Genomic DNA, 44,716 nt, shown 5'->3' on the forward strand with positions numbered 1-44,716 from the left:
GCCCGTGCTTGCGGGCCACGTCGTCGATCAGATAGGCGAGCGGCTGCGGGACCGGCGTGCGGGAGTGCGCGGGGCCCGCAGCAGGGCCGGCGGACGCAGCAGTCGGGCCGGGGTCTGCACCGTCGGCCCGGTCTGCCGGAGGTTCAGGGCGGGGTGCGCCCGCAGGCCCCTGCCCGGCTCAGCCCGCCTTGCCCAGCCGTACGGAGAGGTCGTTGTCGTTGGTGTAGTACGGCCCCGCCTCCACCGTGCCGTGCGACGTCTCCAGCCGGGCCACCGGGTAGGTGAAGATCGGCTTCTTGTCGGCGACGTCGTCGAGGAGCCGTGCGATGCGCACCCGGGGACCACTCTCACCGGCCGGGTGCAGCCACAGGTCCCAGGTGTCCGGTTCTCCGGCCGCGGCCAGCGCCCGGTAGCCGACACGGAAGGTGAACGCGGCGCGGTCGGCCGTCACTTCGGCGCGCAGGACGGGGCGGGTCCCGTGCCGCCCGCGCAGCTCGGCGTGGGCCTCCTCGGTGAGCGGGGTGCCGTAGACCCGGCCCGTGACGGCCAGTTCGGCGCCGTCGATGTGCAGTTCCCCGGCCTCCGCGTGCGGGGCGCGGTGCCAGCCGCGCACCGAGAGGTTGCCGTGCTTCGTCGCGTACGGGATGCGGACGGCCACGAAGCCGCGGGAGCCGCTCGGGACGCGGTCGACGAGCGAGCGCAGATCGTTCACACCGGGCGTCAGGCGCAGCGGCTCGCCACCGGCGAACTGCGTGTACACGTCCCAGCGGCCCTCGGCGAGGGGAACGGTGCTGGGCAGCGCGGCCCGCAGCCGTCCGTCGGCGGCCGGGGTGAGCGGCAGCCGCACCTCGTCGAGGTCGTCGCCGGACTCGCGGCGCTGCAGCACCAGGTGCGTGGCGCCGGGCGTGCCGGGGTCGGCGATGTCGAAGGTGAGCCCGCCTGCGGAGTCCGCTATGCAGTCGGCCCGGAGATCGGCCGCCGGGCCGGTGAGCTGGTCCACGGTCTGCGTGGGGACCGGGGAGGTCATGCGGTGCGCCCCTTCTTGAGTGCGGTGCGGCCGGCGTCGCGGACGGCGTAGGCGCCGCCGAGCAGGGCGCCCCGGCCGCGGTGCAGGGTGCCGCGCAGCCGCCCGCCGGGGGTGCGGCCGCTGCGGCCGGCGAGGCCGGAGAACAGGGTTTCGTAGCGCTCGGCGATCCGGGCCGGGTCGAAGCGCCGGGAGTCCTCGAGGGCTGCGGCGGCCATGGTCCGGCGCAGGTCGTCGTCGTTGATGAGTTCGAGGAGGCCGCCCGCGATGGCGTCGACGTCACCGGCCTTGACGAGGCGTCCGTCGACACCGTTGTCGATGATCTCGCCGGGTCCGTGCGGGCAGTCCGTGGAGACGACGGGCAGGCCGCAGCGCATCGCCTCGACGATCGTCATGCCGAAGGACTCCAGGCTGGAGGTGACGGCGGCGATGGAGCCCTTGGCCCACTCGGGCTCGATGGGGTGGGCGGGGCCCATCAGATAGACGTGGTTGTAGAGGCCGAGCCGGTCGATGAGGGTGCGCAGCTTGTCCTTCTGCTTGCCGCCGCCGTAGATCCTCAGGCGCCAGTCGGGCCGCTCGGTGCGCACCGTGTCGAAGGCCTTGATCAGCAGGTCGTACCGCTTCACCGGGGCGAGCCGGCCGGCCGCGACGACCCACTTGCCGGTGCCGTCCGCGGGCTCGATCCCTGGCGCGGGCACCGGGTTGGGGACCGCCTGCACGCGCACCCCCGGCAGCCGCATCCTGCGGCGGTAGTCGCCGGCGTCGGCCTCGGTGGTCGTGGTGAGCGCGTCGAGACGCGGGTAGACCCTGCACAACTGTCGGCGGAGCGCGTTCGAGTGGCTGTCCAGCGTGAGGTGCTCCTGGCCGACGCGGACCGGGCCGCGCCGGGTCTGCCGGGCGATGTGCACGTTCAGCCCGGGGCGGGTACCGACGACGACGTCGGCCTCGACGGTGGCGAGGTGGTCGGCGATGCGCCGGTCGGTGAGTTCGTTGTACTGGGCGTAGCGTCCCTCGGCCTGCGGAAACGTCCGGGCCGGGCGCCCGTACTCGGGGACCTCGCCCTCGTATCCCGGGGTGTCCTTGCGGATGTCGACGAGATGATGCAGCCGCACACGCGGATCGACCGAGAACACGGGCTCGTCCCGGTGCCGGAAGACGGACACGACCTCGACGTCGTGCTGCTCGGCGAGGGTGTTCGCAAGGTTGTACGTCGTCCGGATCGTCCCTCCGATCCCGTACGCGTTGTGAATCAGGAAAGAGATATGCATGAGTCCCCGTATCCGCTGCTTCGTAGGCGGACATCCCCTCTCATCCGTCTACCGCAGGGTTAGACCGAGTGGTCGCCGAGTTGGTTGGGGCCCATTATCGACTTGTTACCGAAGAGTTGTGGCACCGTGACTGCTTTTCGGGAACCTTTTCACTCTGTCGTGCGTCAGGGCAGTCGGGGAAGCCGTGACGCCATGAAGTGGCTGCGGTTCCCGTCACCTTGTGCGACGGTCAGGGGCCGTGGACTCCAGCGTGCCACGGAGAAGCAGGCCCGACGGCTTCCGGGCGGCGCGACGCCGTTCCTGCGGAGTCGGCGAGGGCCTCGGCTCCGGCGCGGCGCGCCCGGACCCGCAGGCCGTGCCGACGTCAACACGGCGCCGGGTGACCGTGGTTGACTCCCGTGTCGCTCCGGCCGTCACCGCGCCGACGGGCCACGCCGATGGACCACGGGGCCGCTCTCGTCTCCACAACCGCGCTGCGGCGTGGTCGTGTTCGGCGGCGCCACGACGGAACCGCACGACGAGCCAAGCGGGATGCGGGCGTGGCGAGCGGGCCGCACCCCCGGTACGCCGGCGGCCCCGCTCCGCCGGCGAGGACGGAGCGGGGCCTTCGGTGGGGCGGCCGCGCAGCCGTCACAGTGCGAGGCGCTCACCCGGCAGGATCAGGTTCGGATCGGCGCCGATGACGGCGCGGTTGGCGGCGTAGACCGTGCGCCAGGCGGTGTTGTGCCGTGCGGCGATGGCGCTCAGGGTGTCGCCGCTCCGGACGGTGTAGTCGCCGCGGGCGGCGCCCCGTCCGGTGTGGACCGAGGAACGCGGCGGCGCTGCGGGCGCCTTGTGCGGCTTCACGGCCGCATGGGCGGGCGTGCGGTGTGCCGTGGCCGCCTTGCGAACCGGCGCGGCCTGCCGGTGGACGGGCGCCGCGGCACCCGGGGCGCTGCCGTAGGCCCCGGCCCGTGCCGAGCACACCGGCCAGGCGCCCCAGCCCTGTGCACGCTGCACCTGGGAGGCGATGGCGATCTGCTGGGTCCGGGAGGCCCGGTCGGCGGTCGACGCGTACTGCGCACCGCCGTAGGCCCGCCAGGTGCCGGCGGAGAACTGAAGACCGCCGTAGTAGCCGTTGCCGGTGTTGATGTGCCAGTTCCCACCGCTCTCGCACCGGGCGATGCGGTCCCACACGGCACCGTCCGCCGCCTGGGCGGACCCGGTGGCGGCGAGGACTCCGAGCGGGGCGAGCAGTGCGGCCCCGACGAGTACTGCCGTCTTGCGCATGGACACGGAACTCGGCGACGTCACAGGCGTCACGGACATATGGATCCCTCTCCGAGGACCCGGGCTCCCCCAGGCACCGAGGCCTCCTCACGCGTCCTGCGCGGCCGGTCCACGGCGCCCCGCCCGCCGGAACCCGCACCCGGGCCCGAGGGCCGGCGGTGCGGTGCGGCGGACGTGCCCGAGCGGTGCTCGCTGCACACGGCGGAGGAATGTAAGGAGCGGATCGGCCCGGCATCAACCAACTGCTCGTTGCTCCAGGCCAGTTGAAGGTTACCGAGGGTACCGACGATTTTCGGACAGCCTTTTCATCATCGGATTTCCCGATTTGTCGACCAACGCCCTCTCCGGTCTGTGACTCACCTCACCGGACTAACTTCCTTGACACCCAAGGGAGTTCACCATGAGTGAGCAATTCCGGCCGCCAACTCACGCTGTGCGCTGGATGGGTCGATTCCGTTCCTGCCCGGGCGTGACTCCGGCCACAGATCGTCCGTTGTGCTCTTCATAGCCGGGAATCCGCCCGGCCCGAGCCGGGAAACGCCCGGCGCCGCACGCATACGAACCGATTCCGAGGAGCCACCCGTGCCGCGCATGCTCGACGTCAGCGACGACGTACGCGCCGAGATCGGCGACGAAGAGGCCAACCGGCTGCTTGCCGGTGAGAACGTCCCGGGCAGCTACGACTGCACGTCCTGCCGCACCCCGGGCGACTCGGAGCAGGAGCGCACCAGCACCGTCCTGTTCCTCGGCGACGAAACCGCCGTCCTCGCCTTCGCCCACGCCGGCTGCCTGCCCTCGCAGGTCGTCCAGGTCACCGAGGCGGAGCTGCAGGGCGCCGTCCACTCCATCACCGGGCAGAGCGGCGGCACACCGGCCGTGGCGCCCGGTCACGCCCCTGTCGAGCAGGCCGTGCTCGGCGTCACCAGCGGCCTGGTCTTGATCCACGGCGAGCTGCACCCGGCGCTCGTCGTCGAGCCCAACGGCCCCATCGCGCGCCCCGGCCGGACCGTCGGCGGCGACGAATTCCTTCCGCTCCTCGTCGAGCAGGGATTCACCCCGGTCCACAGCCTCGAAGCGCTGCCCGCGGTGCTGCACGGGTGGTCGGTGCTGCTCGCCATGGGGCAGCTGCACGCCCTGCTCCAGCCCGGTCCCGTCGGCGGCTCCCCGGTCTCCTGGTGGCAGGCGCACCAGCCGCTGCTGGTCACCGACGGCTGGCGCACCGCGGCCAACAAGCTCCAGAAGGTGCTCGTGTTCGCCGCCCCCGCAGGCTCGATCGGCCGCCAGCCCCGCGAGGACCTGCTGCGCGACGCACTGGACAAGGCCGCGGTGAACGGCCGGCTGGTGGCGGCGGCGATGCCCCTCGCGGGCGTCTGAGGGTCCGGGGCCCGTTCCCGGCGCCCCCGCCGCACCCCGCCACGGCGCCCGCCGCGTCGGCGAGTCCGACTCCCGTCGCGGCGGCGGCCGTTCCACCGCAAAGGACGACCGGGGGCCGCATCCGTAGCGGCCCCCGGTCGTTGGCACCTACGTGCACACTTACGAACCCACCCGCCGTCAGCCGTACCTCACGTCGACGATCCCGGCGCCCATCCCGTCCATGCGGCCCGCCCAGGAGCCGATCGGCGGCCACTCGGCCACGCCTATCTACGACGAGCTGTACTCGGAGTACCGCAGCTCCTTCAAGGCCCTGCCCGGAGACCGCAGCGGCGAGGAGCACCTCGGGTTCACCGGCTTCGCCACGGGTCCGTACGGCACCCACCCCCACCATCACGAGACGCGGCACGGCGGCTGGTACCCCGTGGCGAGCGTGCGGCCGCACGGCCCGGGAACCCATGTTCCGGCCGCGCTGCCGCCCGCGCCGCGCAGCGAGCGCTGATCGCGCCCGCCGATCGGGCTCCCGCCCGCTACTTCTTCTTGCCGCGCTTCTCGCGCACCCGCACCGACATGTGGATCGGCGTCCCCTCGAAGCCGAACTCCTCGCGCAGCCTGCGCTCCACGAAGCGGCGGTAGCCGTGCTCGATGAAGCCGGAGGCGAACAGCACGAACCGCGGGGGCTTGGTGCCCGCCTGCGTGCCGAACAGGATGCGCGGCTGCTTGCCGCCGCGGATCGGGTGCGGGTGGGCGGAGACCAGCTCACCGAGGAACGCGTTCAGACGGCCCGTAGGAACCCGGGTCTCCCAGCCCTCCAGGGCCGTCTCGATCGCCGGGACCAGCTTCTCCATATGACGGCCGGTGCGCGCCGATACGTTCACCCGCGGTGCCCACGCCACCTGGCCGAGCTCGGTCTCGATCTCCCGCTCGAGGTAGTAGCGGCGCTCCTCGTCGAGGTTGTCCCACTTGTTGTAGGCGATGACCATCGCACGGCCCGCCTCGACGGCCATCGTGATGATCCGCTGGTCCTGGACGGAGATCGTCTCGGAGGCGTCGATCAGGACGACCGCGACCTCCGCCTTCTCCACGGCGGCGGCGGTGCGCAGCGAGGCGTAGTAGTCGGCGCCCTGCTGGAGATGCACACGCTTGCGGATACCGGCGGTGTCGACGAACTTCCAGGTCTGGCCGCCCAGTTCGATCATCTCGTCGACCGGGTCACGGGTGGTGCCGGCGAGCTCGTTGACGACTACGCGCTCCTCGCCCGCCACCTTGTTCAGCAGTGACGACTTGCCGACGTTCGGGCGGCCGATGAGCGCGATACGGCGGGGGCCGCCGACCGCGTTGCCGAAGGTCTGGGCCGGGGCCTCCGGCAGGACCTCCAGGACGGCGTCCAGCATGTCGCCGGTGCCGCGGCCGTGCAGCGCGGAGACGGGGTGCGGCTCGCCGAGGCCGAGGGCCCACAGATACGCCGCGTCGGCCTCGCCGCTCGGGCCGTCGACCTTGTTGGCGGCCAGGACCACCGGCTTGCCGGCCTTGCGCAGCAGCCGGACGACCGCCTCGTCGGTGTCGGTGGCGCCGACCTTGGCGTCGACGACGAAGACGACCGCGTCGGCGGCCTCGATCGCGTACTCGGCCTGTGCGGCCACGGAGGCGTCGATGCCGAGGACGTCCTGCTCCCAGCCGCCGGTGTCGACGACCTTGAAGCGGCGGCCGGACCACTCGGCCTCGTACGTCACGCGGTCGCGGGTCACACCGGGCCGGTCCTCGACGACGGCCTCGCGGCGCCCGATGATGCGGTTCACCAGCGTCGATTTGCCGACATTCGGGCGGCCGACGACGGCGAGGACCGGCAGCGGGCCGTGACCGGCCGCCTCGATCGCGCCCTCGACGTCCTCGAGGTCGAAGCCCTCTTCCGCGGCGAGCTCCATGAACTCCGCGTACTCGGCGTCGCCAAGTGCTCCGTGCTCGTGCTCCTCGCCCGAGCCGTCGGAGTGGATCTGGTCGTTCATGAAGTCCGTACCTCGTCGTTCATTCGTGGTGATCGGTGGACCGGGCCGGGCATGTGGCCCGAGATCCACTACTCAAGTGTCGCCTAGCGTCCGGTCAGACGCCTGGCGTTTTCCAGGTGAGCGGTGAGCCGCTCCTGGATGCGCACGGTCGCCTCGTCGAGCGCCTTGCGCGTACGCCGCCCGGAGCCGTCGCCCGCGTCGAACGGGTCGCCGAAGACGACGTCGACGCGGCTGCGCAGCGGCGGCAGCGCGTTTATCAACCGGCCGGACCGCTCCGCGCTTCCCAGCACCGCCACGGGGACGATCGGCGCCCCGCCGCGGACCGCGAAGTACGCCAGCCCGGCGCGCAGCGACGCGAAGTCGCCCTCGCCCCGGGTGCCCTCCGGGAAGATGCCGAGAACCCCGCCGTTCTGCAGGACCTGGAGGGCCCGCGTGATGGCGGTGCGGTCGGCGCTGTCACGGTCCACCTTCAGCTGCCCGATCCCCGTCAGGAACGGGTTCAGCGGGCCCACGAACGCCTCCTTCTTGATCAGGAAGTGCGTGGGCCGCGGGGCGACGCCCATGACCATCGGGCCGTCGATGTTGTGCGCATGGTTGACGGCCAGGATGACCGGGCCGCTCGCCGGAACCTTCCAGGCGCCGAGCACCCGGGGTCTCCAGAGCCCGTACATGAGACCGACGCCGATCCGGCGGCCGACCTCCGCGCCCTTGAGGGATGGCGGAGCCTCGGTCACCGCTCGGCCCGCTTCCCCTCGATGAGGGTGACGACGCATTCGATGACCTGCTGGAGCGTGAGGTCGCTGGTGTCGACCTCGACGGCGTCGTGGGCCTTGGCCAGCGGCGAGGTCTTCCGGCTCGAGTCGGCGGCGTCGCGCTTGATCAGCGCCTCCCGCGTCGCCTGGACGTCCGCGCCCTTCAGCTCGCCGCTGCGGCGCGCGGCACGGGCCTCGGGCGACGCGGTCAGGAAGATCTTCAGGTCGGCGTCGGGCAGCACGGTCGTGCCGATGTCACGGCCCTCCACGACGATGCCCTTGACGGCGGTCGCGGCGATGGTGCGCTGAAGCTCGGTGATCCGGGCCCGCACCTCGGGCACCGCGCTGACCGCGCTGACCTTGGACGTGACGTCCTGGGTGCGGATCGGGCCCGCGACGTCGACGCCGTCGACGGTGATCGTCGGGGCGGCCGGGTCGGTGCCGGAGACGATCTCCGGCTTGTCCGCGGCGGCGGCGATCTCCGTCGGGTTCGCGAGGTCGATCCCGTTGCTCACCATCCACCACGTGATCGCCCGGTACTGGGCGCCGGTGTCCAGGTAGCTCAGGCCGAGCTGTCCGGCGACGGCCTTCGAGGTGCTCGACTTGCCCGTGCCGGAGGGGCCGTCGATGGCGACAATAACTGCCGGGGCGGTCCTGGCGGCGGTTTCCACGGTGTCGGACACCTTCCTGATACGCGGGGTGGTCTTCGTACGGGACACAGAGGGGCCCCGCACAAGGTTACTGGCTCCGGGACCCCGCTCCCACGCCCGGGCCGGACCCGGGGGGACGGATCCCCCGGTCCGGAAACGTGCCGGTGGGGCTACTGCCTGATCGCCCAGCCCCGCTCCCGCAGCGCCGCGGTGAGCACCGGCGCGGCCGACGGCACGACCATGAGCTCGACGAGCCCGGCCTGCTGGCCCGTCGCATGCTCGATCCGCACGTCCTCGATGTTGACGCGGGCCGCGCCGGCGTCGGCGAAGATCCGAGCCAGCTGCCCCGGCTGGTCGTCGATGAGGACGACGATGCTCTCGTACGCCGCGGGGGCGGCGCCGTGCTTGCCGGGCACCCGCACCTGCCCCGCATTGCCGCGCCGCAGCACGTCCTCGATACCGGTGGCACCCGCACGCCGCTCGGCCTCGTCGGACGACTGGAGGTCGCGCAGCGCCCGCACCGTCTCGTCCAGGTCGGAGGCCACGGACGACAGGAGGTCGGCGACGGGACCCGGGTTGGCGGAGAGGATGTCGATCCACATCCGCGGGTCGGACGCCGCGATACGCGTCACATCGCGGATGCCCTGTCCGCACAGCCGCACCGCCGACTCCTCGGCGTGCTCCAGACGCGCCGCGACCATGCTGGAGACCAAGTGGGGCATGTGCGAGACGAGCGCCACGGCACGGTCATGTGCGTCGGCGTCCATCACGACGGGGACGGCACGGCAGTGCGACACGAGTTCCAGGGCCAGGTTCAGGACCTCGGTGTCCGTGTCCCGGGTGGGGGTGAGGACCCACGGGCGCCCCTCGAAGAGGTCCGCGGTCGCGGCGAGCGGCCCGGACTTCTCGCGGCCCGACATGGGGTGCGTACCGATGTAGGCGGAGAGGTCGAGGCCCAGCTTCTCCAGGTCGCGGCGCGGTCCGCCCTTGACGCTGGCCACGTCGAGGTAGCCGCGGGCCGCACCCCTGCGCATCAGGTCGGCGAGGGTCCCGGCGACGTGCGCGGGCGGCACGGCGACGACCGCGAGGTCGACGGGGCCCTCGGGGATCTCGTCGGTGCCGGCACCGAGGGCGGCGGCGGTGCGGGCCTGCTCCGTGTCGTGGTCGGCGAGGTGCACGGCGACACCGCGGCCGGACAGCGCGAGGGCCACGGAGGTGCCGATGAGGCCGGTGCCCACGACGAGTGCGGTCCTCACTGGGCGATGTCCTTGCGGAGTGCGGCCGCGGCGCCCAGGTAGACGTGCGCGATCTCGGCGCGGGGCTTGGCGGACTCGACGTGCGCGAGGATGCGGACGACGCGCGGCATGGCGCCGGCGATGTCGAGCTCCTGGGCACAGATCAGGGGTACGTCGACGATGCCGATCCTGCGGGCCGCGGCGGCCGGGAAGTCGCTGTGCAGATCGGGCGTGGCCGTGAACCAGATGCTGATCAGGTCGTCCGTCGTCAGCCCGTTCCGGTCGAGGACGGCGGTGAGCAGCTCGCCGACCTGCTCCTCCATGTGCCCGGCGTCGTCCCGTTCGAGTTGCACGGCGCCCCGGACCGCTCGTACCGCCACAGTGCTGCTCCTTGCTCGTCTGCGTACCGACCCGCCGCGTACCGGCCGTGCTGCGCGCCGACGTGCCGCGCAGCCGTTCCGCTGCCCTGCAAGCCTAGTCAGCCCGGGGACATGCGAGTGCGCGGCGCCCGCCTGCCGAGACGGCGGGGCCGCGCACACCGCGTCCGGTCAGATCCGCTGCTGCCGGATGATGTCCTCGAGCGAGCCGGACGGCATCCTGCCGCCGGGGGTCAGCTTGTCGACGGCCTGCGGCAGCACGTCGGCCAGCTGGCTGGCGGCCTGCTCCGGGGTCACGCCGGTCTGCTGGGCGACCTGCTGGAGGGTCGCGTCGGGGAGGGCCTGCTGCACCTGGTTGCCGGTGACCGGCTTGTTGTCGCCGGTGCCGATCCAGGACTGGGCCTGGTCGGCGAGGCCGGACTTCTTGAGCATGTCGAGCAGACCGCCGAGCGGGTTGCCGCTCTGGCCGTTGCCGGCGCTCTGGGGGCTGCCGCCGCCCTGGCCGTTGCCGCCGGTGAGGGACTGCAGGAGCGCCCCCAGGATGTTGCCGCCGCCGGAGCCGCTCTGGCCGCCCTGGCCACCGCCGAGGAGACTTCCGAGGAGACTGCCGAGATCGTTGCTGCCCGCCATGGTCACGCCCTTTCGGGAGATGCGAGGGGTTACGAGAACGGGGCCGGGCTCATCGGACGGACCGTCCGGGCCTCGACCCCCTGCCAATGTCACCCGGACCGCATCGTCCCGCCACTCGGCGTGACGACGACAGTCCCCGGCCACGCCTCCGGCAGCCGGAAATTCGTTCCCGGCGCACCCGGTGCGCCCCCTACGCTCCCGTCATGCCGACTCCCCACGATCTCGTCCGCCACCACACGGTCTACGCCTGCGTCATGGGCTCGCGCGCCTTCGGCCTGGCCACGGAGGGCAGCGACACGGACCGGCGCGGGGTGTTCCTGGCCCCGACGCCCCTCTTCTGGGGCTTCGAAAAGCCGCCGACCCATGTGGACGGCCCGGCGGTCGAGCAGTTCTCCTGGGAGCTCGAACGCTTCTGCGAGCTGGCCCTGCGCGCCAACCCGAACGTGCTGGAGTGCCTGCACTCCCCCGTCGTCGAGCACATCGACGACACGGGCCGCGAGCTCCTCGCGCTCCGCGACGCGTTCCTCTCCCGCCGGGCCCACGAGACGTTCGTACGCTATGCGCTGAGCCAGCGCAGGAAGCTGGAGGCGGACGTCCGGCAGCACGGAGCACCCCGCTGGAAGCACGCCATGCATCTGCTGCGTCTGCTCGTCAGCTGCCGCGACCTGCTCCGCACCGGGAAGCTGACCATCGACGTGGGCGACCGGCGCGAGCCCCTGCTCGCGGTCAAGCGCGGCGAGGTCCCCTGGCCGGAGGTCGAGGCACGCCTGACCCGTCTGGCCGCGGAGGCCGAGGACGCGGCGGCCCGCACACCGCTGCCGGCGGATCCGGACCGTGCGCGGGTCGAGGACTTCCTGCTGCGCGCGCGCCGCGCGTCAGCACTGAGGGCCCTCGAGTCCGACCCCTACGACCAGGACGTGCGGAGCGTCGTGACCGGTGGGGGCGTCCGGCGGCGCTGACGCGGCCCGGGCGTCGTCGAGCACGGCGTGCAGCCGCTCGCCGTCCTCCCGCAGGAACGCGTCCGTGCGCACCGGAGACGGCCGCGAACAGCGGCGGGCCCGGCCGCCGGGCCGTCACCGAGGTCAGGTCGGATCCGGGCTGCCCCACATCCGTTCAGGCGTCCCAGAGCGCCCCCAGCGCCAGCAGTTCGTCCCGGTACTCGATGCGCTCGCTCCACTCGGCGGGCCAGGCGTCCGCGCCCAGGTGGGCCCCGGCGAAGGCGCCCGCCAGGCAGGCGATGGAGTCGGAGTCGCCGGCCGTGCAGGCGGCACGGCGCAGGGCGGTGACGGGGGCGTCGAGGAAGAGCAGGAAGCACAACAGGCCGGTGGCGAGGGCCTCTTCGGCGATCCAGCCCTCGCCGGTGGCGAGGCACGGGTCGGTTTCGGGCGACGGGGCGCGCAGGGCTTCCCGCAGGCGCTCCAGGACGGCGAGGCAGTCGTCCCAGCCGCGGGCCATGAAGTCCTCGGGCGTGGCGTCCTGGGCGCGGGTCCACAGGTCGCCCAGCCAGGTCTCGTGGTAGCGGGTGCGGTTGTCGTACGCGTAGGAGCGCAGGCGTCCGACGAGGCCCGTCGGTTCGGCGCCGTCGGCGAGGAGCCGTATCGCGTGCGAGGTGAGGTCGGATGCGGCGAGCGCCGTGGGGTGCCCGTGGGTGAGCGCGGCCTGGAGCTGGGCGGCTCCCGCGCGCTGCGCGTCGCTCAGTCCGGGGACGAGCCCGATCGGCGCGACCCGCATGTTGGCGCCGCAGCCCTTGGAGTGGATCCGGCTGGCGTCCTGCCAGGCGCGCTGGTCGTGCGTCAGCAGCTCACAGGCGGTGAGGCAGGTGTTGCCCGGTGCGCGGTTGTTCTCCGGGGACAGGTACCAGTCGACGAACTCCTCGCGTACGGGGCGCTGCAGCCTCCTGGGGGCGAGCGGGCCCCGTTCCATCGCGGTCCGCAGCCCCCGCCCGAGCGCCAGGGTCATCTGGGTGTCGTCCGTGACGATCGCGGGCCGCGGCAGGTCCATCTCGCGCCAGGGCCCGCACTTGGCGAGGATCGACGGGACGGTGCTGAACTCGGTCGGGAAGCCGAGCGCGTCCCCGAGGGCGAGGCCGATGAGCGACCCGGTGGCGGCGCGCTTCGCGCCGGCCGTGCGGGGCGCGCCATCCGTGCCCAAGGTGCTGTTCGTGCCCGTCGTGCCGTCCGTGCCCGTCGTGCCGTCTGTGCCCGTCGTGTCGTTCGTGCCCGTCGTGCGGTTCATGCCGTGGTTCGTCCTTCCGGTCGCAGCAGCGCGGGATGCAGGGTGGTGGCGGTGCCGGCGCGGTAGAGGGCGGCGGGCTTGCCGCGTCCGCCGGTGAGCCGGGCGGCGCCGGGCACCGGTTCGACGAAGCCGGGCGTGGCGAGGACCTTGCGCCGGAAGTTGGGGCGGTCGAGCGTGGTGCCCCACACCGTCTCGTAGACCTGCTGGAGCTCGCCGAGCGTGAACTCGGGCGGGCAGAAGGCGGTCGCGAGACAGGTGTACTCGAGCTTGGCGCCGATCCGGTCGCGGGCGTCCGAGAGGATCCGGTCGTGGTCGAAGGCGAGCGGCCCGAGCCCGTCGACGGGCAGCCAGCTCGCGCGCGCCGCGTCGCCGCCGCCGCGCGGCTCCGGAGGGTCGGGCACGAGTGCGGCGAACGCGACGGAGACGACCCGCATCCGCGGATCGCGGTCGGGTTCGCTGTAGGTGCGCAGCTGCTCCAGGTGGAGCCCGGTCACGTCGACGAGACCGGTCTCCTCGGCGAGCTCGCGCCGGGCGGCCGTCCCTGCGGACTCGTCGGGGAGCACGAAGCCGCCGGGCAGCGCCCAGTGGCCCGCGTACGGGTCCTGGCCCCGCTCGACGAGCAGGACCTGGAGCGCGTCGCGCCGGACCGTGAAGACCGCGAGGTCGACGGTGACGGCGAAAGGTTCGAAGGCGTACTTGTCGTAGCCCTGCACGCGGTCACCTCCGTTCGGGAAGCGGGTCGGCGAGGTGCCAGCCCTCGGCGATCAGCGCATCGACGGCGGTGACCGCGGTGGCGAGCCGCTCCTCGTGCGTCCCGCTCAGCGTGAGGAACGTCCGTCCGGTGCGGGTGAGTTCCGCACGGAAGCGCTCGGTCATCCAGGGCCGCAGCTCCGGACTGTCGCGGAGCCCGTCGTCCTCGAAGGGGACGCCCTCGTGGTCGGTGAGCAGCCACAGGTGGTGCGCGACCCGGTCGGCGATGTCCTCGACGAGGGGGTTGCGTCCGCCCATGTACCGCTCGTGCCAGACGGTGGTGGCGAAGGAGTCGGTGTCGCAGAACAGGACCGGCGAGCCGCGCCGGGCGCAGCGGTCCTCACGGCGGTTCTGCCGCTCGGCGATCACGGGGAAGTCCTCGGAGGCGAACGCGACGTCCTCCCACTGGGCACCGGGGTGCTCGGCCCGCAGGGCGGCGAGCTTCTGCTCGCTGTGGTCCCGCCCGTACTCGGGGACCCACCGGGTGTCGGCCCAGACGCCGCCGCGCCGCCGGTAGTGCTCGGCGAGGGCGCGGGCCATGGTGGTGGTGCCGGTGGACTCGGCGCCGAGGACGACGACGCGCTTGGTGAGCCAGGCGCGTACGGGCTCGGCGAGGTGGGCCCACTGGCCGACCGGGTCCTTGCGGACGGCGGTCCCGGACACCGGGAAGCGGCTGCGGTCGGGATCGACGCACACATGGTGCGCGCCGAAGCGCCGGGCGAGCTCGTCGCCGTAGCTCTCGGAGGTGAAGACGGCGTCGACGGGGGTGGGCCAGTAGCCGACTCCCCTGCGGAAGATCGCCATGTGGGCGTCCCATACGGCCGGGTCGTTCAGGTCCATCGGGATGTCGTCGACGACGCCCCGGACCCGGGCCGTGGGGTGCATCTCGGCCATCCAGCGAACGCGTTCGCCGAGCGGGACGGACTCGACGGACGCGGCGCACACGAGGACGGTGAGGTGCTCGCACCGTTCCAGCGCGCTGCGCACGAGAAGGTGGTGTCCGGCGTGCGGCGGATAGAACTTGCCGAGGACGAGTCCGTGCCGGTGGCGCTTCACGCCGCCACCTCCGCGAGCCGGGGCGCCGTGAGCTCACGGCGCCAGCCGCGCAGTCCCACCAGGCACAGAGCGAGGAAACCGGCGTAGAGCAGGGCCGTCAGGTACAGGTCCTTGTACGCGTACAGCGGGATGTAGACGAGGTCCGCGGCGATCCACAGCCACCAGGACTCCACGAGCTTCTTGCACTGACCGTACGTCGCCATCAGGGACAGCGCGGTGGTCAGGGCGTCGCAGAAGGGCACGGTGGAGTCGGTGGCCCGGTCCAGGAGGACGGTGAGCGCGAGGGTGCCCACCGCCCCCGCCGCGAGCAGCCATGCCCATTCGGTGCGGGTCGTGCGCCGCACCGGCAGGGCGTCGGAACCGGGACCACCCCCGTGGGCCCAGGTCCACCAGCCGTACGCGGCGAGGGCGATGAAGACCAGTTGAAGGCCGGCGTCCGCGTAGAGGCCGGACTGCACGAACAGCACGATGAAGAACACGTTGTTCGCGATGCCGATCGGCCAGTTCGCGATGTGCTGGCATGCAACGAGCCACACGCACACCGCGCCGCTGCCGAATCCGAGCCATTCCGTGATGCTCACGCCGCCCCCTTAATGGTCAGTACGACTATAAAGAGGATCCGGCCCGGTCCACAACCCCGAATCCGCTCGCATCCGTCCGCAGGACCGTCCTTCCGCGGAATCCGCACCGGACGCCCATCGCGGAATCCGCCGGACCATCCGCCCACGGAAAACGGAAACGGCCGGCCCTGGAGATCCAGGACCGGCCGTCGGCGTTCGCGGGGGACCTACAGGTCCACCTCGCGCATCAGCATGCCGACCTCGGTGTTCGACAGCCTCCGCAGCCACCCGGACTTCTGGTCGCCGAGGGTGATCGGGCCGAAGGAGGTCCGCACCAGCTTCTCCACGGGGAAACCGGCCTCGGCCAGCATGCGCCGCACGATGTGCTTGCGTCCCTCGTGCAGGGTGACCTCGACCAGGTAGTTCTTGCCGGTCTGCTCGACGACCCGGAAGTGGTCCGCGCGCGCGTACCCGTCATCCAGCTGGATGCCGTCCTTCAGCTGCTTGCCCAGGTCACGCGGGATGGGTCCGACGATGGCCGCGAGGTAGGTCTTCTGCACGCCGTACTTGGGGTGCGTGAGCCGGTGGGCCAGCTCACCGTGGTTGGTGAGCAGGATGACGCCCTCGGTCTCGGTGTCGAGCCGCCCGACGTGGAAGAGCCGCGTCTCGCGGTTGGTGACGTAGTCGCCGAGGCACTGCCGGCCCTCCGGGTCCTCCATGGTCGACACCACACCGGCGGGCTTGTTCAGCGCGAAGAACTGGTACGACTGCGTCGCGACCGTCAGCCCGTCGACCTTGATCTCGTCCTTCTCCGGGTCGACCCGCAGGCCCTGCTCGACGACGATCGAGCCGTTGACCTCCACACGGGACTGCTCGATCAGCTCCTCGCAGGCGCGGCGCGAGCCGTAGCCTGCGCGCGCGAGCACCTTCTGCAGCCGCTCGCCCTCCTGCTCGGCGCCCGGGAAGGTCTTGGGCAGCTTGATGTCCTTCTTGCCCGCGTACCGCTCCCGGTTGCGCTCCTCGGCCCGCGCCTCGTACTCGCGGGAGCGCGCAGGCGCCGTACGGCCGCCGCGCTGCTGGCCCTGCTTCGGGCCGCCCTTGGCACCGCCGCGCGCGGCGCCGCCGCGCCCGGACTTCGGACCGTCCTTGGTGGCGCCGGGGCCCACGTCGTAGCGGCGCTCCTCCGGGCGGGGCTTGCGGGGACGGCCCTGGCCCTGCTTGTCGTCCCTGTCGTTGCCGGCACCGCGGTAGTTACCGCGCCCGCTGTTCCGTCCGCTGCCGCTGCTTCGCATCAAAGTTCCGTCTGGTCGTCTGCGTCGTCGGTGCCCCGGGTCACCGGGGCGCCCGGACCGTCATCGGGAGCGTCCGGGTCGAACGACGGAACGCCTTCCTGGGTCTCGGCCTCGATCGCCTCCGCCTCCGGGAGGAAGGGCGCGAGCTCCGGGAGCTCGTCCAGGCCGCGCAGGCCCATCCGCTCCAGGAAGTAGTTCGTCGTCCTGTACAGGATCGCACCTGTTTCGGGTTCCGCGCCCGCCTCCTCGACCAGACCCCGCTGGAGGAGGGTGCGCATCACACCGTCGCAGTTCACTCCGCGCACCGCGGAGACCCGCGAACGGCTGACCGGCTGGCGGTAGGCGACGACGGCCAGGGTCTCCAGGGCGGCCTGGGTGAGCCGGGCCTGCTGCCCGTCGAGCACGAAGCCCTCGACCGCGGCCGCGTACTCGGGCCGTGTGTAGAAGCGCCATCCGCCGGCCACCAGCCGCAGCTCGAAACCGCGCCGCTGGACGGTGTACTCGTCCGCCAGCTCCCGCAGCGCGTCCGCGACCGCCCTGCGGGGCCGCTCCAGCACCTTGGCGAGGTGTTCCTCGGTGGCAGGCTCGTCGACGACCATGAGGACCGCTTCCAGCGCGGGTTTGAGGTCGAGAGCCGCGACGGCGCTCACCGGCTCGCCGATCATGTCCTCGCTCACGCCCGCTGCTCCTTCTGTGCGTCCGGGTCCTCGGGGGGCCGGTCGAACTCGTCCGTGACGGCCGGCCGGTCGTCACCGTCGCCACCGGTCCATCTGACCATCAGCGCGCCGAGCGCGTCCTCCTGCTCCAGCGCGACGGCCTTCTCGCGGTACAGCTCCAGCAGCGCGAGGAAGCGCGCGACCACGGTGAGGGTGTCCCCCGCGTCCTCGATCAGCTCCTTGAAGGACGCCTCCCCGCACGCCCGCAGCCGCGCCACGACGACCTCGGCCTGCTCGCGCACGCTCACCAGCGGGGCGTGGATGTGGTCGACGTACACCTGCGGCTTGGGCCTGGGCTGCATCGCCTTCACTGCGAGCCTGGCGAAGCCCTCGGCGCCGATGCTGATGACGACCTCGGGCAGCAGCTCGGCGTGGTGGGGTTCGAGACCGACCGTACGCGGATACCGCCGTGCCTCGTCGTCCAGCCGTCCGCTGAAGATCTCCGCGATCTGCTTGTACGCCCGGTACTGCAGCAGCCGCGCGAACAGCAGGTCCCGTGCCTCCAGGAGCGCGAGGTCCGCCTCGTCCTCGACCTCGGCGGCCGGCAGCAGCCGCGCCGCCTTCAGGTCCAGCAACGTCGCCGCGACCACCAGGAATTCGGTCGTCTGGTCCAGGTCCCAGTCGGGCCCCATCGCCCTGATGTGGGCCATGAACTCGTCGGTGACCTTGGAGAGCGCGACCTCGGTGACATCCAGCTTGTGCTTGGAGATCAGCTGCAGCAGCAGGTCGAAGGGTCCCTCGAAATTGGCGAGCCGGACCTTGAAGACCCCGTCACCGGGCTCCTCGGCCGCGCCGCCGTCCGGGGCGCCGGGCTGCTCCGCGAGGTCCGCGTCCGGGCCGGGGGACCCGGCCGTGCCGGGTGCGGTGCCGACGTGCTCGGCGGGCGCACCGCCGGGGGTCTCCGCGGGCGTTTCGGGCGCCGGTGCGGGAACGGGCGGGCTCGGGACCGTACGGTCCGCGAAGGACGGATCCTCCTCGGCCGCGGGCGGCCGTGTGCCCGGCCCCAGGCCGAGGGCCCGGCGGCCGCTACCGCCCACGAAGTCGCCGTACGAGAATGCTCGCGTCCCCCCGCGACTCGAGGTCCGCAAGGACGACCGCGACGGCCTCGCGGACGATCCGCCCCCGGTCCACCGCCAGTCCGTGCTCCCCACGGAGCACCAGACGTGCGTGCTCCAGGTCCATCAGCTCCTCGGCCGACACATAGACCGTGATCTTCTCGTCGTGCCGCTCCCGGCCGCTGGGCCGCCGGCCCGCGGCCCGCTTGCGCCGGGCCGACCCGGACGGCGCGGCCCCCGTGGCCGAACCTTCCTGCGCCCGGCGCGGGCGCCCCGCGGGCTTCCCGCCCTCGGCGGAACGTTCGTCCGCGGCCCGGCTGCGGGATTCCACGACATCCTGCTCGACGACGTCGGCGGCGGAGTGCTCGGCACCCTCGCCACCGTCTCCCGGGGCGGGAGCGCCCTGGGCGGCGGGGAGCTGGCTCTCCTCCGCGGCGGCGGAGTCGCTCTCACCCGCCGGTCCCGGCACCCTGGCCTCGCCGTTGGCCTGACGCCTGGGAGTGGACGCCTGAAGTGCCATGCCCCCGGTGGTACGGAACAGTTCGTCGGCCCCCGGCAGACTCACTCGGCGTGACACCGGGCGAGCACCTCCCTGGCGAGCTGGCGATAGGCGGCGGCACCGACCGAGTTCGAGGCGTACGTCGTGATGGGCTCACCCGCGACGGTGGTCTCGGGGAAGCGCACGGTCCGGCCGATCACCGTGTGGTACACGTGGTCGTCGAAGGCCTCGACCACCCGGGCCAGGACCTCACGGCTGTGCACCGTGCGCGAGTCGTACATCGTGGCGAGGATGCCGTCGAGCTCCAGATCGGGGTTGAGCCGCTCCTGGACCTTCTCGATGGTCTCGGTGAGCAGCGCGACACCGCGCAGCGCGAAGAACTCGCACTCGAGCGGCACGATCACCTTGTGGGCCGCCGTCAGGGCGTTCACGGTGAGCAGGCCGAGCGAGGGCTGACAGTCGATCACGATGTAGTCGTAGTCGGCCATCAGCGGCTTCAACGCACGCTGCAGCGTGGACTCGCGGGCGACCTCGCTCACCAACTGCACTTCGGCGGCGGACAGGTCGATGTTGCTGGGCAGCAAGTCCATGTTGGGCACTGCCGTCTTGAGCAGCACCTCGTCCGCGGACATGCCCCGCTCCATGAGCAGGTTGTAGACCGTGAGGTCCAGTTCCATGGGGTTGACGCCGAGGCCCACCGAGAGCGCGCCCTGCGGGTCGAAGTCGACGAGCAGGACCCGGCGGCCGTACTCGGCGAGCGCGGCGCCCAGGTTGATGGTCGACGTCGTCTTGCCGACGCCGCCCTTCTGGTTGCACATCGCGATGATCTTCGCGGGGCCGTGATCGGTCAGCGGCCCCGGGATCGGGAAGTACGGCAGCGGGCGTCCGGTCGGGCCGATGCGCTCGCGGCGCTGGCGCGCCGCGTCGGGCGCGAGCGTGGCCGCGTACTCGGGGTCGGGCTCGTACTCGGCGTCGGGGTCGTAGAAGTGCCCCTCGGGCAGTTCGTCGTAGTCGGCGAAGTGGCCGCGCTTGCCGCCACTTCCGTCGCCGGCCATGGCGTTCACGTGATGGCCATCCATGCTCGGGTGTGCTGTCTGAGTCAGCTCGGGACTCTGGTGGGCTGCGAAGGTGCGGACAGCGACGGAGCCGACAGCCTCGAGCCCCGTGGGGCTCTGGCCCCGCGCAGGCATTCCTGGTTGACCACCCCCGGGAGTAAATGTCGACTCATTCACAAGTCGTCTTACCTCCTTGGTGACCAGGAAACTTCTAGATAGGTCAGCGTGGCACCATGCCGACGGTTGGCGACTCTATGGCGTGTCACCGGTCCGCAGCAACACAATCCACCGGACCCGGCGCGATGTGTCGGCAACGGAACACGTCTCTGTCAAGGGCGTACAGCAGTCCTTCGCCAGGTTTCGCACGTGTGCGAATCGGTTAAAGGGTTACGTTTGAGGCGAGTTGAACGTGTTCGTGGGCAAGCGCCTGCGGCCGGACCTCGGTGCGAGGTCCGGCCGCAGGCGTGAGATTGACGACTTTCTTTGACGAAAGTGTCCGAACTCCATCGACGCGCCCGGAAGGGATCCGGGCCCGTTTCGCTCTCAGCCGAGCAGCGTCTCCAGCTCGACGTGGGGGTAACCGAACTCCTCGGCGACCTCCTTGTAAACGACCTTGCCGTCATGGGTGTTGAGACCCTTGGCGAGCCCTGCGTCGCGGCGCAGCGCCTCGACCCAGCCGTTGTTGGCCACCGACACGATGTAGGGCAGCGTGGCGTTGGTGAGGGCGTTGGTGGAGGTGTTCGGCACGGCGCCCGGCATGTTGGCGACGCAGTAGAAGACCGAGTTGTGGACCCGGAAGGTCGGCTCGGCGTGCGTGGTCGCACGCGAGTCCTCGAAGCAGCCGCCCTGGTCGATCGCGATGTCGACAAGAACACTTCCCGGCTTCATCCGGGAGACCAGCTCGTTGGTGACCAGCTTCGGGGCCTTGGCACCCGGGATGAGCACCGCGCCGATGACCAGGTCGGCGTCGAGGACGGCCTTCTCCAGCTCGAAGGAGTTGGACATGACGGCCTTGACCTTGGTGCCGAAGATCTTGTCGGCCTCGCGCAGCTTGTTGATGTCACGGTCCAGCAGCGTGACGTCGAAGCCCATGCCGACGGCGATCTGGGTGGCGTTCCAGCCGGAGACGCCACCGCCGATGACGACGGCCTTGGCCGGGGTGACGCCCGGGACGCCGCCCGGCAGCACGCCGCGGCCGCCGTTCGGGGCCATCAGGTGGTAGGCGCCGACCTGCGGGGCGAGGCGGCCCGCGACCTCGGACATCGGGGCGAGCAGCGGCAGGGCGCGGTTCGGCAGCTCGACCGTCTCGTAGGCGATCGCGGTGGTGCCGGACTCCAGCAGGGCGTCCGTGCACTCCTTGGACGCGGCCAGGTGCAGGTAGGTGAAGAGGATCTGGTCCTTGCGGAGGCGGTGGTACTCCTCCGCGATCGGCTCCTTCACCTTCAGCAGCAGGTCGGCGGTGGCCCAGACCTCGTCGGCGGTGGGAAGGATCCGGGCGCCGGCGGCGACGTACTCGTCGTCCGTGATCGAGGAGCCGACACCGGCGTTCTGCTCGACGAAGACCTGGTGGCCGTTACGCACCAGCTCGAGCACGCCGGCGGGGGTGATGGCCACCCGGAACTCGTTGTTCTTGACCTCGCGGGGGATGCCGACCTTCATCGTCGATCACGGTCCTTGGCTCAGGGGATGTTTCGGGGCAATGCGTATCGCACCGGAGGCACGGGGGTGCACCGGAGGACACCACGAACGAACGCGGCGGAGCCAGTCTAATGAAGGATTTCGAGCTGTCTAGCCTTTCTTTACTTCAATCTTCCGCTGATGCACTACGGATTTCGCAGGCGGAAGGCGGTGCTCCAGCCTTCGATCCCTGCTCCGCCCCGTCGGTGCCGCTCTCCACGAGCTCCTCTCCCAGCATGCGCTCGGCCGCTCCCCGGTGCAGCCGCGCCGCGGTGGAGTCGCCGAGCCGGTCCAGGGTGTCGGCCAGCCTGAGCTGGAGCGCCGCCTGGAGCCGTGCGTCCTTCGCGCGGCGCGCCCACTCCACGGCCTCCTGGCAGGTGCGCAGCGCCTCTTCGGGGCGCCCGGCGTACTCCTGCACCCGGGCCGTCTCGCTCAACGCCCTTGCCAGCGCGGGCACATCCCCCGCCTTGCGGTGACCGGTGGCCGCCGCGCGCCAGTTGCGCAGCGCCTCGCCGTAGCGCCCGGCGTAGGTGAGCACCCCTGCGATGCGGCCGTACAGCCGGGCGGCGTCGGCGCGCTCCTCGCGGGCGAGCCGCTGGGTCAGGGCGCGCCCGTACCAGTCGGCGGCCCGCTGCCAGTCGCCCAGTTCCTGGTACGTGCCGCCTACGGATTCCATGGCGCGGCCGGTCGCGTACGGGTCGTTCGCCGCCCGTCCTGCGTCGAGCGCGGCCCGGTAGCGGCCGAGCGCCTCCCTGGTCCGTCCGGTGCGCGCGTCCAGATCGGCGAGGTTCAGCAGCGCGGCCGCCTGCTCACGGTGCAGGTTCCGGCGCACGGCGACATCGAGGACCAGCCGGTGGATGCCGTACAGCTCGGGCGCCGCCTCCTCGGTTCCGCGGTGCGCGACCAGGGCCCTGACCAGGGCCGCCATCAGGCGCCGGGCCAGGGTGTCCAGCTCTCCGTCCGCGACGGCGGCGCGGGCCGCGGCGAGCAGCGCGGGCTGCCGCAGCTCCAGCCAGCGGGCGGCCTCGGCCCGGTCGGTGAAGCGCAGTGCGCGGGGCAGCCCCGCGAGCTTGCGGCGGCCGGGCGAGCCCTCCGGTTCGGTGATCGCACGGCAGGAGTGCAGCAGACGCACGGTCCGCTCCAGCATCCGGGCCCTGGCCAGCTGGATCTCGCCGGGCCGGTCCTCGGTCTCGCTCAGGCTCCGCAGGAACGGCATCAGGCAGTCCGGCACCGCGTACTCCGACAGCGGGGACGGAACGGCCCGCACCAGGCCGAGGGCCACGAAGTCGTCCAGGGTCGCCCGTGCCGCGGAGACCGAGCAGCCGGCCAGCGCGGACGCCGTGTGCGGGTCGGCGAGGCCGGCCGGGGCGAGGCTGAGCAGCCGCAGGCTGCGGGCCGTGGCGGCGGGCAGCGCGTCGTAGCAGTGGCGGAAGGCGCGGACGAGCGCGGAGCCGTCCTCGGACCGGGCGCGCAGCCATTTGCCCAGGTCGGCGATGGAGGCCTTGGGGCGTACGGCGAGCCAGCTGCCGGCGAGCACGAGCGCGGCGGGCTGGGCGGCGCACTGCTCGACCAGGTCCTCGGCGGCGCGCGGGTCGACGGTGACCCGGACCGAGCCGGTGAATCGGGTGAGGAGTTCCAGCGCGGACTTGGTGTCCAGGCCGCCGAGGGTGCAGGGGCGCACGTCGGGGATGCCGGTCAGCGGACCCTCGGCGACGGCGACGACGAGGCAGTGCGGGGCATCCGGGATCAGCGCGTCGACCTGGGCGGCGTCGAAGACGTTGTCGAGCAGCAGCAGGACCCGGCGGTCGGCGAGCACGGTGCGCAGCGCTTCGGTGAGGTCGTCCTCGGCTGCGCCGGGCGGGGCCGGGTGCCGGAGCGCGCCGAGCAGGGCGCGGGCGGTGCGCTCGGTGGGAACGGGGGTGCCGTCGGGTTCGGTGAGGCGTGCCCGGAGCACCCCGTCCCGGTAACGGTCCGCGACCTGGCGCACCAGCTCCTCGGCGAGGGCGGTGCGGCCCGAGCCGGGCTTGCCGGCGATCAGCAGCACCCGGGCCCTGGGCGCCTTGCGGCCCGCGAGGGTGTCGAGCCCGGCCCGCTCGATGTCCGACTTGAGTTCCTTCAACTCCCGTGATCGGCCGAGGAACTGATGACCGCCTGGGGCGGACTCGACGGCCGGACGCCGCTCCTCCCCCGGCACCGCCGTGCCGTCGGTGTCCACCGCCTGCTCCGTCACGGGCCACGCTCCCGTCCCACTGCGCGCACGAGCCCGCCCGGTCTCCGGTGGGCCTGGGCTTCGAGCCTAGTTCACGCTCTGCGACGATCCCGGCGGAGCGCGGCGGACACATCGCCCGATCGGATCAGGCGATGGTCACACCGGTGGCGGGCAGGGTACGGCCGACAGGACCGTGCGGCGCACGGGCGGGCCGCACGGGGCCGGCGGCACCGGCCGGGGCTCAGGCGGCGAACGGACGTGCGGGCCACGGCGCCTCGGCGGGCCGCAGCGCGTCGAGGCCGTCGCCCTGCCGGGCGGCGACCAGCGAGAGGACGCCCACGACGAGGCAGTTGTTGTGCAGCTCTCCGGCGAGGACACCGCGGACGAGGTCCTCGACGGGGACCCGGTCCAGCTCCATGTCGGCCTCCTCCTCGGAGACTTCGAAGCGCTCGCCCTCGGCCTCGGACAGATCGCGGGCGAGGAAGATGCGTACGGCCTCGTCGCAGCCGCCCGGCGTGGTGTAGACGTCGGTGAGGACCCGCCAGTCCTCGGCCTTGACGTGCGCCTCCTCGTAGAGCTCGCGCTGCGCGGCGTGCAGCGGGTTCTCGCCGGGGATGTCGAGGAGGCCGGCGGGGATCTCCCAGAGCCGCTGCCGCACGGGGTGCCGGTACTGACGCAGCACCAGGACGCGGCCCTGTTCGTCGAGCGCGAGGACGGCGACCGAGCCCGGGTGCACCTGGTAGTCACGGCGGACGACCGACCCGTCGGGCATGACCACGTCGTCGGTGCGCACGGAGGTCTTGTTGCCCACGAAGGGCGTCTCGGTGGCCCTGATCGGCCACTCCGTCGGCGTGTCCTTGATCGTCATCTCGCCTGTCCTCCCACACGCACCAATGAAGACCGGGGCGCGCCCCTCATGAGACGCGCGCCCCGGCCACCGTACAACTACCTGATCACTTGCCCGTCTTGCGCTCGACGGCTGCCTTGACCAGGCCGGCGAAGAGCGGGTGCGGGCGGGTCGGACGGGAGCGCAGCTCGGGGTGCGCCTGCGTCGCCACCAGGTAGGGGTGCACGTCGCGCGGGTACTCCACGAACTCCACGAGCTTGCCGTCCGGGGACGTGCCGGAGAACTGCAGGCCGGCCTTCTTCTCCAGCTCGGCGCGGTAGGCGTTGTTCACCTCGTAGCGGTGGCGGTGCCGCTCCTCGATGTACTCCTTGTCGTCGTAGACCTCGCGCACGATGGAGCCCTCGGCGAGCTTCGCCGGGTACATGCCCAGGCGCATCGTTCCACCCATGTCGCCCTCGCCCGCGACGATGTCGAGCTGCTCCGCCATGGTCGAGATGACCGGGTGGGCGGTGGCGGCGTCGAACTCGGTCGAGTTGGCGTCCGGGATGTCCGCCAGGTTGCGCGCGGCCTCGATCACGATGCACTGCAGACCGAGGCAGAGGCCGAGCAGCGGGATCCTGTTCTCGCGGGCGTAACGGATCGCGCCGACCTTGCCGGCGACACCGCGGTCGCCGAAGCCACCGGGGATGCAGATCGCGTCCACGTCGCCGAGCTGCTTCTCGGCGCCTGCCGGGGTCTTGCAGTCGTCGGACGTGACCCACTTGATCTTGACCCGGGCCTTGTTGGCGAAGCCGCCGGCGCGCAGCGCCTCGGTGACCGACAGATAGGCGTCGGGCAGGTCGATGTACTTGCCGACGAGCGCCAGGTTGATCTCGTGGTCGGGGTTGTGGACGCGGTCCAGCAGGTCGTCCCAGGTCGACCAGTCGACGTCGCGGAACGGCAGGTCGAGCTTGCGCACGACGTACGCGTCGAGGCCCTCGGTGTGCAGCACCTTCGGGATGTCGTAGATCGACGGGGCGTCGATCGCGGCGACCACCGCGGTCTCGTCGACGTCGCACATCAGCGAGATCTTGCGCTTGATGGCGGTCGGGACCTCACGGTCGGCGCGCAGCACGATCGCATCCGGCTGGATACCGATGTTGCGCAGCGCGGCGACGGAGTGCTGGGTGGGCTTGGTCTTCAGCTCGCCGGAGGGGCCGATGTACGGCAGCAGCGAGATGTGCACCACGAAGACGTTGTCACGGCCGACCTCGTGGCGGACCTGGCGGACCGTCTCCAGGAACGGCAGCGACTCGATGTCGCCGACGGTGCCGCCGACCTCCGTGATGACGACGTCGACGTCGTCCGTGGCCATACGGCGGATGCGGTTCTTGATCTCGTTGGTGATGTGCGGGATGACCTGGACGGTGTCGCCCAGGTACTCGCCGCGCCGCTCCTTGGCGATGACCGTCGAGTACACCTGGCCGGTGGTGACGTTCGCGGAGCCGTCGAGGTTCACGTCGAGGAAGCGCTCGTAGTGGCCGATGTCCAGGTCGGTCTCGGCGCCGTCGTTCGTGACGAACACCTCACCGTGCTGGAAGGGGTTCATCGTGCCCGGGTCGACGTTGATGTACGGGTCGAGCTTCTGCATCGTGACCCGCAGACCCCGCGCCTTGAGCAGCGCGCCCAGGCTGGAGGCGGTCAGGCCCTTGCCGAGGGAGGAGGCGACCCCCCCGGTGACGAAGATGTGCTTGGTCGTCGAGGCGGTGCTGTTTCGAAAAGCAGCGGGCGGCATGGCCAAGAGGGGGCTCCCGTGGTCGCGGTCTGAGGTGCGTACCGGCGCCCGTTCCGGAGAATCCGGGGGTGCCGTAGCTGCGGCTCGGGGGTCTCGCTTTGTTCGGCCAGGAACCACCGGTCCACGGGCTACCAGGGTATCAGTGACGACACGAGGCCGCTTCCGGCCACGCTCCGCGCACGGGCCGCCACGGGGTCACCCGACGCTCACCCGTTCGGGCCAGTCTCGTTGCCCGGAGGGCTGCGCGGATCACTGGAGGGCGTCGTATCCTGCTCGGACACTCGCTGCCGAGCAACTGGAAAAAGAGCGCGCAGCGCTTCCTCATAAGGGTGGCGGTGGGCGACGGGCGGGACGGCACGGCAACCACTCCCCGTCTCCCCCTCTCGGAACCAGTGCTCGTCGGCGTCTTTCGAGAATGACGTCGGTACACCGAACCCCCAGACCGCATCACGACGTCTTTATCTTTATTAAGACCACCGCACAGCGAGCGCCCCTCGGGGGCGACGTGGCCGTTCGACTGGAGATTGCACGTGGCCGGGCGCATCGAGGACTACGCACTCATCGGAGACATGCAGACCGCCGCCCTGGTCTGCCGGGACGGGACGGTCGACTGGCTGTGCCTGCCCCGCTTCGACTCGCACGCCGTCTTCGCGGGACTGCTCGGCACGGAGGAACACGGCTTCTGGCGGCTCGGACCCGCCTACAACGGCGGAGCGGAACCCCCGACGGCGTCCCGTCGCTCCTACCGCGGTGACTCGCTGATCCTCGAGTCCGAGTGGGACACCCCGCGCGGCACGGTCCGGGTGACGGACTTCATGCCGCCGCGTGACGGCGCGCCCCAGCTGGTCCGGATCGTCGAGGGCGTCAGCGGCCGGGTGCCGATGCGGTCGGCGCTGCGGATGCGGTTCAGCTACGGGCGGATCACGCCGTGGGTGCACAAGGTCGCCAATCGCACGGTCGCCGTCGCGGGCCCGGACTCGGTGTGGCTGGACACCGAAGTGGAGACCTACGGCAAGGACCTGACCACCTACGCGGACTTCACCGTCGCGCCGGGCGACCGGGTCGCGTTCACCATCTCGTGGCAGCCCTCGCACGCCGACCAACCGCCGATGCCGGAGCCGGAGCAGTCGCTGGAGGCGACCGAGGAGTTCTGGCGCGAGTGGGTCGACCAGTGCACGTACCACGGCCCCTACCGCGAGGCCGTCGTGCGCTCCCTCATCACGCTGAAGGCACTCACGTACGCCCCGACCGGCGGCATCGTCGCCGCGCCCACCACCTCGCTGCCCGAGGAGATCGGCGGCGTCCGCAACTGGGACTACCGCTTCACCTGGCTGCGCGACGCGGCGATCACGCTGTCGTCGCTGCTGCGCACCGGCTACCGCGAGGAGGCCCGCGCCTGGCGCGAGTGGCTGCTGCGGGCGGTCGCGGGCGACCCGGAGAACCTCCAGATCATGTACGGCATCGCGGGCGAGCGGGAGCTCGGCGAGAGCGAGCTGGACTGGCTGCCGGGCTACGAGGGGTCGGTGCCGGTGCGCGTCGGCAACGGCGCCGCGCACCAGCTCCAGCTCGACGTGTACGGCGAGGTCACCGAGGCCCTGCACCTCGCGCACATGACGGGCCTGGCCCGCAGCGACTACGCCGCCCTGCTCCAGCTGAAGCTCATCCAGTACCTGGAGGACCACTGGGACCAGCCGGACGAGGGCATCTGGGAGGTGCGCGGTCCGCGCCGGCACTTCGTGCACTCGAAGGTGATGGCGTGGGTGGCCGTCGACCGCACGATCAAGCTGATCGAGTCGGGCGACGCCGACGGACCGCTGGAGCGGTGGCGCGAACTGCGCGACGACATCCACCGCGACGTGTGCGAGAAGGGCTACGACAAGGAACGCAACACGTTCACGCAGTCGTACGGCTCCAAGGAACTCGACGCGTCCCTGCTGCTGATCCCGCAGATGGGCTTCCTGCCGCCGGACGACAAGCGCGTCATCGGCACGATCGAGGCGATCCAGCGCGAGCTGTCGACGCCCGACGGCTTCATCCTGCGCTATCCGACCTCCGGCGACGAGGCGGGCGTCGACGGCCTCGAGGGCGACGAGGGTGCCTTCCTCGCCTGCTCGTTCTGGCTGGCGGACGACCTGGCGATGATCGGCCGCGTGGACGAGGCCCGCAGCCTCTTCGAGCGTCTGCTCGCCCTGCGCAACGACCTGGGCCTGCTCGCGGAGGAGTGGGACCCGCGGCTGAAGCGGCAGGTCGGCAACTTCCCCCAGGCGTTCAGCCACGTTCCGCTCATCGACACGGCCCTGCGGCTGACCGCTTCGGGCGCGTACGGCGGCTAGCCGCGCGGTTGCGGCAGGGCACGTGCGGCGGCCCGCCGCACGTGTACGGCAGGAGTGTTCCCCGGACGTCCGTGCAGGTAGCGTCCGGGGCATGGACACTCAGGGCGGGATCACCGTGCAGCGCGCACTGGAGCTGCCGGGGCTGCGCAGCGGGCTTCCGGAGGTCGTCGCGGGGGCCGAGCGGCTGCAGCGGACCGTGCGCTGGGTGCACGCGGGCGAGGTGCCGAACATCGCCTCGCTGCTCAAGGGCGGGGAACTGCTGCTGACCACGGGGCTGGGGCTCGGCACCCGCCCCGCCGAGCAGCGTGCCTTCGTCCGCAAGCTCGCCGAGCGGGGCATCGCCGCCCTCGTCGTCGAGTTGGGTCCGCGCTTCGCACGCCTGCCGGCGGCGATCGTCGAGACCGCGCGCGCGGCCGGGCTCCCACTGGTCCAGCTGCACCGCGAGGTGCCGTTCGTGACGGTCACCGAAGAGGTGCACACGGAGATCGTCAACGGCCACTATGCGCTGCTGCAGCGCGCCGACGAGGTGCACCGCCGATGCACGGAGGCCCTGCTCGGGGGCGGCGGGGTGCCGCAGGTCCTGGGCATCCTCGCCGAGTTCAGCGGCAACCCGGTGTTCCTGGAGACCGCCGACGGACAGCTGCTGTACGCCGCAGGTGCGGGCACGGAGGCCGCGGATCCGCTCCAGGTGTGGGAGGGGCTGCGCGGGGGCCGTGCGGCCCGCGAGGACGGGCCCCCGGCGGGCGCCATGCTCGTCGACGTGCCCGGCGGCGGACCGGGGACAAGCTCGGTGCGCGCCCGGCTGGTGCTGCTCTCGGTGGCGTCCCCGCTCGCACCCGTCCACCGGATCGCCGCCGAGCGGGCCGCGAGCAGTCTCGCGGTCGTGCTGATGCAGGCCCGCCAGGAGGAGGAGCTGGCGGCGCGCGGCCGGGGCGACTTCCTCACCGACCTGGCCGAGGGCCGCATCACGGCGGAGGACGCGCCCGCCCAGGCCCGGGTCCTCGGCTTCAAACCGGGCGACGCCCCGCTGATGCCCGTGGTCATGCGCCTGCCGGAGGGCTCCGTCGACCTCTCCCCGGGCGGTGGCTGGGCGGTGCTGGCGCGCGCGGTCGCCGAGGAACTGGCGTCGGTGGGGGTACCGGTCCTGCTCGGCGTGCGCCCCGTGGAGGGACGGGTGCCGCTGCTGCTCGGGCTGCGCTCGGAGGGCGAGCGCACGGCCGTCGCGGACCGGGTGGCGGCCGCGCTGCGGGCCGGTGTGGAGCGCGCCGGCATGCAGCGGGCGGGCGCGCAGCCGCCGGTCGTGGTCGTCGGTGTCGCGGGCGGCTGGGCCGCCGCTTCGGCCGGGCTGCGGCACGCCGCGGAGACGGCGACCGCCGCGCAGGGCCTCGCCGACCGTCCCTGGTACGACGCCCGGCGTCTCGACATCGACCTGCTGCTGTGGCGGCTCAGGGACCATCCGGACCTGGCGGCGTTCGTCGACCGGGCGATCGGCCCGCTGCGCGACCACGACCGCCGGTCCAAGCCGCCGTTGCTGCCCACGCTCCGCACCTATCTGGCCCACGCCGGCCGCAAGGCCGAGACGGCCCGGGAGCTCCATCTCAACCGTCAGACGCTCTACAACCGTCTCGCCCGCATCGGCGAGCTGCTGGGCACGGATCTCGACGACCCGCAGACCGTTCTGGCGCTGAGCCTCGCCCTGCGGGCGCAGCGGCATCTTCCTCCCGCCGCGCAGTGACACGGCGCCCGCCGTTCGTGCCGATCGTCCGGTCCTGCACCGGCTCCGGGCATCTGCCGCGGGCGGTTCCCGTCCGGCTGTGACGCGGGGGCGCAATGTGCGCACACTGGAGGGAGAGAAATCCCGGAGAGACGAGGGAGAACGCCATGCCCGCTCTCGAAGAACACGTCGACATCACCGCACCGAGCTCCGCCGTCTGGAACCAGCTGCACAAGGTGGAGAACTATCCGAGATTCGTCGGCGGAGTCCGTGAGGCCCGCCGGGAGGGGTCCAGTGGTCTGCACGTCGATGTCGAGTCCTCCGGCAGGACCCGCGGCATCGACGCCCGCACCGAGGACCGCCCCGACGAGACGATGACGTGGAAGACCACGTCCACGCCGCACCTGAGCGGCACCATCTCCGTCACGAAGCTGGACGACACCCACACCCGGGTCAAGGCACGGGTCGAGTACGACCCCACCGAGGCGCACGACGCGTTCGGCGGCCCCAAGGGCTTCGCGCAGTCCAACGCCATCGAACGCACGGTCCGCGAGGACCTCAACCAGTTCAAGTCCCTCGTCGAGGAGTCGTCGCCCGGCACGACCCGATGAGCGGTGCCACGGCGGTCCCTCGGCGCGACGACCGGTGCGCACCGGCGGTCCGGTGCCCCCGGTCGCCGGTGCGTCGAACCGGCGGCCCGTCGACCGCGCTCGCGGCCCGGCCCCGGTCGTCACGCCGCGTCAGCGCAGGGCCGGGGGCTGCGTCAACTCGTCGTAGACGCTGAGCACTTGCGCGACGGTCTCGTCCTCCGTCGGCCAGGTCGCCGCCTGCGCCTCACCCAGGTCCTTCAGCCGCTCCCGGAGCTCCGGGTCGCCCAGGAGGCCCACCACGGCTGCGGCCAGCGCACCCGCGTCCCCGGGCGGGAAGAGTTCCGCGGCGTCCCCGACCAGTTCGGCCATCCCCTCCGCGTCGCACGCGACGAGCGGCACCCGTGCGTGGAGGGCCTCCTGCGCGAGCACCGACCGCGCCTCCCGGCTGCCGGCCAGCACCGCGACGTCCGCGGCGCCGAGCAGTTCCGCCACGTCGTCGCGCAGGCCGACGAGCCGTACGGGCAGTTCCTCGCTCTCGATGCGCCGCTGCAGCGCGCCCCGCAGCGGGCCCTCGCCCGCCACGACGAGCAGCGGCACCGGGTCGAGGGCACGCCAGGCACGTGCGGCGTCCAGCAGGGTGTCATAGCCGCGGTGCGGGTGCAGGGAGCCGACGGCCATCAGCAACGGGCGGTCGACGGCGCCGAGCTCGGCACGGCTCTTGTGGTGGACGCCGTCGGCGTCGGGCTCCGGCCGCCTGGGGGCCGGGAACGCCACGGCGGCCAGCCGGGCGTCCCTCGCTCCCCTGCGCCGTGCCCGGTCCACCAGGTCGGACGTGGTGCCGAGGACCACGGCCGCGGCCCTGGCGACGCGGCGTTCGAGCAGCCGCAGCAGATGGGCGCGGGCGCCTTCGGCGTAGGCACGGGTGTGCCAGGTGACGACGAGCGGCACCCGGCGCCCGCTCAGCGCGACGGACGCCCGCAGGGCGGCGTTCAGTCCGTGCGCGTGCACGAGGTCGGCGTCCGCGAAGGCGGCGCGCAGCGCGGACATGGACGCCGGGTCGGCGCTGCGCGGCACGGGCACATGGACGGCTCCGGCGCCGTCGAAGTCGTAGCTGCGGTCCGCCTCGGACGGGGCGCACACGGTGACCCGTACGCCCCGTGCGACGAGCCCCGCGGCCAGTGACCGCACATGTGCGCTGCTGCCCGCGCTTCCGCCGCCCAGCACCTGCACGGTACGCAGCGGGGACTGGCCGTGCGGTGCGTGGCTGCTCACGTTGCCGGGACTCCTGGATCGGCGTGGGACGGGGCACGGAGGGGCGGAGGGGATGCGGCACGCCCGCACCGGATGGACCGGGCGGCTGTGGGGGACGAACGCGCGCACAGCCAAGGATGCCAGCCCGCACGGGCGTTCCGGCACCGCTCGGGGATCAATCCCGTGTCGGGGTGGGCGACGCGCCGTGCGGTATCACCCACTCGAGTGAGAAAGAAGGCTGTTCGGGACCTCCGTCCGTTCGGTGGTGCGCGCCGGCGCACGACCGGAGAAACCCGAGCGCGCGAATGCACTGACCGCGTCCCCGCACACGGCCGCCGCCACGACCGCGGCCGCGTGCGCCAGGAGTCCGGCACGCCCGTTCCCGGCGACGACGGCCGTGCCGAGGAGCGCGCCGAGTGCGTGCGCGCCCGCGTCGCCGATCATGTCCCGCTCGGCCAGGTCCTCGCGGACGACCGCGGCGACGGCGCCCAGCGCCGCGGCGGACAGCGCCCCTGCGGGTCCCCTGCGCAGCAGCCCGGGCGCGCCGAGCCCGCACACCGCGGCGGCGGCCCGTCCGGGTCGTACGTCCACGAGGTTGACGGCGTGGGCCGCGCCCGCGATGACGACGCCCGCGAGGACCTTGTCGAGGGGCCGCTCCTCCAGCAGCGCACCCGCGGCGAGTGCCGCGGCGGAGATGCCGAAGAGTTTGACGGCGCCGCTGGTCACCTCGCCGTCGCGCAGCGCGGACAGATGTGCCCGGAAGCCGCGTCGCGGATCACCGGCGCCTGCCATGTCGTCGTAGGCGCCGCAGGCGCCCGCAGCGAGCGTCACCAGCGCGGCCGCTCCTCCGGTCCGTGCGGGCAGCGTCCCCACGACGGCGCCGGCGACGACGGCGGGACCGGCGTACAGCCGCACCGGGCGCCCGGCGTGGTTCACCCGCAGCCATCGCGCCGCCCCGCCGGGCGCCACGGCCCGCAGTCCCGCGTGGACGAGCCACCCGGCTCCGGCCGCCAGCAGCCCGGCCCCGATCCTGCTGTCCGTGATGATCATCCGCTCACCCTACGGACGGGTCGCACCGGGTCCGTCTCCGGGGCGTGGCCCGATCCATCCCGCCGGCCGGCGGGGCTACAGGTCTCCCCGGGCCGTGGCGAGCAGTTCCTCCGCATGGGCCCGCGCGGTCTCGGAGTTCTCCTGGCCCGCGAGCATCCGCGACAGTTCGCGGACCCGTTCCTCGCCCTCGAGGACCTTGACGCCGGAGCGGGTGACGGACCCGTCGTTGGTCTTCTCCACGAGCAGTTGGCGGTCGGCGAAGGCCGCCACCTGGGGCAGGTGCGTGACGACGACGACCTGGGCGGTGCGGGCGAGCTTGGCGAGCCTGCGCCCGATCTCGACGGCGGCCTTGCCGCCGACACCCGCGTCGACCTCGTCGAAGAGGTACGTCGGCACCGGATCGGTTCCCGCGAACACGACCTCGACGGCGAGCATGACCCGCGACAGCTCACCGCCGGAGGCTCCCTTGGCGATGGGGCGCGGCGGCGCCCCGGGGTGCGGTGCGAGGAGGAGTTCGACCTCGTCGACGCCCGTCGGACCGTAGCCGACGGTCCGGCCGCCCACCTCGACCCCGTCCGGGTCGTCGGTCTGCCGGATGTCGATCGTCACGCGTGCGTGCGGCATCGCCAGCGAGGCGAGCTCCTCGGTCACGGCGGCCGCGAACCGCGCCGCTGCCTCGGTCCGCGCGTCCGTCAGCGCCTGGGCGAGCCCGGCGAGCTCTCCGCCGAGCGCATCCCGTTCGGCGGTGAGCTCCCCGATCCGGTCGTCGTCGCCGTCGAGTTCGGTGAGCCGGGCAGCCGACTCCTCCGCCCACGCGAGCACGGCGCCCACGTCGGTGCCGTACTTGCGGGTCAGCTGGGTGAGCGCTGCCCGCCGCTCCTCCACGGCCGCGAGCCGCAGCGGGTCGGCGTCGATGTCGTCGGCGTAGCCCGCGAGTTCGCCCGCGACGTCGCCGAGCAGGATGCCGATCTCGCCGATCCGGTCGGCGAGCCCGGCCAGCGCCGGGTCGTGCGCGCGCACCGACTCCACTGCCCGGTGGGCGCCCGCCACGAGCATCGAGGCGTCCACGCCCTCGGGGTCCTCGGGATTGCCGGCGAGCGCGGCGTGCGCGGCCGTCGCGGCAGAGGCCAGCGCCTCGGCGTGCCCGAGCCGCTCCGCCTCCGCCGCAAGCTCCACGTCCTCGCCGGCGCGCGGTTCGACGGCGGCGATCTCGTCGAGGCCGAAGCGGAGCAGGTCGGCTTCCTGTGCGCGCTCGCGTGCCCGGGTGGTGATCTCGTCGAGCTCGGTGACGACGGCGCGCAGCCTGCGGTAGGCGGCGGCGTACTTGGCGAGCGGCACGGCGACCGCGTCGCCCGCGTACCGGTCGAGCGCCTGGCGTTGCCGCGACAGCTTCAGCAGGCCCTGCTGGTCGGTCTGGCCGTGCACGGCGACGAGGTCGTCGGCGAGTTCGGAGAGCAGCCCCACGGGCACGGAGCGCCCGCCCAGGTGCGCCCGCGAGCGTCCCTCGGCGGAGACGGTACGGCTGATCAGCAACGCCCCGTCGTCGAGTTCGGCGCCCGCCTCCTCGGCGCGGACGACCGCGGAGGCGCCGACGGGCACCGTGACCCGCCCCTCCACGACCGCGTTCCTGGCGCCGATCCGTACGAGCGCCGGGTCGGCGCGCCCGCCGAGCAGCAGGCCCAGGCTCGTGACCACCATCGTCTTGCCCGCACCGGTCTCACCGGTCACGGCGGTGAAGCCTGGCGACAGCTCGACGACCGCGTCGTCGATGACTCCGAGCGACCGTATCCGCATCTCCTCCAACACGGACAAGACCTTACGAGGTCCGGGGCCGTGTGTGCGACGGCCCCCGGGAGGCATCGGGGAAGACGCAGGTGACGGGTCGGACCCGAGGGCGCATATCACCCGCGGGGGTGGGGTTCCGAGAGGAGCGGGGCAGCCGGCGCCAGGCCGTCCGGTCCGCCGTGGCGGCGGGGAACCACGGCGCAGGCGGCCGGCCGGGGCGCGCCACCCGCGCCCCGGCCCCGGGGTCCGTGATCAGTGGGGCGCGCCCCGCCAGCCGGACACGGGCAGCGCGAACTTCGCGACCAGCCGGTCCGTGAAGGACGCGTGGTGCAGCCGGGCCAGCCGCACGGGCACGGCCCCGCGCCGCACCTCGACGCGCGCGCCCGCGGGCAGTTCCACGGTCCGTCGGCCGTCGCACCACAGCACGCCGTGCGGCGTATGGGGCTGCACCTCGACGGCGAGCACGGAGCTCGGCGAGGTCACCAGCGGCTTGGCGAACAGCGCGTGTGCGCTGATCGGCACCATGAGCAGCGCCTCGACCTCGGGCCAGACCACGGGCCCGCCGGAGGAGAACGCGTACGCCGTCGACCCGGTGGGGGTCGCGCACACGATGCCGTCGCAGCCGAAGCCGGTGACGGGCCGCCCGTCGATCTCCAGCACGACCTCGAGGATCCGCTCGGGCGACACCTTCTGGACGGCGGCTTCGTTGAGCGCCCAGTCGGTGTGCACGATGTCGCCGTTGCGGTGCACGACCACGTCGATGGTCATGCGCTCCTCGACCTCGTACGACTTCTCGACCACCCGGTTGACGACCTTGTCGAGGTCGTCGCGCTCGGCCTCGGCGAGGAACCCCACCCGGCCGAGGTTCACACCGAGCATCGGCACCCCGGAGGCCCGCGCGAACTCGGCACCCCGCAGCAGGGTGCCGTCGCCGCCCAGCACGATCAGCAGCTCGCAGCCGTCCAGCGACTCGGGCGTGGCCTCGGGGACGAGTTCGACCGAGGTCGGCAGCGGCAGATCGGCGGCCTCCGCCTCCAGCACGCGCACGCCCAGGCCGCACCGCTGCAGCCCCTTCACGACGAGTTCGGCACTGCGGACGGCGGCGGGCCGTCCGGTGTGCGCGAGCAGGAAAACAGTACGAGCTCGGGTCTGTGTCAACGCGGCCCCTCCGCCACTGCACGGTCAACATCCGCCGGGTCGAGGGCGGGTGCCCCGGCCCGGAGCCACAGAAAGTATTCGACATTGCCGGAGGGCCCGGGCAGCGGGCTCGCGGTGACGCCCTGCACCCCCAGGCCGAGTTCCCCCGCCTGCCGGGCCACCCCGCACACGGCCTCGGCCCGCAGCTGCGGGCTGCGCACGACCCCGCCGCTGCCGAGGCGTTCCTTGCCGACCTCGAACTGGGGTTTGACCATCATCACGAGGTCCGCATCGGGCGCCGCGCAGCGCACCAGGGCGGGCAGCACGAGGCCCAGCGGGATGAACGACAGGTCTCCGACGACCAGGTCGACGGGCACGTCGTCGATGGACTCCAGCGTCAACTCGCGTACGTTCGTACGGTCCTTGACCGTGACGCGTTCATCGCTCTGGAGAGACCAGGCGAGCTGTCCGTAGCCCACGTCGACGGCGACGACGTGCGCGGCCCCGGCCCGCAGCAGCACGTCCGTGAAGCCGCCGGTGGAGGCCCCGGCGTCCAGCGCGCGCCGCCCCTCGACGACCAGCCCCTGCGGCACGAAGGCCTCCAGGGCGCCCGCGAGCTTGTGGCCGCCGCGGGAGACGTAGTCCGGGTCGCCGTCGTCCTGCACGACCACGATCGCGGCGGCGGTCTCCACCTGTGTGGCCGGTTTGGTGGCCACGGTCTTGCCGACCGTCACCCGGCCGGCGGCGATCAGCTGGCTGGCGTGCTCGCGTGATCGCGCGAGCTTCCGGCGCACCAGCTCGGCGTCGAGACGGCGGCGTGCCACTCCTGCCACGTTCGGTTCAGCTCCTGTTTGTTGTACGGCGTCGTCTACGGGCGGCCCTGGGGCCTCATCGGGGGGTTCGGGTGACCGGCGGGAGCCGGAGGTCCCGGGCGCGCGTCGAGCGCGGTCAGCGTGTCGCGCAGCCCCCCGTGTACATCCTCGTACACCTCGAGGTGGCCGTCCGTTGCGAGGTGGTCGGCATCGGCCAGTCGCCGGAGCTGGGCGTCGACCTCGGCGTTGCCCGTGGGGACACGCTCGACGCCGAGGGGCGCGGGGCCGGCGGGTTCGTACGCCGCCGGGTCGGCCGTCCCGGGTTCCGCCGCCGGGCGTGCGGCCTCTTCCGCCGCCGTTTCGGCGGGTGCGGATGGGGCCGTCGCGGCTTCCGGGTCCACCGTGGAGTCGCTGGTCATGCCCCGACGCTACCGCGAAGCGCTGGGGTACCGTCGGTCGAGATGGCCACGATGGAGGAGTGCCGCGCCGCACTCGACAAGCTCTCGGACAATCTTGCGTCCGCGGACGGCGACGTACGCTCCGCCGCCGCTCTGAACCGCTCCCTCAGCTGCCGTATCAGCGACCTCGACATCACGTTCGTGGGGCGTCTGCAGGACGGCCGGATCGAGGTCCTCGACACGGTGCGGGGCGCGCCGGCCGAGCGTGCCGAGATCCGGCTCACCATGCGCGGTGACGATCTGGTGGCGCTGGTCGACGGGGAGCTGAACTTCGCACGGGCGTGGGCGTCCGGCCGGGTCCGGCTGGAGGCGGGCCTGCGCGATCTGTTCCGGCTCAAGAGCCTGCTGTAAGCCCCGGGCGCCTCTCCTGAAGCCGAGCGTTCCTGAAGTCCGCAGGCCCCGGGGCCGGCCCGCGAACGGCGCCGGCCGCCGGTACCTCGCTTCCGGGACGGGTTCCCGGGCGGCTCAGGATGCCTGCGCGACGAGGCTCGCCGCCTTCCGTGCGGGGCGGGCCGCCGGGACGACGAGGGGGGTGCCCGTCTCCGGGTCGTCGATCACCTGGCACTTCAGCCCGAAGACGCGCTCGACGAGGTCGGCCGTGACGATGTCGGACGGGGCGCCCTCGGCGATGACCTCGCCGCAGCGCAGAGCGATCAGGTGGGTGGCGTACCGGGCGGCGTGATTGAGGTCGTGGAGCACGGCGACGAGCGTACGGCCCTGCTCCTCGTGGAGCTCCGCGCACAGGTCGAGGACGTCGATCTGGTGCTGGATGTCGAGGTAGGTCGTCGGCTCGTCGAGCAGCAGCAGCGGGGTCTGCTGGGCGAGCGCCATCGCGATCCACACGCGCTGGCGCTGTCCGCCGGAGAGCTCGTCGACGTAGCGGTCCCCCAGTTCGGCGACCCCGGTCGCCTCCATCGACTCCCGCACGACCCGCTCGTCGTCGGCCGACCACTGGCGCAGCAGCCCCTGGTGCGGGTAGCGCCCGCGGGCGACCAGGTCGCCGACGGTGATGCCGTCGGGCGCGATCGACGACTGCGGCAGCAGACCGAGGGTGCGGGCCACCTTCTTCGCCGGCATCGACTGGATCACCTGGCCGTCGAGCAGCACCCGGCCGTGCGACGGCCTGAGCATGCGGGACAGGGCACGCAGCAGCGTGGACTTGCCGCAGGCGTTGGGACCGACGATCACCGTGAAGGAGTTGTCGGGGATCTCGACCGAGAGGTTCTCCGCGATGACGCGCTGGTCGTAGCCGAGGGTGACGTCGTCGGCGATGAGCCGGTTCACGGGGGCACTCCTAGAGGTGGTGTTCGGATGCGTCCGTCGGTCGGGCCCGCGGCCCGTGGTGGTGTCCGGCCCGGGGCGGGGCCCGCGGCCGGCGGCCGGGTCCGGCCGGCGGCGGGGCGCGCCGCCCGGGGTCATATGCGGCCGGCTCTGCGCTCGGTGACCAGCAGCCACAGCAGATAGATCCCGCCGAGCACACCGGTGACCACGCCGACGGGCAGCTGGTCGGCGCCGAAGGCCCGTTGGGCCGCCCAGTCGGCGGTGACCAGCAGGGCCGCGCCCATGCACATCGCGGGGACCAGGGCGGGCCCGGACGAGCGGGTGAGCCGGCGGGCGAGCTGGGGCGCGGTGAGCGCGACGAAGCCGACGGGACCGGCCGCCGCCGTGGCGGCCGCGGTGAGCAGCACGGCGGCCAGCATCAGCAGCGTTCGCGTGCGTTCGACGGGCACCCCCAGGGCGTACGCCATGTCGTCGCCCATCTCCAGCATGCGCAGCGGACGGGCGTGGGCGAGGGCGAGCGGGACGAGGACCACGCACAGCGCGAGCAGCGGCCACACCTGTTCCCAGCCGCGGCCGTTGAGGGAGCCGGTCATCCAGACGACCGCGCGGGCCGCGTCGACGATGTCCGCCTGGGTGAGCAGATAGCCGTTGACCGCGGTCATGACGGCGGAGACCCCGATGCCGACCAGGACCAGCCGGTAGCCGTGGACACCGCGCTTCCAGGCGAGGAGATGGATCGCGGCTCCGGTGACCAGGCCGCCGACGAGCGCACCGAGAGCGACCTGTGTCGCGTCCCCCGAGACGAGCACGATCACGACCAGCGCGCCGGCCGTCGACCCCTGTCCGAGCCCGAGGACGTCCGGGCTGCCCAGCGGGTTGCGGGAGACGGACTGGAAGAGCGCTCCGCCGAGGCCGAGCGCGGCGCCGACGAGCAGGCCGACGAGGGCCCTGGGCAGCCGCAGGTCGTGAACGATGAACTGCTGTCCGGGGTTTCCCCCGCCGACGAGCGCGCGGATGACGTCGGGAGCGGCGATGGGGAAGTCGCCGGTGCCGATGAGGAGGACGCTCGCGACGAGCGCGGCCACCAGGAGCAGGACGGCGACCGCCAGGGCACGGACGTCCAGCCGGAGGGAGAGCCCGCCCCGGGTGCGTACCGCCGTCACGGCGCTGCCGCCGCGCACGGCCTTGTCGTCAGGGGCCTTCACAGCTGCGCCGTCCTCCGCCGTCGTACGAGATGGGTGAAGACCGGGCCGCCGATCACCGCGGTGACGATGCCGACCTGGAGTTCCGCGGGCCGGGCGACGAGCCGCCCGATGACGTCGGAGCCGAGCAGCAGCACGGGCGAGAGGACCGCCGCGTACGGCAGGATCCACCGCAGGTCCGGGCCGGTGAAGGAGCGCACGGCGTGCGGCACCATCAGTCCGATGAAGGCGATGGGCCCGCAGGCGGCGGTCGCGGCCCCGCATAGCAGGGTCGCCGCGACCATGGACAGCGTGCGGGTGCGCGTCAGCCGGGTGCCGAGGGCGCGCGCGGTGTCGTCGCCCATGGCGACCGCGTTGAGCGGCCGGGCGAGCCCGAGCGCGAGGAGTGTGCCGACCGCGAGGAACGGCGCGACCTGCGTGATCGTCGTCATGTTCGCCGAGGCCAGCGAACCGACCGTCCAGAAGCGCATCGTGCCGAGCGCCGCGTCATCCATGATCATCACGGCTTGCAGATAGCCGGAGAGCGCAGCGGTGAGAGCGGTGCCGGCGAGCGCGATCCTGACGGGTGTCGCCGCGCGGCTGCCGCCGAGCAGGTAGACGAGGGCGCCCACGACCGCGGCGCCCGCGAACGCGAACCAGACGTATCCGGTCAGTGAGCCGACACCGAGGAAGGTGATGGCGGTGACCACGGCGGCGGACGCTCCGGCGTTGATGCCGAGCAGCCCGGGGTCGGCCAGGGGATTGCGCGTCAGCGCCTGGAGAACGGCGCCGGAGAGGCCGAACGCGGCGCCCGCGAGGAGCCCGAGGACGGTACGCGACAGCCGCTCGTCGACCACGACGTCGCCGTACGTCCCCGAGTCCGCGAACAGGCCGTGCCAGACCTGGCCCATGGACAGCTGTTTGGCGCCGATCGCGAGACTCGCGACGGCGACGAGCAGCAGCACGCCCACGGAGACGAGGAGCCCGGCGGCTCGTATCAGCCGCCGGTCGGGGAGCACGGAGGCGGTCTCCGCGCGCGGTTCGGGGGGACTCTCGACCAACACGGAGTTAGGTTAGCCTACCCTCGCCTCATCCAGAATCCCCCGGTCCCCGGCCGAGGGGCCGTCAAAGTCCGAGCCGCGCCACGGCCTTGCCGCCGTCCAGCACGCAGGAACCGTCCCCCGCCGCCGTCCACGCGGCCGCACACAGCGCCCGCAGGCCGTCCAGCGCGCGGCCCTCACCGTCGATTTCCAGCCTCTCCCGGCCCGCCCGCGCCACCCACCCCCCGCACCGGAAGCCGGCCTCGTCCGCGACCACCTCGGGCTGCTCCGTCAGCAGGCCGCGCAGGTCCGCGTCGACGTAGGTCGGCCGGTGCTGCGGCGGTGCGGCCAGCAGCTGCTCGCCGTCGGTCACTCCGGTCAGGACGAGCAGCGAGTCCACCCGGCCGTTGAACGCGCCCTCGATGTCGGTGTCCAGCCGGTCGCCCACCACGAGGGGCCGCTCGGCGCCGGTGCGCAGGATCGTCTCGCGGTGCATCGGGGGCAGGGGCTTGCCCGCCACCTGCGGCTCCGCGCCCGTCGCGATCCGCACGACCTCCACCGCCGCGCCGTTACCCGGTGCGATGCCACGGCCGCTCGGGATCGTCAGGTCGGTGTTGGACGCGAACCACGGCACTCCGCGCTCGATCGCGTAGCAGGCCTCCGCGAACCGTCCCCAGGGCAGCTCGGGGCCGCCGTATCCCTGCACCACGGCCGCCGGGTCGTCGTCCGCCGACTCCACCGGCGTCAGCCCCCGCTCGCGCAGCGCGACCCGCAGCCCCTCGCCGCCGATCACCAGTACGCGCGAGCCGTCCGGCACCTGCTGACTGATCAGCCGTGCCACCGCCTGCGCCGACGTGATGACGTCCGAGGCCGCCGCCGGTATGCCCAGCTCGGTCAGGTGCTCGGCCACCGCGTCCGGCGTGCGCAGCGCGTTGTTCGTGACATAGGCGAGGTGCAGACCGCCCGCGCGGGCCGTCTCCAGCGCCTCGACGGCGTGCGCGATCGCACTCCCGCCCGCGTACACCACCCCGTCCAGGTCGAGCAGTGCCGTGTCGTAGGCCTCGCCCAGCGACCGGGCGCTGCCGTCGGGGCGCGTCCTGACGGTCTGGCTCATTGCGTATCGCTCCTCGTTGGTCCGTACGGATCGCACGCCCCGGATCCGTCCGAGATCGCACTCCCCGATCATCCCTCAAGCCGCCGACGCACATACGATGCATCAATGAAGACTGCAGGTCCGGGGCAAGACAGGATGGACGATCAGGTGGTGCAGGGACTCGACCTGATCCCGTTCCGCGGTGTGCGCTACGTCCCGGAGCGGGTCGGCAGCCTGGCCGCCGTCACCTCTCCGCCGTACGACGTGGTCGTACGGCCGGACGGGCTGCACCATCTCCAGTCGTCCGACCCGTACAACATCGTCCGTCTGATCCTTCCCCAGGCGACTACGCGCGTCACCCGGACGGAGCAGGCCGCCGACACCCTTGACGCCTGGCTGGCCCAGGGCATCCTGACGCCCGACAGCGAGCCCGGTCTGTACGTCTACGAACAGCGCAACGGGGACCTGCTGCAACGCGGCGTCATCGGGGCGCTGCGCCTCTCCGAGGCCGCCGAGGGCGTGGTGCTCCCCCACGAGGACGTGATGCCGCACGTGGTCGCCGAGCGTGCGGCCCTGATGCGCGCCACGGACGCCAATCTGGAGCCGCTGCTGCTGACCTACCGCAGCGACGGCAACGCCACCGGGACGACCGCCGTCATCGAGCGCACCGCGCAGCGCACACCGCTCCTGGCCACCACCACGGAGGACGGCTTCAGCCACCGTCTGTGGTCGGTCACCGACCCCACCGAGCTGGCCGAGATCCGGGCGGACCTGGCCCACCACCAGGCCGTCATCGCGGACGGCCACCACCGCTGGGCGACGTATCTGCGGCTGCGCGCGGAGCATCCCTCGCCGAGCCCCTGGGACTACGGCCTCGTCCTCCTGGTGGACACGGCCCGCTATCCGCTGCGGGTGCGCGCGATCCACCGTCTGCTGCACCGCATGCCCCTGTCGCAGGCCCTGGCGGCACTCGAGGGGCACTTCCGGGTACGTGAGGTCCCCGGGCCCCTCCCTGCGGCCCTGGAAGCCCTCGCGGAGGCCACAGCCGAGGGCAACGCGTTCCTCCTCGCCGGAGCCGGCGCGTTCCATCTCGCCGATCTGCCCTCGCCCGGGCTCCTGGAGCGCACGGTCCCCGCGGACCGCCCCGAGGCCTGGCGCTCCCTGGATGCGACGGTCCTCCACTCGACCCTCATCGCACACCTCTGGAACATCCCGGACACTCCCGAGGACATCGCGTACATCCACGACGCGGCAGCCACGGTCGCCAAGGCGGAGCGCGACGGCGGCACGGCGGTCCTGCTGCACCCGGTGCGCGAGGAGGTCGTCCGCGACCTGGCCCGGCAGGGCGTCACGATGCCGCGCAAGTCCACGTCGTTCGGGCCCAAGCCGGCGACGGGTCTGGTGCTCCGCAGCCTCGCCGACTGACGGCGGCCCAGGCCCCGGCACGGCCGTCGCCGAAGGGGTTCTGGGGGCTTCCGTGACACACGGAGGGGCGGGATCCTCAGCGGATCCCGCCCCTCCGTCTCCGGTTGTCAGGCCCGGTCGTCGTCGCCTTCGGCGCCCTTCACGGCCTCGACGTCGACATCGTCCTTGCTCTCACCCTCGGCCGCGGCGTGCTGCTCCGGCTGCGGGTCGCCCGCGGTCTCCGTCCCGGTGGCGGGCCCGTCGGCCGTGTCCTCGTCGAGCGCGTCCACGAACTCCACGCCGTCCAGCTCCGCGAGACGGTCGGAGGCGTCGGTGGAGCCGTCCTTGTCGGACTCGACGGCCTTCGCGAACCACTCACGGGCCTCGCTCTCCCGGCCGGCGGCCAGCAGGGCATCGGCGTAGGCGTACCGGAGGCGCGCCGTCCACGGCTGAACGGAGTTCGACGCCAGCTCGGGGCTCTGCAGGGTGACGATGGCGGCGTCGAGCTGCCCCAGGTCACGGCGCGCACCGGCGGCGACGAGCCGCATCTCGACCTGACCCGCCTTGTCGAGCTTCTGCACCTCGGGGGCACCCGCCATGTCGAGCGCCTTCTCGGGCCGGCCGAGTCCGCGCTCGCAGTCGGCCATCAGCGGCCACAGCTCGACGTGCCCGGTCATACGACGCGCCGCACGGAACTCGGCGAGCGCCTCGCTGTACTTCTGGCTCGCGTACGCGGCGAAGCCGGCGGCCTCACGGACGGCGGCGACACGCGAGGCGAGCCGCAGCGCGACCCTCGAGTAGCCGTAGGCGCCCTCGGGGTCCTCGTCGATGAGACGGGCGACCATCACCAGGTTCTTGGCGACGTCCTCGGCCAGTGTCTTCGGCAGGCTCTGCAGCTCCTGCCGTACGCCCCCGTCGATCTCCTCGCCGGTCACGTCCGCGGGGATCGGGAGCCGCTTGATGGGCTCGCGGTCCCTGTCACGGTCCCGGTCGTCGCGACCGCGGTAGCCGCCACGGCGGTCGTCACGTCCACGGTCGTCACGGCGGTCGTCACGGCCTCGGAAGCCCCCGCCCTGGCGGCCCCGGCTGTCGTCACGGCGGAAGCCACCACGGCCCCCGCGGTCGTCACGGCCACGGTCGTCACGGCGGTCGTCACGGCCGCGGTAGCCGCCGGTGCGGCTGTCCTCGCGGCGGAAGCCGGGGCGGTCTCCTCCGCGGCTGTCGTCGCGCCGGTGGTCGGGACGGTCCTCGCGCTGGTAGCTCGGGCGGTCGCCACGGTC

General features: G+C 72.7%; 40 protein-coding genes and 1 pseudogene. 8 read left to right on the forward strand and 33 right to left on the reverse strand.

Annotation, left to right across the window (positions count from 1 at the left end; genetic code table 11):
* Window positions 1–178 precede the first annotated feature (178 nt).
* From ACWCP6_RS33765 to ACWCP6_RS33775, 3 genes are all read right to left on the reverse strand, one after another.
* Window positions 179–1,027, reverse strand: coding sequence for a hypothetical protein (locus tag ACWCP6_RS33765; RefSeq protein WP_450936442.1), 849 nt, complete (start codon window positions 1,025–1,027; stop codon window positions 179–181).
* Window positions 1,024–2,292 carry a glycosyltransferase family 4 protein gene (locus ACWCP6_RS33770; protein WP_450936443.1) on the reverse strand — a complete coding sequence of 423 codons (1,269 nt, stop codon included), beginning with the start codon at window positions 2,290–2,292 and terminating at the stop codon, window positions 1,024–1,026. Before ACWCP6_RS33770 ends, ACWCP6_RS33765 begins: the two co-directional genes overlap by 4 nt.
* A gap of 630 nt (window positions 2,293–2,922) precedes the next feature.
* Window positions 2,923–3,600, reverse strand: a complete 678-nt coding sequence (locus ACWCP6_RS33775) for a transglycosylase family protein (protein WP_450936444.1) — start codon at window positions 3,598–3,600, stop codon at window positions 2,923–2,925.
* A 543-nt stretch (window positions 3,601–4,143) separates the two neighbouring features.
* On the opposite strand from ACWCP6_RS33775, the gene ACWCP6_RS33780 reads away from it, so the two are divergent.
* Both ACWCP6_RS33780 and ACWCP6_RS33785 read left to right on the forward strand, forming a co-directional pair.
* Entirely contained in the window at window positions 4,144–4,935 is a 792-nt protein-coding gene (locus ACWCP6_RS33780) for a hypothetical protein (RefSeq protein WP_450936445.1), read from the forward strand.
* Window positions 4,936–5,086: 151 nt separating this feature from the next.
* Entirely contained in the window at window positions 5,087–5,434 is a 348-nt protein-coding gene (locus ACWCP6_RS33785; protein ID WP_450936446.1) for a hypothetical protein, read from the forward strand.
* Between the two features lie 28 nt (window positions 5,435–5,462).
* Here the strand turns inward: ACWCP6_RS33785 and der are convergent, their stop codons facing one another.
* The 6 genes from der to ACWCP6_RS33815 form a co-directional block, all read right to left on the reverse strand.
* Window positions 5,463–6,938 (reverse strand): ribosome biogenesis GTPase Der, encoded by a 1,476-nt coding sequence (gene der / locus ACWCP6_RS33790; RefSeq protein WP_450936447.1) that lies wholly within the window; start codon window positions 6,936–6,938, stop codon window positions 5,463–5,465.
* 83 nt (window positions 6,939–7,021) lie between these two features.
* Entirely contained in the window at window positions 7,022–7,711 is a 690-nt protein-coding gene (locus tag ACWCP6_RS33795) for a lysophospholipid acyltransferase family protein (RefSeq protein WP_450936448.1), read from the reverse strand.
* Entirely contained in the window at window positions 7,669–8,361 is a 693-nt protein-coding gene (gene cmk / locus ACWCP6_RS33800) for a (d)CMP kinase (RefSeq protein WP_450936449.1), read from the reverse strand. The genes ACWCP6_RS33795 and cmk overlap by 43 nt, the downstream gene beginning before the upstream one ends.
* Window positions 8,362–8,510: 149 nt before the next feature.
* A complete protein-coding gene (locus ACWCP6_RS33805) occupies window positions 8,511–9,596 on the reverse strand; it encodes a prephenate dehydrogenase (RefSeq protein ID WP_450936450.1) in 1,086 nt (361 codons plus the stop codon).
* Entirely contained in the window at window positions 9,593–9,955 is a 363-nt protein-coding gene (gene aroH, locus ACWCP6_RS33810; RefSeq protein ID WP_450936451.1) for a chorismate mutase, read from the reverse strand. The genes ACWCP6_RS33805 and aroH overlap by 4 nt, the downstream gene beginning before the upstream one ends.
* 168 nt (window positions 9,956–10,123) lie before the next feature.
* Window positions 10,124–10,582 (reverse strand): YidB family protein, encoded by a 459-nt coding sequence (locus ACWCP6_RS33815; protein ID WP_450936452.1) that lies wholly within the window; start codon window positions 10,580–10,582, stop codon window positions 10,124–10,126.
* A gap of 203 nt (window positions 10,583–10,785) precedes the next feature.
* Here ACWCP6_RS33815 and ACWCP6_RS33820 point away from each other — a divergent pair, with 203 nt between their 5' ends.
* Entirely contained in the window at window positions 10,786–11,541 is a 756-nt protein-coding gene (locus ACWCP6_RS33820) for a nucleotidyltransferase domain-containing protein (protein WP_450936453.1), read from the forward strand.
* A 154-nt stretch (window positions 11,542–11,695) separates the two neighbouring features.
* Here ACWCP6_RS33820 and ACWCP6_RS33825 read toward each other — a convergent pair whose 3' ends face one another.
* From ACWCP6_RS33825 to ACWCP6_RS33885, 13 genes and pseudogenes are all read right to left on the reverse strand, one after another.
* Window positions 11,696–12,817 carry an ADP-ribosylglycohydrolase family protein gene (locus ACWCP6_RS33825; protein WP_450936454.1) on the reverse strand — a complete coding sequence of 374 codons (1,122 nt, stop codon included), beginning with the start codon at window positions 12,815–12,817 and terminating at the stop codon, window positions 11,696–11,698.
* The gene (locus ACWCP6_RS33830; RefSeq protein ID WP_450936455.1) at window positions 12,814–13,530 is read right to left on the reverse strand and encodes an NUDIX hydrolase; all 717 of its coding nucleotides are present in this window, start codon (window positions 13,528–13,530) and stop codon (window positions 12,814–12,816) included. The genes ACWCP6_RS33825 and ACWCP6_RS33830 overlap by 4 nt, the downstream gene beginning before the upstream one ends.
* A gap of 4 nt (window positions 13,531–13,534) precedes the next feature.
* Window positions 13,535–14,623 (reverse strand): AAA family ATPase, encoded by a 1,089-nt coding sequence (locus tag ACWCP6_RS33835; protein ID WP_450936456.1) that lies wholly within the window; start codon window positions 14,621–14,623, stop codon window positions 13,535–13,537.
* Window positions 14,620–15,204 (reverse strand): annotated as a pseudogene (gene pnuC, locus ACWCP6_RS33840) (nicotinamide riboside transporter PnuC); the annotation flags it as partial. The pseudogene pnuC and the gene ACWCP6_RS33835, both read right to left, overlap by 4 nt.
* Before the next feature lie 206 nt (window positions 15,205–15,410).
* On the reverse strand, window positions 15,411–16,475 hold the full coding sequence (locus ACWCP6_RS33845) for a pseudouridine synthase (RefSeq protein WP_450936457.1): 1,065 nt from the start codon (window positions 16,473–16,475) through the stop codon (window positions 15,411–15,413).
* Window positions 16,475–17,140, reverse strand: coding sequence for an SMC-Scp complex subunit ScpB (gene scpB / locus ACWCP6_RS33850; RefSeq protein ID WP_450936479.1), 666 nt, complete (start codon window positions 17,138–17,140; stop codon window positions 16,475–16,477). Before scpB ends, ACWCP6_RS33845 begins: the two co-directional genes overlap by 1 nt.
* A gap of 8 nt (window positions 17,141–17,148) precedes the next feature.
* Complete coding sequence (locus tag ACWCP6_RS33855) at window positions 17,149–18,228, reverse strand: segregation and condensation protein A (RefSeq protein ID WP_450936458.1); 1,080 nt, start codon at window positions 18,226–18,228, stop codon at window positions 17,149–17,151.
* Window positions 18,218–18,823, reverse strand: coding sequence for a hypothetical protein (locus ACWCP6_RS33860; protein ID WP_450936459.1), 606 nt, complete (start codon window positions 18,821–18,823; stop codon window positions 18,218–18,220). The genes ACWCP6_RS33855 and ACWCP6_RS33860 overlap by 11 nt, the downstream gene beginning before the upstream one ends.
* Window positions 18,808–19,935, reverse strand: coding sequence for a ParA family protein (locus ACWCP6_RS33865; protein ID WP_450936460.1), 1,128 nt, complete (start codon window positions 19,933–19,935; stop codon window positions 18,808–18,810). The genes ACWCP6_RS33860 and ACWCP6_RS33865 overlap by 16 nt, the downstream gene beginning before the upstream one ends.
* A gap of 408 nt (window positions 19,936–20,343) precedes the next feature.
* A complete protein-coding gene (gene ald / locus ACWCP6_RS33870) occupies window positions 20,344–21,459 on the reverse strand; it encodes an alanine dehydrogenase (RefSeq protein WP_450936461.1) in 1,116 nt (371 codons plus the stop codon).
* Between the two features lie 145 nt (window positions 21,460–21,604).
* Window positions 21,605–23,707 (reverse strand): tetratricopeptide repeat protein, encoded by a 2,103-nt coding sequence (locus tag ACWCP6_RS33875; protein WP_450936462.1) that lies wholly within the window; start codon window positions 23,705–23,707, stop codon window positions 21,605–21,607.
* A gap of 220 nt (window positions 23,708–23,927) precedes the next feature.
* Window positions 23,928–24,554 (reverse strand): NUDIX domain-containing protein, encoded by a 627-nt coding sequence (locus tag ACWCP6_RS33880; protein ID WP_450936463.1) that lies wholly within the window; start codon window positions 24,552–24,554, stop codon window positions 23,928–23,930.
* Between the two features lie 85 nt (window positions 24,555–24,639).
* Complete coding sequence (locus ACWCP6_RS33885) at window positions 24,640–26,307, reverse strand: CTP synthase (protein WP_450936480.1); 1,668 nt, start codon at window positions 26,305–26,307, stop codon at window positions 24,640–24,642.
* Between the two features lie 530 nt (window positions 26,308–26,837).
* On the opposite strand from ACWCP6_RS33885, the gene ACWCP6_RS33890 reads away from it, so the two are divergent.
* From ACWCP6_RS33890 to ACWCP6_RS33900, 3 genes are all read left to right on the forward strand, one after another.
* Window positions 26,838–28,640: a glycoside hydrolase family 15 protein gene (locus ACWCP6_RS33890; protein WP_450936464.1), complete on the forward strand. Its 1,803-nt coding sequence runs from the start codon at window positions 26,838–26,840 to the stop codon at window positions 28,638–28,640.
* 91 nt (window positions 28,641–28,731) lie between these two features.
* Window positions 28,732–30,375, forward strand: coding sequence for a PucR family transcriptional regulator (locus ACWCP6_RS33895; RefSeq protein ID WP_450936465.1), 1,644 nt, complete (start codon window positions 28,732–28,734; stop codon window positions 30,373–30,375).
* Window positions 30,376–30,521: 146 nt separating this feature from the next.
* Window positions 30,522–30,965: an SRPBCC family protein gene (locus ACWCP6_RS33900; RefSeq protein WP_450936466.1), complete on the forward strand. Its 444-nt coding sequence runs from the start codon at window positions 30,522–30,524 to the stop codon at window positions 30,963–30,965.
* A gap of 129 nt (window positions 30,966–31,094) precedes the next feature.
* Here ACWCP6_RS33900 and ACWCP6_RS33905 read toward each other — a convergent pair whose 3' ends face one another.
* The 6 genes from ACWCP6_RS33905 to ACWCP6_RS33930 all read right to left on the reverse strand — a co-directional run bounded on the left by ACWCP6_RS33905 (window position 31,095) and on the right by ACWCP6_RS33930 (window position 37,398).
* Window positions 31,095–32,216, reverse strand: a complete 1,122-nt coding sequence (locus ACWCP6_RS33905) for a glycosyltransferase family 4 protein (RefSeq protein WP_450936467.1) — start codon at window positions 32,214–32,216, stop codon at window positions 31,095–31,097.
* 192 nt (window positions 32,217–32,408) lie between these two features.
* Window positions 32,409–33,245: a hypothetical protein gene (locus tag ACWCP6_RS33910; protein WP_450936468.1), complete on the reverse strand. Its 837-nt coding sequence runs from the start codon at window positions 33,243–33,245 to the stop codon at window positions 32,409–32,411.
* A gap of 75 nt (window positions 33,246–33,320) precedes the next feature.
* A complete protein-coding gene (gene recN, locus ACWCP6_RS33915) occupies window positions 33,321–35,105 on the reverse strand; it encodes a DNA repair protein RecN (RefSeq protein ID WP_450936469.1) in 1,785 nt (594 codons plus the stop codon).
* Between the two features lie 177 nt (window positions 35,106–35,282).
* Entirely contained in the window at window positions 35,283–36,188 is a 906-nt protein-coding gene (locus ACWCP6_RS33920) for an NAD kinase (RefSeq protein WP_450936470.1), read from the reverse strand.
* The gene (locus tag ACWCP6_RS33925; protein WP_450936471.1) at window positions 36,185–37,000 is read right to left on the reverse strand and encodes a TlyA family RNA methyltransferase; all 816 of its coding nucleotides are present in this window, start codon (window positions 36,998–37,000) and stop codon (window positions 36,185–36,187) included. Before ACWCP6_RS33925 ends, ACWCP6_RS33920 begins: the two co-directional genes overlap by 4 nt.
* Before the next feature lie 35 nt (window positions 37,001–37,035).
* Entirely contained in the window at window positions 37,036–37,398 is a 363-nt protein-coding gene (locus ACWCP6_RS33930; protein WP_450936472.1) for a hypothetical protein, read from the reverse strand.
* A gap of 42 nt (window positions 37,399–37,440) precedes the next feature.
* Here ACWCP6_RS33930 and ACWCP6_RS33935 point away from each other — a divergent pair, with 42 nt between their 5' ends.
* Complete coding sequence (locus ACWCP6_RS33935; protein WP_450936473.1) at window positions 37,441–37,788, forward strand: SCP2 sterol-binding domain-containing protein; 348 nt, start codon at window positions 37,441–37,443, stop codon at window positions 37,786–37,788.
* Window positions 37,789–37,902: 114 nt separating this feature from the next.
* Here ACWCP6_RS33935 and ACWCP6_RS33940 read toward each other — a convergent pair whose 3' ends face one another.
* From ACWCP6_RS33940 to ACWCP6_RS33955, 4 genes are all read right to left on the reverse strand, one after another.
* Window positions 37,903–38,721: an ABC transporter ATP-binding protein gene (locus ACWCP6_RS33940; protein ID WP_450936474.1), complete on the reverse strand. Its 819-nt coding sequence runs from the start codon at window positions 38,719–38,721 to the stop codon at window positions 37,903–37,905.
* 131 nt (window positions 38,722–38,852) lie between these two features.
* Window positions 38,853–39,923: a FecCD family ABC transporter permease gene (locus ACWCP6_RS33945; RefSeq protein ID WP_450936475.1), complete on the reverse strand. Its 1,071-nt coding sequence runs from the start codon at window positions 39,921–39,923 to the stop codon at window positions 38,853–38,855.
* Window positions 39,920–40,963 carry a FecCD family ABC transporter permease gene (locus ACWCP6_RS33950; RefSeq protein WP_450936476.1) on the reverse strand — a complete coding sequence of 348 codons (1,044 nt, stop codon included), beginning with the start codon at window positions 40,961–40,963 and terminating at the stop codon, window positions 39,920–39,922. The genes ACWCP6_RS33945 and ACWCP6_RS33950 overlap by 4 nt, the downstream gene beginning before the upstream one ends.
* Window positions 40,964–41,024: 61 nt before the next feature.
* Complete coding sequence (locus ACWCP6_RS33955; protein WP_450936477.1) at window positions 41,025–42,053, reverse strand: HAD-IIA family hydrolase; 1,029 nt, start codon at window positions 42,051–42,053, stop codon at window positions 41,025–41,027.
* Between the two features lie 105 nt (window positions 42,054–42,158).
* On the opposite strand from ACWCP6_RS33955, the gene ACWCP6_RS33960 reads away from it, so the two are divergent.
* A complete protein-coding gene (locus ACWCP6_RS33960; RefSeq protein ID WP_450936478.1) occupies window positions 42,159–43,457 on the forward strand; it encodes a DUF1015 family protein in 1,299 nt (432 codons plus the stop codon).
* A 107-nt stretch (window positions 43,458–43,564) separates the two neighbouring features.
* On the opposite strand, the gene ACWCP6_RS33965 is transcribed toward ACWCP6_RS33960, so the two are convergent.
* A complete protein-coding gene (locus ACWCP6_RS33965; protein ID WP_450936481.1) occupies window positions 43,565–44,398 on the reverse strand; it encodes a hypothetical protein in 834 nt (277 codons plus the stop codon).
* Window positions 44,399–44,716 lie beyond the last annotated feature (318 nt).

The sequence above is a fragment of the Streptomyces sp. NPDC002004 genome, from assembly GCF_053593975.1.

Bases quoted from the DNA above. Each gene is read 5' to 3' on its own strand.
- ACWCP6_RS33765 (WP_450936442.1), bottom strand. From the start codon at position 1,027: ATGACCTCCCCGGTCCCCACGCAGACCGTGGACCAGCTCACCGGCCCG.
- ACWCP6_RS33770 (WP_450936443.1), bottom strand. From the start codon at position 2,292: ATGCATATCTCTTTCCTGATTCACAACGCGTACGGGATCGGAGGGACG.
- ACWCP6_RS33775 (WP_450936444.1), bottom strand. From the start codon at position 3,600: ATGTCCGTGACGCCTGTGACGTCGCCGAGTTCCGTGTCCATGCGCAAG.
- der (WP_450936447.1), bottom strand. From the start codon at position 6,938: ATGAACGACCAGATCCACTCCGACGGCTCGGGCGAGGAGCACGAGCAC.
- ACWCP6_RS33795 (WP_450936448.1), bottom strand. From the start codon at position 7,711: ATGCGTCGTCACCCTCATCGAGGGGAAGCGGGCCGAGCGGTGACCGAG.
- ACWCP6_RS33815 (WP_450936452.1), bottom strand. From the start codon at position 10,582: ATGGCGGGCAGCAACGATCTCGGCAGTCTCCTCGGAAGTCTCCTCGGC.
- ACWCP6_RS33820 (WP_450936453.1), top strand. From the start codon at position 10,786: ATGCCGACTCCCCACGATCTCGTCCGCCACCACACGGTCTACGCCTGC.
- ACWCP6_RS33825 (WP_450936454.1), bottom strand. From the start codon at position 12,817: ATGAACCGCACGACGGGCACGAACGACACGACGGGCACAGACGGCACG.
- ACWCP6_RS33845 (WP_450936457.1), bottom strand. From the start codon at position 16,475: ATGCGAAGCAGCGGCAGCGGACGGAACAGCGGGCGCGGTAACTACCGC.
- scpB (WP_450936479.1), bottom strand. From the start codon at position 17,140: ATGATCGGCGAGCCGGTGAGCGCCGTCGCGGCTCTCGACCTCAAACCC.
- ACWCP6_RS33865 (WP_450936460.1), bottom strand. From the start codon at position 19,935: ATGCCTGCGCGGGGCCAGAGCCCCACGGGGCTCGAGGCTGTCGGCTCC.
- ald (WP_450936461.1), bottom strand. From the start codon at position 21,459: ATGAAGGTCGGCATCCCCCGCGAGGTCAAGAACAACGAGTTCCGGGTG.
- ACWCP6_RS33880 (WP_450936463.1), bottom strand. From the start codon at position 24,554: ATGACGATCAAGGACACGCCGACGGAGTGGCCGATCAGGGCCACCGAG.
- ACWCP6_RS33885 (WP_450936480.1), bottom strand. From the start codon at position 26,307: ATGCCGCCCGCTGCTTTTCGAAACAGCACCGCCTCGACGACCAAGCAC.
- ACWCP6_RS33895 (WP_450936465.1), top strand. From the start codon at position 28,732: ATGGACACTCAGGGCGGGATCACCGTGCAGCGCGCACTGGAGCTGCCG.
- ACWCP6_RS33900 (WP_450936466.1), top strand. From the start codon at position 30,522: ATGCCCGCTCTCGAAGAACACGTCGACATCACCGCACCGAGCTCCGCC.
- ACWCP6_RS33910 (WP_450936468.1), bottom strand. From the start codon at position 33,245: ATGATCATCACGGACAGCAGGATCGGGGCCGGGCTGCTGGCGGCCGGA.
- recN (WP_450936469.1), bottom strand. From the start codon at position 35,105: ATGCCTCCCGGGGGCCGTCGCACACACGGCCCCGGACCTCGTAAGGTC.
- ACWCP6_RS33930 (WP_450936472.1), bottom strand. From the start codon at position 37,398: ATGACCAGCGACTCCACGGTGGACCCGGAAGCCGCGACGGCCCCATCC.
- ACWCP6_RS33935 (WP_450936473.1), top strand. From the start codon at position 37,441: ATGGCCACGATGGAGGAGTGCCGCGCCGCACTCGACAAGCTCTCGGAC.
- ACWCP6_RS33955 (WP_450936477.1), bottom strand. From the start codon at position 42,053: ATGAGCCAGACCGTCAGGACGCGCCCCGACGGCAGCGCCCGGTCGCTG.
- ACWCP6_RS33960 (WP_450936478.1), top strand. From the start codon at position 42,159: ATGAAGACTGCAGGTCCGGGGCAAGACAGGATGGACGATCAGGTGGTG.